Here is a 57,671-nt window from a genome sequence, read left to right as displayed (position 1 = left end):
TCGACACCAGCGAAAACCTCCCCTAGGCAGACGGCTTCCCGGCTCCGGTCGACGCGGCGGGCCCGGGCTGCCCACCCTAGTCCGCCGCGGTCCGAGCGTTCCGTCTGGATCCTCTCTCTTCCGTAGGCCGAGCGCGGCTGCGACGCGCCGGGCGCGTTCGGCGTGGTGATCGCCGGTGCGCCCCTCAGTACCCGGACACGGTCGCACCCGGCACCGACAAAACCGGGGCCTCGGACAGCCGGACCGTCCAGAGTCACCCGGGAGCGTGAACCAGCCCACAACCGCCGAGCAAGGGACCATGGCTCCGCTTGACAGCGGCCGGGCCGGAACCGACGATCCGTCGCGTGAACCTGTCTGACAGCCGGGCAGCCGGACCGCTCCCCCGGCGCGTCAGCGCGATGGAAGCCGTCCTCGGCCATCTGCGGCAGGCGATCGAGCACGGCGAGTACGCCGTCGGCGACCAGCTGCCGTCGGAGGCGGCGCTGAGCAGGGAGTTCGAGGTCAGCCGATCGGTCGTGCGCGAGGCGTTGCGCGGGCTGCAGGCGCTCGGGCTGACCGTTTCGCGCACCGGCCGCGGCACGTTCGTCACCGCGAGCGGCCCGCCGGAGAACCCTACGTTCGGCGACTACTCGGCCCGCGACCTGGTCGAGGTGCGCAGGCACGTCGAGGTTCCGGTGGCCGCCTACGCCGCCCGCCGCCGCGACGCCGACCAGCTCGCCCGGCTCGCCGATCTCGTCGACCGGATGGACGCCGAGACCGCGGACGCCGCTTGGGTGGCGCTCGACTCACAGTTTCACGTCACGATCGCACGGGCATCAGGCAATCCGGTGTTCGCGAAGGTGATCGAGGAGATCCGCGACGCGCTGGCCCGCCAGTCCGCGTTCCTGAACCACCTCGGCGGACGGCGCACCCAGTCGAACGTCGAGCACCGGCGCATCGTCACGGCGATCGCCGAAGGCGAAGAAGACGCGGCGGCGGCCGCGATGACCGAACATCTCGATCACGTCGAGAAGACCCTGACCACGATCGTACGACCGGCGCGCGCCGGCGAAGCAGAAACAGGTACCACCGCGTGACTGAAGAAACCCTGCCCGCGGCTGCCGAGGCGGACACCGCCGACGCGGGCGACGCCGGATACCGCAAGGCGCTGAAATCCCGGCACATCACCATGATCGCCATCGGCGGCGCGATCGGCACCGGCCTGTTCCTCGGCGCGGGCGGACGGCTCGCGCAGGCCGGTCCGGCGCTCGCGATCGTGTATGCGGTGTGCGGGCTCTTCGCGTTCTTCGTGGTGCGCTCGCTCGGCGAACTGATCCTGCACCGGCCGTCGTCCGGCGCGTTCGTGTCCTACGCGCGCGAGTTCATGGGCGAGAAGGGCGCGTACGTCGCGGGCTGGATGCACTTCCTCAACTGGTCGACCACCGGCATCGCGGACATCACCGCCATCGCGCTCTACGCGCACTTCTGGTCGTTCTTCACGCCGATCCCGCAGTGGGTGCTCGCGCTGATCGCACTGGCGGTCGTGCTGTCGCTGAACCTCGTGTCGGTGAGGCTGTTCGGCGAGATGGAATTCTGGTTCTCGATCGTCAAGGTCGCCGCGCTGGTGCTGTTCCTGATCGTCGGCATCGTCCTGCTGGTGACGCAACATCCGATCGACGGCCACGTGCCCGGCCCGCAGCTGATCTCCGACCACGGCGGCGTGTTCCCGGCGGGCATCCTGCCGATGATCCTGATCGTGCAGGGCGTGGTGTTCGCCTACGCCTCGTGCGAACTGGTCGGCGTCGCGGCGGGCGAAACCGAGAACCCGAAGAAGATCGTGCCCAAGGCGATCAACTCGATCATGTGGCGGATCGCGGTGTTCTACGTCGGCTCGGTCGTGCTGCTGGCGATGCTGCTGCCGTGGGACGCCTACTCGGCCGACCAGAGCCCGTTCGTCACCGTGCTGGCGAAACTGGGCGTGCCCGGCGCGGACAGCATCATGAACCTGGTCGTGCTGACCGCCGCGCTGTCGAGCCTCAACTCCGGCCTGTACTCGACCGGGCGGATCCTGCGCTCGATGTCGCTGGCCGGGTCCGCGCCGAAGTTCACCGGCGTGATGAACCGCAACCAGGTGCCCTACGGCGGGATCCTGCTGACCTCGTCGGTGTGCGTGGTCGGCGTCGGGCTGAACTACGTGGTGCCGAAGGACGCGTTCGAGATCGTGCTGAACTTCGCCGCCGTCGGCATCCTCGGCACCTGGGCGATCATCGTGCTCAGCCACCTGCTGTTCGTGCGGAAGGCCCAACGCGGCGAGGCGACCCGGCCGCGCTTCCGGCTCCCGTTCTCGCCCTATACCGAAATCGCGACGCTCGCGTTCCTCGCCGCGGTCGTCGTGCTGATGGGCTTCGACAAGACCGGCCGGATCACCCTGATGGCGCTGCCGGTGATCGTCGTCGCGCTGGTGGCCGGCTGGTTCGTCGTGCGCAAGCGGATCGACATGAGCGCGTTCGACAAGGCGGAAGCGTCGTGATCCCGCAGGAACGCGAACCGCGGCACGTCCCGCTGGTCCATCTTCTGCGCGAGGGCATGGTCGAAGGCGTGCACCACGGTTCGGTCGTCGTGCTCTCTCCCGATGGTTCGACGCTGTTCGAGGCAGGCGACCCCGACGTCGCGATGTACCCGCGCTCGACGGCGAAACCATTGCAGGCCGCCGCGATGGCCCGGCTCGGACTGCGCCTCGGCCCGTCCGGTTTCGCGATCGCCGCGGCCAGCCACTCCGGCGAACCGCGGCATCTCGAAGCGGCGGCCGCTGTGCTGGCAAGCCGGGGCTTCGCCGAAACCGACCTGGGCAACCCCGCCGACCTGCCGTACGACCCGATCGAACGGGACGCCTGGATCGCCGGCGGACGGCAGGCGGCGCGGCTCGCGCACAACTGCTCCGGCAAGCACGCCGCGATGCTGGCCGTCTGCCAAGAGCAGCGATGGGACATCGACAGCTACCTCGATCCGGCACACCCGTTGCAGCGCGCGATCCGGGAAACCGTCGAAGAGCTGACCGGGCAAACCGTGCCGCGCGTGGCCACGGACGGCTGCGGCGCGCCCCTGTTCGCCCTCTCCCTGCGGGGCCTGGCGAGGGCTGCTTCGCAGATCGCGACCGCGCCCGAGGGTTCGCCGGAATCGTTGGTGGCCACCGGAATCCGGCGGCATCCGGACCTGGTGGCAGGAAGCAGGCGCGACGTCACCCGGCTGATGCGGGCCGTGCCGGGGCTGATCGCGAAGGACGGTTTCGAGGCCGTGCAGCTCGCCGCGTTGCCGAACGGAACCGCAGTGGCCTTGAAGATCGCCGACGGCGGCGACCGAGCCCGCCCAGCGGTACTCGCAGCGGCACTGGCGCGAGCAGGCGTCGGCCCGGAACTGCTGGCCCCGTTCAGCAACCCCGCACTCCGGGTGACGGACGCACTCGCCGCCTAGGTCCGTGCGGGGAACCCTCACAGACGCTGATTCCCTCAGGGTTCCCCTCACGACCAGCGACGATGCCTCCCCCGCGCCCCGATACGAAGCCGGGGCGCCACCGCTTCCCAGCAGGAGCGGAACGGTAGCGACTCGCGTAGGTTCGATGACGTGCTGAACCGAATCGTCGACCGGGTGCTCGGTCTCCCCGCGGCCGAAGGCCCGGCCCCCGCCGCCGCCGAGGGCCTCCGCGTCCCGATGCAGGACGGCGCACACCTCCTAGCCGATCGCTACACCCCGGCGGGCTTGACGACCGGCCCAGTAGTCCTGATCCGCACCCCTTACGGCCGCACCGGCCCCCTCGCCAAACTCTTCGGCGAAACCTTCGCGCGCCACGGCCTGCAGACAGTCCTCCAAAGCACCCGCGGCACCTTCGGCTCCGAAGGCGAATTCCGCCCGTTCCACACCGAACGCGAGGACGGGATCGCCACCGCGGAATGGCTGCGCGCGCAACCCTGGTGCGACGGGCGGATCGCCATGGCGGGCGCGAGCTACCTCGGCCACACCCAATGGGCGGTCGGCCCGTATCTCGACCCGCCGCTGGAGGCCATGTGCCTCGGGATCACCGCGTCGGAATTCGTCAGCACGTTCTATCCGGGAGGGGTGCTCGCGGCGGACAACATGGTGTCCTGGTCGAGCCTGATCGGGAAGCAGGAGGAGCGGTTCGCCGCGCTGCCGAACCCGCTGCAGACCCGGCGCACGCGCAACGCGATGGCGTACCTGCCGATCGCGGGCGCGGACGTGGCGGCGATCGGCAAGCCGGTGCGGTTCCTCCAGGACGTCACCGAGCACGCGGACCCGGACGACGATTTCTGGCGGATGTCGGACCACAGCGCCGAAGTCGCGAAACTCGACGTGCCGGTCAGCATGGTCACCGGCTGGTACGACCTGTTCATCCGCGCGCAGCTGCGGGACTTCCGCACGCTGCAGGACGCCGGACGGTCGCCGCGGATCACCGTCGGCCCGTGGTCGCACGGCGAACCGGCCAGCTTCCGCACACTGATCCAAGACCAGCTCGGCTTCCTGCGCGCGCACCTCGCCGGCGACCGTACCCAGTTGCAGCGCTCCCCCGTGCGGATCTTCCTTCAGCGGGCGTCGACCTGGCTCGATTTCGACCAGTGGCCGCCCGCTTCCGAGCCCACGCACGCACACCTGCGCCCGGTCGGCGGCCTCGGCGAAACAGTGCCCGGCGAGGCACTGCCCACGCCCTTCACCTACGACCCGGCGGATCCGACCCCGGCCGTCGGCGGGCCGTTGCTGACGGGAAAGTCCAAGCAGCGCGACAATTCCGAGATCGAGGCGCGCGACGACGTGCTGGTGTTCACCGGCGAACCGCTGGCGCACGACGTCGACGTGATCGGCGACGTGTCCGCCACGGTGTTCGTACGGACCGAATTGCCCGACGCTGACGTGTACGTGCGGCTGTGCGACGTCGACCCCGGCGGCATCTCGCGCAACGTCACCGACGGAATCCTGCGGTTGCGTCCCGGCGTGCCGGAAGCCGGTGCCGACGCAGTGGTGCGGGCCGAGGTGGAACTCGACCCGACCGCGTACCGCTTCCGCCGCGGGCACCGGTTGCGCGTTCAGGTCGCGGGCGGCGCGTTCCCCCGGTTCGCGCGCAATCACGGTACGGGAGAACGGGTTTCGTCCGCGGTGCGCGGCGCGCCGAACCGGTTCGAGGTGTTCCACGACGAGACCCGGCCGTCGCGGGTCACGCTGCCGGTCTTTACTCGGTGACCGCGCGCTGATGCGTCGTCAGCCTGCCGTCGTCGTACAGCACGTGCAGCAGGAGCGACGGCGGGCTGTCGAAGTCCAATGGCCCGCCCTCGTCCCAGCCGCGTTCCGCGCCGGGTTCCACCGGCAGCAGTGAGCCGGACACCACGCCCGGCGCGATCCGCACCGGCACGCCCGCGAACTCGGTCGCCGCGCCGGTGTGCACGTGTCCGCACAACAGCGCCGTTATGCCGGGATGCCGCTTCAGCACGGCGGCGAGGCGGTCTTCGCCGGTCTGGCGGATCGCGTCCACCAAGGGCACTCCGACGTCGAGCGGCGGATGGTGGAACGCGACGAACGACGGACCGTCATGGCTGGCGAGCGTGTCGTCCAGCCAGGCGAGCGTCTCGTCGGCGAGGTAGCCGGCGCCTTTGCCCGGAATCGTCGAATCGCATGACACGAGCAGCAGATCGGCCACCTTGGTCGCGGAGTTCACCGGTGCGTCGCTGGCCGGTTGTCCCAGCATCGCCTCGCGAAACCGCGCGCGGACGTCGTGGTTGCCAGGGCAGACCACCACCGGCATCGGGAGGTCCAGCAGTTCGGCCGCGCGACGGTACTCCTCGGGCAGTCCGTGATCGGCGATGTCGCCGGTGGCGAACACGGCGTCGACCGGGTTTTCGAGGTTTCGCAGGTACCGCGTCACCGCGGCGGCCCGTGCGTCGGCGCGCTCGCTGCCGTCGAGGTGGATGTCGGACAGATGCGCGAAAACCCGCACCGGATCAGCTCCCCTGCAAATACGTCAACGCTTTCACCCAGTTCCGGACGAGCAGCGCGGATGCGCCGGGCAGGTCGCCGGCCCGCAAGGCCGCCGCGATCTCGCGGTGTTCGGCCACGCTCTCCGCCACTCGGTCCCGCCCGCCGAAGTATGCCGTCTCGTAGCGTTTGAGCAACGGTTTTGTCTGCTCGATCAAGCGCAGCAGATGCGGGTTGCCGCAGCGGGACGTGAGCAGCGCGTGCCAGCGGTCGTCCGCCGCGGGGAGATCGCGGGAATCGGCTGTCTCGTCGGAGATCCGGTCGAGCGCGTCCGGCAGCGAGGCGAGCTCCAGCGGCGACGTCCAGCGCAGCGCGAGCGCTTCCAGCTCGGCGACCAGCGGGTACAGCCGGCGCGCCTCCTGCGGGTCGAGCGGCGCGACCAGGAAGCCGCGGCCGGGCGCGGCGACGAGCAGCCCGCGGTCGGCCAGTCCGATGAGCGCCTCGCGCAACGGCGTCCGGGAGACGCCCAGCTCGTTCGCCAGGCGGACCTCGTTGATCCGGGTGTCGGCGGGAAACCGTCCGTCGAGGACGCGCGCGGTGATCTCCTCGACAAGTTCACCGCGCAGGAGTCTTCTGACCATGCGAGGAGTATTGCACACAGTTCGCCCGTACTGTATTCAGTTCATATGGCCAGCTCTTTCGATGTCGACCGCGCACGATACGAAACACCAGGGTGCGTCGGAGTCACGCACTTCAACAACGCAGGCTCCGCCCTCCCGCCCGCGCGCGTCACCGACACGGTGATCGACTACCTGCGCACCGAATCCCTGCTCGGCGGCTACGAAGCGGCCGAACAGGCCAAGGACCGCATCAACGGCGTGTACACCTCGGTCGCGCGGCTGCTCAACGCCGCTCCGGACGACATCGCGCTCAGCGACAACGCGACCCGCTCGTGGCAGGCGATCTTCTACGCGCTGCCGTTCGGACCGGGCGACCGGATTCTCACCGCGAGCGCCGAATACGCCAGCAACGCCATCGCCTACCTCCAGATCGCGCGCCGCACCGGAGCGACCGTCGAGGTCGTGGACAGCGACGAAACCGGCCAGCTCGACGTCGACGACCTGCGCCGCCGCATCGACTCCGACGTCAAGCTCATCGCGGTGACCCACGTCCCCACGCAGGGCGGCCTGGTGAACCCCGCCGAGGAAATCGGCGCCGTCGCCCGCGAGGCAGGCATCCCGTTCCTGCTCGACGCGTGCCAGTCGGCCGGCCAGCTGGACCTCGACGTCGAACGCATCGGCTGCGACGCCCTGACCTCCACCGGCCGGAAATACCTGCGCGGCCCGCGCGGCACCGGCTTCCTGTACGTGCATCCGCGACTGCGCGACCGTCTCGAACCGGCGATGCTCGACCTGCACTCGGCCAAGTGGACCTCCCCTGCCGAGTACGTCGTCGACCCGACCGCCAAGCGATTCGAGGTGTGGGAACGCGACTACGCCGCCATACTCGGCCTCGGCGCGGCCGTGGACTACGCGATCGAGTGGGGCCTGCCCGCGATCGAAGACCGCGTCACCGCCCTGGCCGCGACCCTGCGCTCCCGCCTGGCCGACCTGGACCAAGTCACCGTGCACGACGCCGGCGCGCGCAAATGCGGCCTCGTGACCTTCAGCGTCGACGGACTGCCCGCGGACGAGATCAAGGACCGCCTCAACGCGGCGAAGATCAACACGAGCGTCACGCACGCGTCGTCGGCGCAGTACGACTTCACCGCCCGCCGCTTGCCGGACCTGGTGCGCGCCTCGGTGCACTACTACAACACCGAGGAGGAAATCGACCGGTTGACCGGCGAGGTCGCCGTCCTCTCGCGGTGACCTCGCGGCGCGGAAGATCACCCGTTTGACGCAGTATCCAGCACCGCCGACACCGCCTCTTGTCTCGCGTACACCCGCGGAGTGCGCTGCGGCCGGGCCTGTCGAGGGGGCAGGCCCGACGGGGCAAGGGGAGGGACGAGAAGGCCTCTTGGGCCGGGAACGATGGGGGATCCCGGCCCAGGAGGCCTTCTCTTGTTCCTAGACCAGCGCCGCCGACGGGTCGGAGTCGCGCAGCGCTTCGACCACCGCCCGGGCGTTCTTGACGCTCGCCGCCTTCGAGTAGGTGTTCTTCGTGCCGCCCATCGCCCGGCTGAAGCCCGAGTGGTACACGGCGTGCACTTCCACCAAGCGGCTGTCGTCCTCGTCGTAGACGTAGATCTGCACCGCCCAGCTGCCGATGTTCTTGTCGTGCGAGGCGACCGCGCTGAAGACCGGCTGGCGCAGCACGTCGGCGAACGGATCGTCGTCCTGGTCGATCTTGCCGAAGACGACGCGCCTGCCGCCCAAAGCGTTCTGGAACACCCGCGCGATATCTCCCGCAGACAAAGACGATCTCGCCTGAATGACGTCACTTGGCATTTCCGCACCCGTTCTGGTCAACAATTTCCGGTTGAATTGCGGCACCCCCGACGCACAAGTCGGCATGAACCGAACAGCTGGTACACGAATTCGCCGACAGAGACCGAACCGTGACTCGCCCGGCTCAGCGCCCCTGCCGCGTCTGCCCCGCCCGGCGGCGCATCTCGGCGGCCTGTTCCTCCTGGCGGCGGCGCTTCCGCTCCGCCTCTTCGCGCTTCTGCTGGTCCGCCAGCTCCTTCTGCTGCTTCTGGACCCGTTTCGCCGCTTCGGCATCGGCCTGCCGGTGGTGGCCGTAGTCCGGCGGCGGGGTGTAGGGCATGAGAACCTCCAGCATCGCGTGACGGTTTCGCTGACGCGCGAATCGACATCAGCACGTGCGGAGTCGGCCGGGCAGAACGGCTTGTTACAACTGCCCTATCCCGGCTCGTCGGATATCGGCAGCAATTCTTGGGCTTCCTCGCCAGATTGTTTAAAACACTCAGGCCGGGCTAGCCGACGAATGCGAGAACGACCAAACCCCATCCGGCGAAGCTTTCACCGGATGGGGTCAGATCAACCACGGTGGGCGCAGCAGGGATCGAACCTGCGACCGCTCGGGTGTAAACCGAGTGCTCTCCCGCTGAGCTATGCGCCCGCACGCCGGAGCGGGGAAACCCCGCCCCGGCGGACGAAAACAATCAGGCAGTCAGTTCCTCGACCGCCTTCTTCCACCCCGCCTGGTCGCGCGCCTCGCCCGGCGCGTTGACCTCGGCGAAGCGGACCACGCCTTCGGCGTCGATCAGGAAGGTGCCGCGGACGGCGAGCCCTGCCTGGTCGTTGAACACGCCGTATTTCCGCGCCACCTCGCCGTGCGGCCAGAAGTCCGACAGCAGCGGGAACTGGTAGCCCTCGACCTCGGCCCACGCCTTGAGCGAGAACGGCGTGTCGACCGAGACGCCCAGCACCTGGACGCCCTTGCCGTCGTAGTCGCCGAACTCGTCGCGCAGCTGGCACAGCTCGCCGGTGCAGATCCCGCTGAAGGCGAACGGGTAGAACACCAGCAGGACCGGCTTGTCGCCCTTGAACTGCGACAGCGTGACCGGCTGCTTGTTGTAGTCGTTGAGCGTGAAGTCAGGGGCCTGCGAACCGACCTCGACGGCCATACCGGCGATTCCTCTCCAGAGCGAACACGAGCGTGCCGCCCACCCTATCGCGGCCTCAGCGCTGCTTGGCCTTCGAGGACTTCGGCGACACCAGCCGGGTGCCCAGCCAGCCAGGGCCCACGCTGATGTTCGCCGTCTGGGCGAGCCCGACCTGGGGCACCGCCTCGGCGATGTCGCTGGGCTCGACGTGCCCGGGCTGCCCGGTCTTCGGGGTCAGCACCCAGATCACGCCGTCCTCCTCCAGCGGACCGCGGGCGTCTACCAGCGCGTCCCCGAGGTCTCCGTCGTTGTCGCGCCACCACAGCAGCACGACGTCGATGACCTCCTGGGCGTCCTCGTCGAGGAGCTCACCGCCGATCGTTTCCTCGATCGCCGCGCGAACGTCGTCGTCGACGTCCTCGTCCCAGCCGATCTCCTGGACCACCATGTCCGGCTTGATGCCAAGGCTTTCGGCGACGCCGGCACTGCCTGCGTCTCCCGCGGCGACCACTGCTTTCACTCCTCCAACTACGACGGAGCGCGGCAGTAGGTCCGCCGCACTCGGATACACGGATGTCGAACAGCGAACACTGACGCGGCGCTGCGCGCAACCGTCCACACCGGATCTTTGGCAAGTCGTGTCTGCAGCGTAGGGGCCCGCCGCCGCCTCGCCCGACTCCGGGTGGCACTCAGTACCCCACCACTGCGAAGCTCTCCCGGGGAGCCTCCTTTAGGGTGGAGAAGAGAAAACGCGCGCGCGATACACCGTGCGCGGGGAGTGGCGACACTCGGGCGGCCGATGTTACCGGGCAGTACAGGTGACGGGAACCCCAACCGGGACGACCATGGACGTCGGCGAGCACTCCCGCCCACCAGCTACAACGGCTACAACCAGCTACAAGGAGACCCCTTGGCCCCGCAGAACGACGGCGCCTCCGGCAAGGAGACCCCGGCTCGCGTACGCGTCATCCGTGACGGACTCGCGGCGCACCTTCCCGACATCGACCCGGAAGAGACCAGCGAATGGCTGGACTCCTTCGACGAGGCGCTGGCCCGAGGGGGCCAGCAGCGGGCCAGGTACCTGATGCTGCGCATCCTCGAGCGCGCCCGGGAGCGCAATGTCGGCGTCCCGGCGCTCACGTCGACCGACTACGTGAACACGATCCCCACCGAGAACGAGCCGTGGTTCCCGGGCGACGAGGAGATCGAGCGCCGCTACCGCCGCTACATCCGCTGGAACGCGGCGATCATGGTGCACCGCGCGCAGCGGCCGGGCGTCGGCGTCGGCGGCCACATCTCCACCTACGCCTCGTCGGCGGCGCTGTACGAGGTCGGCTTCAACCACTTCTTCCGCGGCAAGGACCACTCCGGCGGCGGCGACCAGGTCTTCTTCCAGGGCCACGCCTCCCCCGGCATGTACGCCCGCGCGTTCCTCGAGGGCCGCCTCACCGAGCAGCAGCTCGACGGGTTCCGCCAGGAGTTCAGCCACGCGGGCGAGGGCGGCGGCCTTCCGTCGTACCCGCACCCGCGGCTGATGCCGGAGTTCTGGGAGAACCCGACGGTGTCGATGGGCCTCGGCCCGATGAACGCGATCTACCAGGCGCGGTTCAACCGCTACCTGCGCGACCGCGGCATCAAGGACACCTCCGACCAGCACGTCTGGGCGTTCCTCGGCGACGGCGAGATGGACGAGGCCGAATCGCGCGGCCTGATCCACGTGGCCGCGGGCGAGGGCCTGGACAACCTGACCTTCGTGATCAACTGCAACCTGCAGCGGCTCGACGGCCCGGTGCGCGGCAACGGCAAGATCATCCAGGAACTGGAGTCCTACTTCCGCGGCGCGGGCTGGAACGTGATCAAGGTCATCTGGGGCCGCGAATGGGACTCGCTGCTCTCGGCCGACCGCGACGGCGCGCTGGTCAACCTGATGAACGTCACGCCGGACGGCGACTACCAGACCTACAAGGCCAACGACGGCGCCTTCGTCCGCGAGCACTTCTTCGGCCGCGACCCGCGGACGAAGGAACTGGTCAAGGACCTGTCCGACGCCGACGTCTGGAACCTCAAGCGCGGCGGCCACGACTACCGCAAGGTGTACGCGGCGTACAAGGCGGCCATGGAGCACCACGGCCAGCCGACGGTGATCCTGGCCCACACCATCAAGGGCTACGGCCTCGGCCCGTCGTTCGAGGGCCGCAACGCCACGCACCAGATGAAGAAGCTCACCCTCGACGACCTGAAGCTGTTCCGGGACGCGCAGCGGATCCCGATCAGCGACGAGGAACTTGAGAAGAACCCGAAGCTGCCGCCGTACTTCCACCCGGGCCCGGATTCGCCGGAGATCGAGTACATGCGCGGCCGCCGCAAGGCGCTGGGCGGGTACCTGCCGGAGCGCCGCCCGAAGACCGCCAAGGCGCTCGTGCTGCCCGGCGACAAGGTCTACGAGGGCGTCCGCAAGGGCTCGGGCAAGCAGGAGGTCGCCACCACGATGGCGATCGTCCGGCTCATCCGCGAGCTGGCGAAGGACTCGGAGATCGGCAAGCGGATCGTCCCGATCATCCCGGACGAGGCGCGCACCTTCGGCCTCGACTCGATGTTCCCGACCGCCAAGATCTACAACCCGCACGGCCAGACCTACACCTCGGTCGACGCGAGCCTGATGCTGGCGTACAAGGAGTCCGAGAAGGGCCAGCTGCTGCACGAGGGCATCAACGAGGCGGGATCCACCGCGTCGTTCACCGCCGTCGGCACGTCGTACGCGACGCACGGCGAGCCGATGATCCCGATCTACATCTTCTACTCGATGTTCGGGTTCCAGCGCACCGGCGACGGCCTGTACGCGGCGGCGGACCAGATGGCCCGCGGTTTCGTGCTCGGCGCCACCGCCGGCCGCACCACGCTGACCGGCGAGGGCCTGCAGCACGCGGACGGGCACTCGCTGCTGCTGGCGGCGACGAACCCGGCCGTCGTGGCGTACGACCCGGCTTACTCCTTCGAGATCGCCCACATCGTCAAGGACGGCCTGCGCCGGATGTACGGCGAGACCGGCCCGGACGGCAACGGCGAGAACATCTTCTACTACATCACCATCTACAACGAGCCCTACCAGCAGCCGGCCGAGCCGGAGAACCTGGACGTCGACGGCGTCCTGAAGGGCCTCTACCGGTACTCCGACGCCCCGGCGGGCGACGGCCCGGAGGTGCAGGTGCTGGTCTCCGGCGTCACGATGCCGGACGCGCTGAAGGCGCAGAAGAGACTGGCCGAGGAGTGGGGCGTGCGGGCCGCGGTGTGGTCGGCCACGTCGTGGGGCGAGCTGCGCCGCGAAGCGGTCGAGATCGACCACGAGAACCTGCTGCACCCGGACCAGACGCCGCGGGTTCCGTACGTCACGCGGAAGCTGTCGGAGGTTTCCGGCCCGGTCGTGGCGGTGTCGGACTGGATGCGCGCGGTGCCGGACATGATCCGCCCGTGGGTGCCCACCGACATGCTCACGCTCGGCACCGACGGGTTCGGCTTCTCCGACACCCGCCCGGCCGCGCGGCGCAAGTTCCTGGTGGACGCCGAGTCGATCACCGTCGGCGCGCTGTCCGCGCTCGCCAAGCGCGGCGAGTTCGACCAGGCGAAGGTCGCCGAGGCGGCGCGCCGCTACCGGCTCGACGACGTGGCGGCCGCCGGGCCGCAGACGTCCGACTCCGGCAACGCGTGACCGTCGCTTGATTTCAGGGGCCCCTCCGGGACAGTGTCCGGGAGGGGCCCCTGCTGTGCTGATCGGCCACAAGCAGGCCGGCCCCGCAGCGGCACGCGACCGTGGCTGTGGTCGGATCGGCAACGATCGACACAGTACGGTAGACATCGGATGTATCCGGATGCCTGACGAAAGGTGGTCGAGCGTGACCCAGCGTCGCCTGCCCCGGCCCAGCGAGCTCAAAGAGATCCTGCGGCCGAAGCCGATCGTGCTCAACCCGACCGACCGGCGCCTGGCCGCCGCGCACACGATCGCCGACCTGCGGACGATCGCGCGCAAGCGGACCCCGCGCGCGGCGTTCGACTACACCGACGGCGCGGCCGAGCTCGAGGACAGCCTGCGCCGCGCCCGGCAGGCCTACCGCCGGGTGGAATTCCAGCCCAACGTGCTGCGTGGAGTGTCCGATGTGGACACCAGCAGGGAGATCCTCGGCACGCGCTCGGCGCTGCCGTTCGCGTTCGCGCCCACCGGGTTCACGCGGATGATGCAGACCGAGGGCGAGCGCGCGGTGGCCAGGGTGGCGCAGCGCAACACCATGCCGATGGCGCTCTCGACAATGGGCACCACGTCGATCGAGGACCTCGCGGCGGCCGCGCCGGACGCGCGCAAATGGTTCCAGCTGTACGTGTGGCGCGACCACGGCGCGGGCGAAGATCTGATGAATCGCGCGTGGGAGAGCGGATATGACACGCTCCTGCTGACGGTCGACACCCCGGTCGCTGGCCAGCGGCTGCGCGACGTCCGCAACGGCCTCACCATCCCGCCCGCGCTGACCCTGAAAACGTTCGCGGACGGCGCGATGCACCCGGCGTGGTGGTTCAACCTGCTGACCACCGAGCCGCTGAACTTCGCGTCGCTCAACCACTTCGGCGGCACCGTCGCGGACCTGCTGGACAAGCTCTTCGACCCGACGCTGAACTTCGACGACCTCGACTGGGTGCGCCAGACCTGGCCGGGCAAGCTCGTGATCAAGGGCGTGCAGAACGTCGACGACGCCCGCGACGTGGTGAAACACGGCGCGGACGCGGTCCTGCTGTCCAACCACGGCGGCCGTCAGCTCGACCGCGCCCCGACGCCGATCGAGCTGCTGCCCGCGACGCTGGACGAGATCCAGGACAGCGCCGAGGTCTGGGTCGACACCGGCATCCTGTCCGGCGGCGACATCGTGGCCGCGCTCGCCCGCGGCGCGAACGCGGTGCTGATCGGCCGCGCGTTCCTGTACGGCCTGATGGCGGGCGGCGAACGCGGCGTGCAGCGCTGCGTGGACATCCTGCGCACCGAGATGATTCGCACGATGCAGCTGCTCGGGGTCCGGCGGGTGGACGACCTGCGCCCCACCCACGCCACGCTCCGCTGAGCCCCCGACGTCCTTCCCCGGCCGGCGCGATCGGCGTAATCCGGTATCCAGTGACGGACATCACGTCTCCTGCCTTCGGAACATCCGAGGGGGAAGACCATGTCCGTCACGCCGAACCGCCGCGCACTGGCGATGCTGCGCGCGATCGCCGCCGGCCGAGCCGAACTCACCCGCAGCTGCGAACCGGACCTGAGGGTCGACGGCCTGCCCTGCTGCGACCAGACGACCGCGCACGATCTCGTCCGGGAAGGCCTGGTCCGCCCGGTGTCCGCGCCGGGCGGCGCGGTCGGGCAGTGGACGCGGGCCGAGTTGACCCCGGACGGGCAGCTCGCGCTCGGGGCCTGACCTCAGCGCGCCGCGGCGACGGCCTTCCCGCCGGCCACCGCGGTGCGCGCCGAGCGATTCCAGGTGACCCAGCCGTGGACGACCAGCGCGGCGAAGACGAGGTAGATCGCGGCCGAGAAGTACAGGCCGGAACTGATCTGCAGCGGCACGCCGATCGCGTCGACCACCAGCCACACGCCCCAGAACTCCACGAGCCCGACGCCTTGCGCGGCGAACGCGACGAGCGTCCCGACGAAAATCGCGGCGTCCGGCCAGGGCGCCCACGAGGCATCGAGTGCCTGGAGCGTCAGCGCCATCGCGACCGTGCCCAGCCCGAACGCACCGAGCATCACGGCCCGCTCGGTCCAGCGGCCCTTGCGCACGACGACGCCGTACACCGGGTCGGTCCGGCGGTTCCAGGCCCACCAGCCGTAGAGCGAGATGAGCAGGATCGCGACCTGCCGCCCGGCGAGCCCGCCGAGATGCGCGGACGCGTAAACGGAGAAGAGCAGGACGGTCGCGCCGACCTGCACCGGCCAGGTCCACAGCGTCCGCCGCTGCGCGAGGAACACGACCGCGAGCGCGAACACCTGCCCGGCCAGCTCGGCGATCGAGATCCACTGGCCGAACACGGTCACGCCGTGCTGCAACAGGAAGTCCACGTCGGCACCCCTTCCGATCTACGCTTCCCAACATGCAGCACGGAGCCTCCATTCCCGTGCCGATGTGAGACTGAAGACAGTCCCGCTGAGTGGACGCCGGGCAGAGGGAAGGGGCCGCGCTGCTGGAAGCAGCGCGGCCCCTTGCTCGCCCCGGTCAGCGGACCGGGAAGGCCGTCAGCGAAGCCGTCAGCCGGACTCGACTCCGGGCGACGGCACGGCCTCACCCTCCTTGCCGGTGCCGGCTCAGCGGTCCACGCGCCCGAACCCGGCGGGCGGGGTCGGCGGCTCCGGCGGCCGGCCGCCGTCCGCGGGCATCTGGCGCGTCTGCTCGCCCGGCTGCGGCAGGCTGCCCGACTGCGACTGCGGGTAGCTCTGCGTCCGGGCCTGCCCGGCCTGCGCGTGCTGCCCGCTCACCTGGCCCGGCTCGCGCGCACCGTTGCCGGAGCCGATCTGGCCCTGCAGATTGGCCAGCCAGCCGCCCCACCGTTCCTGGGCCGGTTTGATCAGGCCGCCGCCGAAGCCGACCACGATCACGCCGCCGACGGTCGCCAGCACCGCGATCAGGATCGGGCCGGTCACCGCCGTCGCGATGTTCACCTGGCCCAGCGCCGCGATGATGCCGAACGCCATCACCAGCCAGTACGCGATCGTGCTGAGCAGCCGTCCGGCCGGGCGGCCCGACAGCGCGCCCGCGACGAGGTCCCGCACGACCTTCGCGATCGCCGCCGCCACGATGATCAGCACCACCGCGACCAGGATCCTCGGCAGGAACGCGATGATGTCGTTCAGCAGCTGGCTCACCGGGTTCGACTGCCCGAACACCCCGAACGCCAGCTGCAGCGCGATCAGCAGAATGAAGTAGTAGACGAGTTTCACGAGCACCGCGGTGGCGTCGAGATTCGCGCCCTTCACCATTCCGGTCAGCCCGGTCTTCTCCACCATCCGCGTGAAACCGAGTTTTCCGAGAACGAGCCCGACGGCTTTGGACACGGCTTTCGCGATCAGCCAGCCGATCAGGAGGATGATCAGAAAGCCCACGAGTTTCGGGACGAACGTGGCCACCAGATTCCAGGCCTGTCCGAGTCCGTCCTTGAGTTGTTCACCCACGCTGGCTCCCTTCGCCGCGGTTCGACGTGGATTCCGGCACCGTCCTGTCGCACCGGGTCGCAGGACAGGTACCCACTGCACCCGAGTGCTGTGCACCACGATCGAGTGAGACGACTGGCGCGGGAAGATCAATCGCGGCCATACTTGTCCTACCGGTGGGGACCGGGGAGACGAGGCCGCTCGGCGCAGCGAAAACCGCAAGCGCCGGGCGGCCTCGAACATTTCCCGCTCTTTATTGCCGCGCGACGGCGCTTCCGAGACGAATGCGGTTCGGGTTTTCTCCGCCGTTCATCTGGTCTTCATGGTCGGGCCATCGGCGGGCCGCCGACGGATTTGCGCGCCGGCCAGCGGACGGCGGCGGAGATGTCCGGACGGAATCCCGTGCAGGCCCGGTCTGTGCGGTGCGCATTCGCGTTGCGCGGCAGCCCGCGGCGGCGAATTGCGGGCCTTCCGCTCGCGTGCCGGATAACCGCGCAGCGGCAATAGCGCGCGGGCGAGATGCCGTACGAAGGTCGATAACCGGTGTTCGGCCGACGACCGGAACGGCGCGCCCTCGCGAGGGCGGCGTTCACGCAACTCACCCGATACCGCTAACCCACATGGGTGAGGGCTCCCGCCGCCCGGGTCCCGCACCGGACCGACAGGTCCACCGAGAGTAGCGGCTTTCGGAGAAGAACCAGCGGGCCGCGGCATTCCGCCGCGGCCCGCTGTCCGGAACTCCGCGGTCAGGCAGCGCGCAGCGCGTCCCGCAGCTTCACCTTCGCGCCGGTGCGCATCACCGCGTTGCGGTAGATCCGCGCGGCCAGCCAGATCAGCGCCGGGATGAGCGCGATGACCAGGCCGACCGACAGCACCGCCTCCCACACCGGCACGCCGCCCATCGCCAGCCGCATCGGCATCAGCGTCGGCGCGAACACCGGGATCACCGACAGCACCTCGGCCAGCGGGCTCCCCGGATTCGACGGCAGGATCGAAATCCCCACCACGTACCCGGCGATCACGAACATCAGCGCGGGCATGGTCGCGCCGCCCACGTCCTCCTGCCGCGACACCAGCGCGCCGAGCGCGGCGAACACGATCGAATACATGAAGAACCCGAGCAGATACCAGACGATCAGCCAGATCACGGTGCCGATCGCCGCGTTCGCCGAGATCGTGAGCACGCCGAACCCGAGCCCGGCCGCGACACCGGCCACGCCGATCGCCAGCATCTGGATCAGCCCGACGACGCCGATGCCGAGCACCTTCCCGGCCATCAGCTGCCACGGTTTGATCGTCGAGAGCAGCAGTTCGACCACCCGCGAGGTTTTCTCCTCGACGACGCCCTGGGCCACGCTCTGCCCGTTGAGCATCAGCGAGAGGTAGATCAGGATGCCCGCGATGATGCCGAGCACCAGCTGCTGCCCGTTGTAGTCGTACGGTTTCTCGAGCGGCGGCAGTTCGTCGATCGTCGCCTCGGCGGTCGCCTGGCGCACCTTCGCCGGGTCGCCGCCGAGAGACTCGATCTGCTGGTTGAGCGCCAGCTGCCCCTCAAGCACGGTGAACGTGTTCTTCAGTTTCGCGTCCAGGTCCTTTTTCACCTGGACGTGCAAGCGCTTCGCGTCCTGCACCAGCAGCGCGTCGATCGAACCGTCCCGCAGCTTGTCCTGGCCCGCCTTCTCGTCGGGCACCTGCTGCGTCGCGACGGTCTGGCCGATCGACTTCGCCGTCGCGCTCAGCGGCTGTGCCAGCTGCGCGGCGGCCGGCACGTAGCCGACCGTCGCGTCGGCGCTCCCGCTGCCGTTGAAGAGCTTGAAGACGAGCGCCAGCCCGACGACGATGACCACCATCACCAGCGTGGTGATGCGGTAGGCCTTGGAATTGACCCGCGTGCTGATTTCCCGCCCGGCCACGAGGCCGACCGCGGACATCGGGCTCATCTGGACTCCTGCCCCGGTCATGCCGCGGCCTCCTGCTGCTGCTCGGACACGACAGAACGGAACAACTCGGTCAGGGACGGCAGTTTCCGGGCGAATTCCCGCACCGGGCCGGTCGCCAGCGCGGCGCGCAGCACCGCCTGGTCGTCCGCGCCGTCGGCCAGTTCCAGTTCGGTCACCGCTGCCCTGCGCCCGACCACGGTCACCCCGGACAGCCCGGCCGCCCAGTTTTCGGGAGCCTCGGGAGCGTCGACGAGCAGCCGGACGGTCCCGCCGGCGCGCAGTTCCGCCACCGTGCCGGACGCTTCCATCCGTCCACTCCGGACAATCCCGATCCGGTCGCACAGCCGTTCCACCAAATCCAGCTGATGGCTGGAAAACACGACCGGAACGCCCTCGGCCGCCTTCTCCTTCAGCACGTCGCTCATCACGTCGACGGCCACCGGGTCCAGCCCGGAAAACGGTTCGTCCAGCACCAGAATCCGCGGTTCGTGCACCAGCGCGGCGGCCAGCTGCACGCGCTGCTGGTTGCCGAGGCTGAGCTTCTGCACCTCGTCCTCGCGGCGCGCGGCCACGCCGAGGCGTTCGGTCCACCGCTCGCTCGACGCCTTCGCCGCGGCGGCGGGCATTCCGTGCAGCCGGGCCAGATACGTGAGCTGGTCGCCGACCTTCATTTTCGGGTAAAGCCCGCGTTCCTCGGGCATGTAACCGATCTGCCGGCGGGTCTCGTGCGTGATCGGCTCGCCCGCGTAGCGCACCTGGCCCGCGTCGGCGCTCAGCACGCCGAGCGCGATCCGCATCGTGGTCGTTTTGCCCGCCCCGTTGCTGCCGACGAATCCGAAAAGCTCGCCCGGCCGCACCTCGAACGTCATTTTCTCGAGCGCCACCACGGCGCCGTACCGCTTCGAGATCCCGTCGATCTCCAGTCCGGGCTCTGGCATGGCCCGTCCCCCTGTTCTCTTTTCGCCCGGGGCGATCCCCTGCCACCCCACCCGGGATCCTAGGCACTTCGGCCGAACTCCGCCCACCGCCTGAGGTCGCCGCCGCGTCCGCCTAAAGTTGCGGGTCGCGGGCGGCACGTAGGATCGGATCCGACATGGCCGACACCACGGGACGTCCCGCGCGCAAGCACCACGGGCTGTCCGCGAAAACCCTGCGCAGCCTGGAGCACGCCTCCGGGCGGCTGGCGAGCGCGAGCGTCGCGGAAATGGAACGCCGCCTGGTGTGGTTCGCGCGGCTGCCCGCCGACCAGCGCGCCAGCGTCCTGCTCATCACGCAGACCGGGGCCAGCGGATTCGTCGCGTGGCTGCGGGATTCGAAAGAAGCGCTGCAGCTCACCACCGAGGCCTTCCGCGACGCGCCGACCGAAGTGTCGCGCTGGATCAGCCTGCGCCAGGCCGTCGCGATGGTGCGGCTCGCGATCGAGGTATTCGAGGAGCAGCTCCCCGAATTCGCCGCGTCGGAGGCCGAACGTGCCGCGTTGATCGAAGGAATTCTGCGCTACGGCAGGGAAATCGCTTTCGCCGCGGCCAACTCCTACGCCGCGGCGGCGGAAGCGCGCGGCGCGTGGGACGCCCGGCTCGAAGCGCTCGTGGTCGACGGAATCGTCCGCGGGGACGCCGAAGAATCCGTCCTTTCGCGGGCCGCGGCGCTGGGCTGGGATCCGGCGGCGGCAGCGACCGTGTTGGTGGGGAATCCGCCCTCCGACGACCCGCCGACGGTGGTTTTCGACGTCCGCGCCCGCGCCGCGCGCGTCGGCCGCGCGGTACTGCTGTCGGTGCAGGGCTCGCGGCTGGTGATCGTGATCGGCGGCCCCACCGAGGGCGGGCCGAAGGAACGCGAAATCCTCGCCCGGATGTCAACGGTGTTCGCCGACGGCCCGGTCGTGGCCGGTCCGACAGTGCCGACGCTGGCCGAGGCGCACCACAGCGCGGCCGAAGCCCTGTCCGGGCTGCGGGCGGTGGTCGGCTGGCCCGCCGCGCCGCGCCCAGTGCGCTCCGACGATCTCCTCCCCGAACGCGCACTCTCCGGCGACCCCGGCGCGGAACGGCTGCTGGTCGACCTGGTGGCCCGGCCGCTGGAAGAAGCCGGAGCGGCCTTGCAGCGGACGGTCGAGACCTATCTGGACACTGGCGGAGTGCTGGAACGGTGCGCGCAAACGCTGTTCGTGCACCCGAACACGGTCCGGTACCGGCTGCGCAAAGCCGCCGAACTCACCGGCCGCAACCCGACCGACGCCCGCGACGCGCTGGTGCTGCGGGTCGCGCTGACGGTGGGCAGGCTCGCCCGCGCCCGCGGGCTTTGGTGACCGCCTGAGCCGGGCGCCGCTGCCGCACCCGATGCGGGCGTTCGGTGCGTTGTGCCGCTTCGCGGCCGTTGGGCGCAGCCCGCTACGGAGATGCGGAGCACCCGGCCGGGCCGCTTGGCTTCCTGCTCCGGCGACCGGCAGCCGAGGACAACTGGTGGCGTCGGACGCCACATGGGGGACATCCCGTACCCGAGCCCGCGTCCGGTGGAAGCGCCGCTGATCTCCGGCCCGCCGCTCCGAGGCGCGAGCAAGCCGTGACAGGGGCGTGGCGAGCGCGTGGCGGGTGACGGACTTCACGGCAAGCGCTGGTTGAATCCCACAAGGCGGATGGGTTAAGGACCGGGTTCTCCGGCGGGTCTTTGGAGGTTTCCTCCAATTACGCCGCACGGACTTGGTGACCGCCCGCATCTGAAGCACTGACCGGTCCCGTGGTCTCATAGACACCGTGACAGTTGCAGTCCTCTCCCCCGGCCAGGGTTCCCAAGCCCCCGGCATGCTCGCTCCGTGGCTCGAGCTCGACGGTGCCCGCGCGCGCGTCGAAGAGTGGTCCGCCCGCTGCGGGCTCGACCTGATCCGGCTCGGCACGGAGGCCGGAGCCGAGGAGATCCAGGACACCGCTGTCGCGCAGCCGCTGATCGTCGCGCTGTCCCTGCTGTCCTTCGAGCACCTGCCGGTCCCCGCGGACGCCCCGGTCGCCGGCCACTCCGTCGGCGAACTGGCCGCGGCCGCGATCGCCGGCGTGCTCAGCCCCTCCGACGCCGTCGCGCTCGCCGCGGTCCGCGGCGCGGAGATGGCCAAGGCGTGCGCGCTCGAACCGACGTCGATGGCCGCGGTGATGCTCGGCGACCCCGAGGAAGTCGCCGCGTGGCTGGAAAGCCAGGGCCTCGCCGCCGCGAACCGCAACGGGGCCGGGCAGATCGTCGCCTCCGGGTCCGCCGCCGCGATCGAGCGCATCGTCGCCGAGCCGATGGAGGGCACGAAGATCCGTGCGCTCAAGGTCGCCGGCGCCTTCCACACGCCCTACATGGCGCCCGCGGAAGACGCCCTGCGCGAGCACGCCGCCGGCCTCTCCCCGGCCGACCCGGCGCGCCCGCTGCTGTCCAATGCCGACGGTCAGGTCGTCCCGAGCGGCGCGGAGTACCTGCGCAGGCTCGTCGCCCAGGTGACCCGCCCGGTCCGCTGGGACCTCACCATGGACGGGCTCGTCTCGCTCGGCGTGGACCGCACCGTCGAACTGGCGCCCGCGGGCACCCTGACCGGACTGGTCAAGCGGCAGCTCAAGGGCGTCGTCACCACTACCACCGCGCTGAAGTCGCCCGCCGAGCTGGCGGCGCTGCGCGAGGAGGANGGCTTCGGCAGCTACCAGCCGGACCGGATCGTCACGAACGACGACCTGTCGCAGGTCATGGACACCAGCGACCAGTGGATCCGCGACCGCGTCGGCATCGTCGAGCGGCGGTTCGGCGAGAAGGACGACGTGCTGGTCGACTACGCCGTCGCCGCCGGGTCCGAAGCGCTCGCCGACGCGGGCGTCGACGCGTCCGAAGTGGACACCGTCATCGTGCCCAACTGCACCATGCCCTCGCAGATCCCGAACGCGGCCGGGCAGATCGCCGCGCGGATCGGCGTCCCGAGCCCCGGCGCGTTCGACCTCAACGCCGCGTGCGCCGGATTCTGCTACGGCCTCGGCGTCGCCTCCGACCTCGTGCGCGCGGGCTCGGCGAAGAAGGTCCTCGTGATCGGCGCGGAGAAACTCACCGACGTGGTGGACCCGGCCGACCGCGCGAACGCGATCATCTTCGCCGACGGCGCGGGAGCCGCGGTGGTCGGCGGGTCCGACGAACCGGGCATCGGCCCGGTCGCGTGGGGCAGCGCGGGCGACCTCGTCGACCTCATCTACATGCGCGATCACCAGTGGATCTACCAGGAGGGCCAGTCGGTCTTCCGCTGGGCGACCACGCAGATCGCGCCGATCGCGCTGCGCGCGCTCGAAGCCGCCGGGCTGCAACCGTCCGATGTGGACGTGCTGGCGCCGCACCAGGCGAACCTCCGGATCGTCGAGTCGATCGCCAAGAAGCTGCGCGCCAAGGGGGCGCGCGAGGACATGGTGGTGGCCGACGACATCAAGTACTCGGGCAACACCTCGTCCGCTTCGATCCCGATGGCGCTGGACCACATGCGCAAGGCGGGAACGGCGAAAAGCGGCGACGTGGTGCTGGCGGTCGGCTTCGGAGCCGGGCTTTCCTATGCCGCGCAGGCGTTCGTCCTGCCCTGAGCGATACTTCCCCCGCGGGCGCCGTGCCCGCGAGCGGACCTCCAGAAGAACCGAGAAGGGAACAACACCGATGGCTGACAACACTGAGATTCTCGCCGGCCTCGCCGAGATCGTCGAAGAGGTCGCCGGCGTGGCTCAGGACGACGTCACCGCCGAGAAGTCGTTCGTGGACGACCTGGACATCGACTCGCTGTCGATGGTCGAGATCGCCGTGCAGGCCGAGGACAAGTTCGGCGTCAAGATCCCGGACGACGAGCTGGCCAACCTGAAGACCGTCGGCGACGCGGTGAACTACGTCTCCGCCAACTCGAAGTAAGTCCTCTTCGTACCCGGGCCCCGGTCCGGAGCCGACCTTGGGGAGACACCCATGAGCAACATCGACGTCGTGATCACCGGTATGGGCGCGACCACGCCGCTGGGCGGGGACGTCGCGTCCACCTGGGACGGTCTGCTGGCCGGCCGCAGCGGGATCCGCACGATCGAGGCGGACTGGGCGGCGGAGCTGGACCTGCCGGTGCGGATCGCGGCGCAGCTCGCCGTCGAGCCGACCGACATCCTGCCCCGCGTGCAGGCCCGCCGGCTCGACCGGTGCGAGCAGGTGGCGATCATCGCCGCCCGCCAGGCCTGGGCCGACGCCGGGTTCGCCGAGCAGACCGACGAGCACGCCGACGTCGAACCGGAACGCCTCGGCGTCTCGATCGGCACCGGGGTCGGCGGGCCGGTGACCCTGCTGACCCAGAACGATCTGTTGCACCAGCAGGGTCTTCGCAAGGTCTCGCCGCTGACCGTGCCGATGCTGATGCCGAACGGTCCCGCCGCGCACGTGGGCATCGACCTGAAGGCGCGGGCCGGGGTGCACTCGCCCGCGTCGGCGTGCGCGTCCGGAGCCGAGGGCATCGCGAACGGCTTCGAGATGATCCGGTCCGGCCGGGCCGACGTGGTGGTCGCGGGCGGTTCCGAGGCGTGCATCCACCCGATCACCGTCGCCGGGTTCGCCCAGGCGCGCACGGTGTCGACGCGCAACGACGACCCGGCCGCGGCGTCGCGTCCGTTCGACGTGAGCCGCGACGGCTTCGTGCTCGGCGAGGGCTCCGGCGTCGTCGTGCTCGAACGTGCCGACCGCGCGAAGGCCCGCGGCGCGCGGATCTACGCGAAGCTGGCCGGCTACGGCCTGACCTCCGACGCCTACCACATCACGGGCAACCACCCGGAGGGCATCGGGCAGATCGCGGCGATGCGCGCGGCGATGACGATGGCCGGACTGTCCCCTTCGGACATCGGCCACGTGAACGCGCACGCGACGTCCACTGTGGTCGGCGACATCGGCGAGGCGGCCGCGATCCGGTCGGCGATCGGCGAGCACCCGGTGGTCACCGCGCCGAAGGGCGCGCTCGGCCACCTCGTCGGCGGGGCGGGCGCGGTCGAGGGCATCGCGACGATTCTCGCGCTGTACGAGGGAGTCGTGCCCGCGACGCTGAACCTCACCGAACTGGACCCGAAGGTGCAGCTCGACGTCGTGGCCGGGGAGAACCGCAAGGTCGAACTCGCCGCGGCGCTGTCCAACTCGTTCGGTTTCGGCGGGCACAACACCGCGCTGCTGTTCACGCCGGCGAGCTGAGTCCCCTTTTCACGCTGAAGGGCCCCTGCGGGAATTTCTCCCGCAGGGGCCCTTCAGCGTTTCACCGGGTTTTCAGCACTTGTCGTGTTCGGTGGCCGTGCCGTCGACGGTGTCGATCCGGTACGAGCCGTGCTCGAATTTCATCGGCAGCACCAGCCGCCAGTGGATGCACTTCTCCGGGAAGTCGACCGGGGCCTCGTCGAGCGACTGGGTGCTGGTGAACCCGACCAGGGCCCGCAGCGTTCCCTGCGCGCCCGGTTCGATGCGGTACAGCATGACGTCGACGTCCTTCGTGGACCGGAAGTTGCGGTGCCAGTCCGCTTCCGGCGTCTTGCTGNGTCTTGCTGCGGCGCGCGTCGCTGACCGTCTCGGTCCAGGCTTCGTAGTTCTTCTGGTTCAGCGCGGTGAAATAGGCCTTCAGCACGGTGCGGACGGCGGCGTCCTGCGGGTGGTTCTGGGCGTCCGGGGTGACCCCGACCTCGACCGCGCCGGACTTGTCGGCCGAACCGCCGCTGGTCGTGGCGGACGGCGCCATGGCCTCGCTGTCGGTCGCACGCGGGGAATCGGGGCGGCGGTACAGCTCGCGGGCGAGCAGACCTCCGGCGACGGTGATGGACAGCACCACCACGAGCACGGGGATCAACCACCGCTGACGGGACGGCGGGGCCGGGTGAACGCTCACCCGGGTGAGGGTACCGTCCTCGCTCACCCGACCTGGTGCAGCCAGGTGACCGGGGCGCCGTCGCCCGCGTGCCGGTACGGCTCAAGCGCCTCGTCCCAGGCCGCGGCGAGGAGTTCGTCGAGTTTGTGCGCGAGGGTTTCGCCGCCGCGGGTCATGCTGACGAGCGCGCGCAGCTGGTCCTCGCCTACGACGATGTCGCCGTTGGCGCTGGTGCGGCCGTGCCAGAGGCCGAGTCCGGGCGCGAAGCAGAACCGCTCGCCGTCGACGCCCGCGCTGGGTTCCTCGGTGATTTCGAAGCGCACCATCGGCCACGCCTTGAGCGCGCCGGCGAGTTTGCCCGCGGTTCCTGCGGGCGCGCTCCAGCTGCATTCGGCCCGGAGCTGTCCCGGACTGGCCGGCTGGGCCGTCCACTTCAGCTCGACGCGGGCGCCAAGGGTGCCCGAAATAGCCCACTCGACGTGCGGACATACCGCAGACGGCGACGAGTGGACGTACACCACGCCTCGGGTGCTGCCACGGGTGCTCACTGCTGACCTCCGCTTGTTCGACGAGGGACGTCTTCCCCTACGACCTCTCGAACCTTGCGCAGGTTGCGTAGCCTCCACGGCAGTTCCCGACCTGTGTAGCACATTCTGCACCCCAACCGTGCCGTTTGGCCACATGAACACCACAAGTCGCAGCGGACGACCCATTGTGGTGAGGCACGCCGACGCGAGGGCGCGGAGCATGGTTCCGGCGGCCCGGCACGCTAGCGTGGTGCACCGGAAACGCTGCGGATTCGACAGGAGATTTCGGTGCGACTGGTCCGTCTCGGGCAGCAGCCCTCGCGCGTCGCGGAAGACGTGCGGGCCGCACTGGCCTCCCTCGGCCGGGGGAGCACGGTGATCGGCGGCGTCGCGCTCGTCGGCGCCCGCCCGGCCGGAGACCGTCCGGTCGAGGCGGTCGTCGTGCTGCCCGCGGGCGTGCTGGTCGTGATCGGCGTGGACCTGCCCGACCCGGCCCTGCGCCTCGAAGCGCCGCTGGGCGGCCCGTGGAAAGCGGACGGCTGGCCCCTGGTCCACGGCGACGACGTCAACCCCGCCACCGAAGCGCTCGACCTGTCCCAGGAATGCGAACGCCGCATCGCGGAGCTCGGCGGAGGCCCGGTCGGCACGATCGTGGCGGTCGGCCCGTACGTGGAAACGGTCGACCAGCCGCCGGGCGACCTCGCGGGCCCGGTCCGGGTCCTGCACCCGACGCCGACGACCATGCTGGCGGCGACGGTCTCCCTGGCCACGGCGCGGCATCCGCGGTCGGTGGACCAGGCGCGGGCGTTGATCGCGGCGCTGGCGCCGGATGCGCCGGAGCTTTCGGACGAGGTTTTGCGCGGAGAAGGGTTCGTCCGGTTCGCGGACGACGTTCCGGTTCCTCCTGGGCCCCGGTCTCCCGGTGGGTCCGCTGGCGCTGCTTCGGCTGGTTCGGCCGGTGCTGCTGGCGTTGCCAGCGCTGGCCCGGCGAGCAATCGCACTGCCGCCGCGAACTCCGGTTCCTCGACGGGCCCCGCTCTGGCAGCTCCTGGAAGCGACGCCGGGCCGAGCACAGCCGCCGCTGCCAGCCCAGGAACGGCCGCGGTCTCCGCAGGCGCCGCTGCCGGCCCAACGGCCGGGGTCTCCGCAGGCACCGTCGGCGCTGCTGCGTCGACGGCGGCGACGTCCGGCCCTGCCGGAGCCGCCGCCGAGCCCGGTGCGGCTGGGTCCGGTTCCGGCTCGCCAGGTCCGGGAAACTCCGCTCCAGACTCGGCCCGGGTCGATGCTGCCGGGTCAGGCGCCACCGGGTCGAACACTTTCGCTTCCGGCGCCGCTCCGTCCGGCGCCGTCGGATCGGGGGCAGCCGCATCCGGTGCCGCCGGTTCCGGCTCGGCCAAGCCCGACGCTGCCGGTTCGGGTCCGGCTGGTTCCGCCAGCGCTGGCACCGATGCCGCGATCGCGGCTGGACGATCCACCGCGGATGCCGTCACCGGCGACACCGCGGGGCCGCAAAACCCAGCCGGTGCCGAAGATGCCCGGGGCCTTCCCGTCTTCCCTGGCAACGGCACTACCGCTTCGGGCGCTATGGAGCCGAAGGCTGCTGCTTCCCCCAGCAACCCTTCCGCCGCTCCCCCGGTGCCGCGGCCGAAGATCATCGCGGTGCGGCCGCCTCGGCCGGAGATTCCGCCGATCGAACTGGGGTCGCTTTCGGAAGCGCCTGCCGAGTCCGCTGCCCCGCCCGAGGCTCCGACCGAGAAGATGCCGTCACCGGCGAAACCGCGGGACGCCGGACGTCCACGCGGAGCCGTTCCGCCGGTCGTGCCCGGGAACGGGCCCTGGCCGAGCAGTCCGCCGCAACCGGCTCCGGCCGCGGGCGAGGGAGCGATGCCGGCCGCCGACCCCGGTACCAGTGCGGGGGCAGGAACCGGATCGGGACCAGCCAGTCCCGGAACCGGAGCACCAGCCACCGGAGCGGGAGCGGAGACAACCGCCGCCGCAGGACCCGGCACCGGGGCAGGGGCGACCGCCGCGGCGGGAACCGGCGCCGGGGCAGCCGGAGCCGGGCCGGACGCCCCGGCCGGGCCCGGAAAACCGGCCTCCCGGACGGTCAAGTGGGTGCCGATCGCGGCGATCGTCTTGCTGGTCGCCCTGGTGGTGTCGGCGATCGTCGTGGCGACAAACGGCGGAGACGACACCGCCGCGGCACCGCCCGCCGGCAGTGCGCCGCCGAGCAGCGTGCCGAGTCCGGCACCGAGCAGCGCGAAGCCGAGCGTCCCCCCGGCCCCGGCCCTCGCCTTCGAACCCCGGGCGAGCAGCGCCGACCAGAAGTGCGCCTCGCACGCTTTCGGGGACGTCCAGGCGAGTCTCCAGCAAACCAGCTGCTCCGCGGTCCGCCGCGCGAGCTACACGGCGCTCGTGGACGGACGGACGGCCGCGGTCACCGTCGCGGTGGTCGAGTTTTCCGATGCCGGGCAGGCCAATCACCTCAAGCAGGTCGCCGACAATCCGGGCGGCGGCGGAATCCTGGACGTCGCCACGGAAACCGGCAAGTGGCCCTCGGGCCCGCCGCAGTTCGACGGCGCCGCCTACGCCAGCAAGATCGACGGGAACGGCGTCCGGATCGTGCAGGCGGTCTGGCAACCCGGACCGTCCACTGCGGACGATCCCGGCCTCGCCCGCGCGGCGAAAGGCGCGCTCGACTTGCAGCTGCCGTCCTGAGGGAACAGCTCAGCGGCCGATCGCGTCGAGTTCGCCACTGCCCTGCCGAGCGAACGGCTAGGCCACCAACCACACCCAACCCGCCACCGCCACACCGAGCGAACAGCTCAGCCACCAACCACGCTCAACTCACCGCCGCCACACCGAGCGAACAGCTCAGCCACCAACCACACCCAACCCGCCACCGCCACACCGAGCGAACAGCTCACTGCCACCCGTTCTCCAGCAGGTCGAACGCCACGTCGACAACCCGCGGCGGATCGTCCGAACGATCGGCCAGCGCAGCCGTCTCCAACGCGAAATGGGCGAGCACCGCGCACCGCGGATCGTCCTCGGGCGCACCGGTTTCCTCCGTGATCACGCGGCTCAGCGTGTGCTCGTGCCCCATCCACATCTTGTGCCAGTACTCGGCGAGCGCGGGCGTCTCCCGCACCAGCCGCAGCAGCGGTTCGGCCTCGGCGCGGATGCCGGAGGTCGCCCGCACGTGGATGTGCGCGCGCAGCGCCTCCAGCACCGACGTGCCTTCCGGGCGGTCGCGGACGGCCGAGACCAGCGCCTCGTCCACCTCGGGCTCCCGGTCGAAAACGAGAGCTTCCTTCGTCGGGAAGTGCTTCATCAGCGTGGTGGTGGACACGTCGGCGGCGTCGGCGATCTCGCGCACGGTCACCTGGTCGTAGCCCCGCTCCAGGAACATCCGCAGGGCGGCGTCGGCCAGCGCCTGACGGGTCGCCGCCTTTTTGCGTTCACGCCGGCCGGGAACGGGGGCACTGGTCATGCCCCCGACGCTACCGGACCGCACCGTCGTTCAGAGCCCGTAAGCCTCCAGCAGCCGCAGCCACACCTCGCTGATCGTCGGGAAGGCGGGGACCGCGTGCCACAACCGGTCCAGCGGCACTTCGCCGACGACCGCGATCGTCGCCGAGTGCAGCAGTTCCGCCACGTCCTGGCCGACGAACGTGACACCCAGCACGACGCCGCGTTCGGTGTCGACGACCATGCGCGCTTTGCCCTGGTACCCATCGGCGTGCAGCGAGGAACCGGCGACCGCGATGTCGATGTCCACCACCCGGTCCGCGGACCCGTCGCGCGCCTCGGTCAGGCCGACCGACGTCACCTCCGGATCGGTGAACACCACTTGCGGCACCGCGTGATGGTCGGCGGTCGCGCTGTATCGGCTCCAGGGTTCGGTCGAGATCTCCTCGCCGCGGGCGCGGGCGGCGACCGAGTCCCCGACGACGCGAGCGGCGTATTTTCCCTGGTGGGTCAGCAAAGCACGGCCCGTGACGTCGCCCGCGGCGTACAGCCAGCCACCCTCCACAGCGGACACTCGGCCGCTTTCGCCGACCTGGAGCGGGCCGTCGGTGGGCAGGCCGAGGACGTCCAGCCCGATTGTGCTGGTCGCGGGCGCGCGGCCGGTGGCGACCAGGAGCTCGTCGACGACGATCTCGCCGCCGCCGGACAGTTTCAGCCGCGCACCACCGTCCACACTGGACACTTCGGTCAAGCCCGAGTTCGTGTGCGCGCGGACGCCCGCCTCGCGCAATCCGTCCAGGACCAGGTCTCCGGCGAACCCGGGCAGCCGGGGCAGCGGGCGTTCGCCGGTGATCACGAGGTCGACCCGCGCGCCGAGCCGGGCCCACGCCTGCGCCATCTCGACGCCGACCACACCGCCGCCGAGCACGCCGAGCCGTCCGGGCACCTCGGTCGCCGACGTCGCTTCCCGCGAACCCCACGGCTTGATGGTGTCCAGCCCCGGAATCCGCGGCGTGCGCGGAACGCTGCCGGTGCACACGATCACCGCGTGCCGGGCGGTGAAAACGCGGCCGTCGTCGAGGGTGACCTCGCGCTCGCCGGTGATCCGGCCGTAGCCGCGCACGGGTTCGATGCCCGCGCCGCGCGCCCATTCGACCTGGCCGGAGTCGTCGCCCTTGCCGGTGAACCAGTCGCGGCGGGCGAGCACCTTTTCCGCGTCGAGCGCGTCGCCGATCGGCACGCCGGGCATCCGCTTGGCCGCGGCGAGCAGGTTTCCCGGGCGCAGCAACGCCTTGCTCGGGATGCAGGCCCAGTACGAACACTCCCCGCCGAACCGTTCGTGTTCGAGGAGCGCCACCTTGAGCCCGCCCTTGGCGGCCCGTTCGGCGGCCACTTCCCCGACCGGACCCGCCCCGATGACCACGACGTCGAAAGTCTCAGCTGCCATGAGCACAGCGCACACCACCGCGCAGGTTCGCGCAAGCCTGCCGGTATTCTCGTCCGAGAGCTGCAAGAAACCGGCGGCACCGCGGAATCCGGGTCGTCGCCGTGCCGGTTGCACGCACGACCACGATCGAGCACGGGAGGCTCCCTTGGCGAGGAACACTGCTGTCCGCATTCAGGACGACCTGACCGGAGGACGCGCGGCCGAGACCGTCGCCTTCGCGCTGGACGGCGTCGAGTACGACATCGACCTCGGCGCCCGCAACGCGACCGCGCTTCGGCGGCTGCTGGAGCGGTACGCCAAGGCAGGCCGCCGGACGGGCGGACGGAAACTGCGGCCGCGGCTCGTTGCCGGGGCGAAGAAGACCGAGCCGAAGCCGGCGGCGGAGAAAGCGGCCGCGGCGGGCAAGGCCGGGAAAGCCGTTGCTGGCAAGAGGACTGCTGCCGCCGGTACCGCGAAGACCGCCCGAACGGGTGGCGCGACCGGGGCTGCCGGCCGGACCGCGCGCAAGTCCGCCGCCGCCAAGCGGGCGAAGGCCGCGACCAAGACCACCGCGAAGACGACCAGCGCCGCGACAGCCAAGCCCGCGCCCAAGCCGACGAAGGCCGCCGCGATCAAGACCCCCGCAGCGACCGCCAAGACACCCACACCCGCAAAGACCGCCCCGGCCAAGACCCCCGCAGCGACCGCCAAGACACCCACACCCCCGAAGACCGCCCCGGCCAAGACCGCCGCAGCGACCGCCAAGACACCCGCACCCGCGAAGGCCGCCCCGGCAGCGACCAAGTCCGCCGCCAAGCCGCGCCGCCGCGCCGCCAGCGCAGTGCCGCAGGTGCTGTTCTCCTCCTCCAGCAACTGATCCGTCCGTGCGGAGGCCCCTGAGGGAATCTGACTCCCTCAGGGTTGCCCGCACGGACTTCCGTTACGAACGCTGGCGTCCCTCGGCATGCCAGTCCGGGTATTCGTAGCGGCTCCACAGCAATGCCCGCTGCCGCTCCAGCTCCCCCGGCGCCGGTTCGCGCGGCGGGAGCGGACCGAGCAGTCCCGCCGCGGCCGCGCGGACGGTGTCTTCCACTTCCGCCAGCGGCAACCGCACCCCGTGGTCAAGCAGGGACGCGACCTTGCTCCGGTGCGAATCCAGCGGCTTCGGGTCCGGCGGCGGACCGGTGAGATACGCGCCGACGCGAGCGGCATCGGTGTCGACCAGCAGCGTCGAATGCGCCAGCAGCACGTCTTTGGTCCGGAATACCGCGAACCCGCACAGTTTCGCGTCGCCGACGAAGATCCCGCGGTCGCCGATCTTGGCCGGAAGGCCGAGTTTCTCCACCGCGGCGGCCATCACGAGACCAAGCATTTCCAACGGACGCGGCGCGGGGCCGGGCACCACGAGCGTCACGTTGAGATTGCCCGGGTCGTGGAACACCGTGCCGCCGCCGCTGGCTCGCCGCAGCACCGGAACGCCGTCACGAGCGCATTCGTCCACGCGGACCTCGCGGGCGATTCGCTGACCGCGGCCGACAACCACGCACACCGGGTTCCGCCACAGCCACACCACCGGCGCTGTCGGCCCCTCGCGCAGCAGCGCCTCGTCGAACGCCAGGTTGAGCACTGGGTCGGTGAACTCGGCTCGGACTTCCGACCCGCTCGGCATAGCGTTCCTCCACGATCTGCTGGACCCCGGGATCGTAGAACAGGCTCAGGAGGCGGCCGGTCCGAGCAGGTCCCAGCGGTTGCCCGCGAGGTCGCGGAACACGGCGACCCGGCCGTAGGGCTCGGTCCGCGGTTCGCCGAGGAACTCCACCCCGGCGTCCCGCATCCGCTCGTAGCTGGCCGCGAAGTCGTCCACCCGCAGGAAAAACCCGACCCGGCCGGCGTGCTGGTCGCCGACCGCACGGGACTGCCGTTCGCCGTCGGCCTGCGCCAGCAGGATGCCGGTTTCGCCGCCGGGCGGGCGGACGACCACCCATCGTTTGGGGCGGCCGTCGTTGGTGAGCGACGGCGAGTCCTCGGCCAGGTCGAAGCCGAGCGCGCGGGTGAAGAAGGCGATCGCCTCGTCGTAGTCGTCGACGATGATCGCGGTCAGCTGCAGGAAGGCCACGGGCGCTAAGACTGCCAGTGCGCCGCGCCGAGCAGAATCATCCGGAGCCGTTTTTCCGCCGCGACCAACGTGCGCTCGTCGGCGGCGGTGTCGCCGGGACGGATGTCCAGCAGTTCGGCGACCGTGCCGAGCATCGCGGTGACGATGAGGTCGGCCAGCAGGTGCAGGTCCTCGGTGGGCCAGGTGCGCAGCGGATCGAAGCGCGCCAGGTCCAGCGCCAGATCGCTGGAGAACATCCGCATCTCGACCGCGATCGCCCGGGACACCGCGCCCGGCCCGGCGTAGCGCTCGCGCGTGACGAACCGGAAGTGGTCCTCGTGCTCGCGGACGTGCCGGTGCAGCGTGTGCACCGAAGCCCGGATCATGCCGCCGTAGCCGCTCTGCTCGGTGCGNCGGTGCGCGCGCCGCGAAGCAGCCCGCGCAGCGTGCGCGTGGTCTCCTCGACCAGCGCGACGCCCAGCTCCTCCATCGACGAGAAGTGCCGGTAGAACGCCGTCGGCACGATGCCCGCGCCCTTCGCGACCTCGCGCAGCGAAAGGCTGGCGAAACTCCGGTCGGCGAGCAGGTCGAGCGCCGCGTCGAGCAGCGCCTGACGGGTGCGCTGTTTGCGCTCCTGCCGGCTCACCGGGCCGGCCGGCTCCTCGGCTGCGGACACGTCGAGCAGCGTACTGGCGATCGCCGCATGGCCCACGTCACATCACCTCGCTTCCGCGTTGACAGGCCCCGGGGCCGTGCCCCCACACTAGTCAGTGTACGACTGTGCACTCAACCTTCTGGAGGGGTGATGACCGCACTGCTCCCGCGCCGCGTGCGCGGGCTCGTCTCGCTCGCCGAGGCGCTGCTCACCCCGCACGGCGCGGACCGGTACCTCGAACTGGTCGACCCGATGCTGGTGCGGCGCGAGATCCGCGGCCGCGTCACCGCCGTGCGGCATCAGACGCCGGACACCGTCACCTTCACGGTGCGGCCGAGCCGGGCATGGCAGGGCTTCCGCGCGGGCCAGTACGTGCGGATGCAGGTGGAGATCGACGGCGTGCGCCGCACTCGCTGCTACTCGCCGTGCGGCGCGCAGGGCAGCGGCGACCTGGAGTTCACCGTGAAAGCCGACCCGAAGGGCCTGGTGTCGCGGCATCTGCAGGACACCGCCGCCGGCGCGGTGGTCGGACTTTCGCCGGCGGACGGCGAATTCACCCTGCCCTCGCCGCGCCCGGACCGGATCGTGCTGATGAGCGGCGGCAGCGGGATCACGCCGGTGCTCGCGATGGCCCGGACGCTCGTCGCCGAGGGACACCCCGGCGAGATCGTGTTCCTGCACTACTCGAACACCGCCGAGGACGCGCTCTACCGCGCCGAACTGGCGGAACTCGCCACCCGGCACCCGGCGTTCCGCGTGGTCCACGCCCACACCCACGCCCGCCGCGGCGGCGACCTGCACGGCCTGTTCTCCGTCGCGCACCTGGAGAAGGCCGCGCCGTGGTTCCGCGAGGCCGAGACTTTCCTCTGCGGCCCTGCTCCACTGATGACCGCCGCCCGCGAACTCTTCGAAAGCGAGGGTTTGAGTGCACAACTGCACACCGAAGAGTTCACGGCAGCGCCGTTGACCTTCGCCGCCGAGGCAGCCGAAGGCCGAGTGCGCTTCGCCCGCAGCGGCCGGGAGTGCGACAACTCCGGCAAGCCGCTGCTCGAACAGGCCGAGGACGCGGGCCTGACGCCGGAACACGGGTGCCGGATGGGCATCTGCTTCTCCTGCACGCAGCTCAAAACCGCCGGACGCGTCCGCAACGCCCGCACCGGCGAGGTCTCCGGCGAGGAGAACGAAGAGATCCAGCTCTGCATCAGCGTCCCCGTCGGGGACGTCGAAATCGACGCCTGACCACCGGAGGTAGCAGCATGACCGGCTTGCAGGACCGCTTGACCCCCGCACAGGTCGAGGAATTCGGCCGGGAACTCGACGCACTGCGCCAGCGGATCGTCGACGACCTCGGCGAGGAAGACCTCGACTACATCCGCAAGATCATCAAGACCCAGCGCGCGCTGGAGGTGACCGGCCGCGGCCTGCTGTTCGCCGGCTTCCTGCCGCCCGCGTGGCTGGCCGGCGTCGCCGCGCTGGCGGGCGCGAAAATCCTGGACAACATGGAGATCGGCCACAACGTGATGCACGGCCAGTACGACTGGACGCGCATCCCGGAGCTGAGCTCGCAACGCTTCGAATGGGACACCGTCGCGCCGGCGGAGAACTGGCGGCACTCGCACAACTACATCCACCACACCTACACCAACATCGTCGACAAGGACCGCGACGTCGGCTACGGAATCCTCCGGATGGACCCAGCGCAGAAGTGGCATCCGTACTACCTGGGCAACCCGGTGTACGCGACGCTGCTCGCATTGCTGTTCCAGTGGGGTGTGATGCTGCACGACCTGGAGGTCGACCGGGTCGTGAAGGGCGAGCGGACGTGGGCGGAGAACGTGCCGGTGCTGCGCCGGATCGTCCGCAAGGCCTCCCGCCAGATCGGCAAGGACTACGTCCTGTTCCCGCTGCTCACCGGCCCGCTGGCGCCGCTGACGCTGCTGGGCAACGCGAGCGCCAACCTGGTCCGCAACCTGTGGGCGTTCTCGATCATCTTCTGCGGCCACTTCCCGGCGGACGTCGAAAGCTTCACCGAGGAGGAGACCGAGAACGAAACGCGCGGCCAGTGGTACCTGCGCCAGATCCTGGGCTCCGCGAACATCACCGGCAGCCCGCTGTTCCACATTTTGTCCGGGAACCTGTCGCACCAGATCGAGCACCACCTGTTCCCGGACCTGCCCGCACGCCGCTACCCGCAGATCGCGGGCGAGGTGCGGGAAATCTGCGAACGCTACGGCCTGCCCTACCACACCGGCCCCCTGCACAAGCAACTGTGGTCGGTAGCGAAGAAGATCGCGCGGCTGGCCCTCCCCGGAAAACCGGCCGCGCCCGCTACCGTGGACCCGGAACGGCAACTCCGAGCAGCCTGAGGAAGCCCATGGTCGGCCCATTCGAAAGTGGCAAGGACACCGTGCAGGAGCTGACGGAGTCCGCGGCCACCCACATCGGCAACATCGCCACGATAATTACTGGCGCAGTCCGCGACATAGCGCGCGAAACGGGCGACTGGTTCACGGACATGATCGAAATGCGCGAAGCAGCACAACGCGCCAAAGAAGACGACGTCCGCCTGGACCAACCTCCCACAACAGACTGACGCGTACGTGAGGGGAACCCTGATTCCCTCAGGGTTCCCCTCACGTACAGCCGCAGGCCGCTGCACCGCCCGCGCAGCCCTCCCGCACAATCAAGCTTCGGGGCGCCCACGCCAAGACCACGGCAATGTCCGCCCCAGGCGACGAGGTAGGGCTACCCCCCGCCCAACCACACGGGCCACCCCGCTACCCCCCCGCCCCCACAACCCGGCAAACTCAACCAGGTGACCGCCACCCCGCCCCGCGCCCCGCGGAACCGCACCGGTCACCCCATGAACCCCACCCTCCGCCGCCTCTGGCCCGCCACTCCCCGCCAGGCCCTGGCCGAAGCAACCTGGATCGCCACAACCGGCCTGCTCCCGTTGCTCTCCGTACTACTTCTCCTGGCGGGGACAACCCTCGGCCTGGCCCTGACCCCCGTCCTCGCAGGCCTCCTGATCCTCACCGGAGTCCTCAAGACCGCCAGGCTCTTCGGCGGCCTCCACCGCCGCCTGGCCGCCCGGCTCCTGAACCTCCCCCTCCCGGCCCCGCCGAGAACCGACCTCAAACCCGGCCTGTGGAACTGGCTGACCGCCCGCCTGTCCGACCGGACAGCCTGGCGATCCGTCGCCTACCTCCTGGTCCGCCTGCCCACCGCCCTCCTGGCCCTGCTGGGCACCGGCGCCCTCGGCTTGTACGGCCTGGCCTCCTTCACCTACCCCTTCACCTGGCTGCTCGAGACCAGACCCGGCCACGGCCTCCCGGTCTTCAACATCCAGAGCGACACCTGGACAGGCTCCCTGGTCTGGTGCGTCTCCGGCATCCTGGTCCTGGCGGTCTGGCCCGCCTTCGTGCACCTGATCACCGGAGTGGACCGCCTCCTCCTCCGCACCCTCGTGGCCGACCCAGACCTGCGCGAACGAGTCCGCTTCCTCGAAGAAACCCGCGCCACCGCCCTCGACGACGCGGCGGAACAACTCCGCCGCATCGAACGCGACCTCCACGACGGCGCCCAAGCCCAACTGGTCGCCATGGCCATGAAACTGGGGCTGGCAAAGGAAGAACTGGCCGCCGGCCCCGTCGACCTCGACCAGATCCGCACCCTGGTCGAGGCCGCCCACGGCAACGCCAAACAAGCCCTCACCGAACTGCGCGACCTGGCCCGCGGCATCCATCCCGCCGCACTGGACAAAGGCCTGAATCTCGCACTGTCCACATTGGCCAGCTCCGCCGATTTCTCCGCGGCAGTCACCGTGGAACTGAGCCGCCGCCCGCCACCGTCGCTGGAAACGATCGTCTACTTCGCCGCCGCCGAACTCATGACCAACGCGTCCAAACACGGCGCCGGACGCTGCACAGTCCTGGTCGAAGACCGCGAAGACGTCCTGCGCCTGACCGTAATCGACCATGGCCCAGGCGGTGCCGCGATCATCCCCGGCGGGGGACTGTCGGGCATCGCCGAACGCCTCCGCCCCGCCGACGGGGACCTGACCGTGTCGAGCCCGGACGGCGGCCCGACCGTCGTCACCGCCACGCTCCCGCTGCCCCGCTAAACTCGGTGAAATGAGGGGGAAACCGTGCGGATCGTGATCGCGGAAGACTCGGCCATTCTGCGCCAGGGCCTAGTCGAACTGCTGGGCCTGCGCGGCCACGAGGTAGCAGCGGCGGTGAAGAACGCCGACGACCTCCGGACCGCCGTCCGCGAGCACCGGCCCGATGTGTCTATTGTGGACATCAGGATGCCGCCGACCCACACCGACGAAGGCCTGCGCGCGGCGATTGACCTGCGCGCCGAACGGCCCGGCTGCGCGATTCTGGTCTTCTCGCAGTACGTCGAGACCAACTACGCCAAGCAACTGCTCGCCGGGGAAGCAGGCGCGGTCGGCTACCTGCTGAAGGACCGCGTCGCGGAGGTGTCGGACTTCCTCACCGCGCTGGAACGCGTCGCCGCCGGAGAGACGGTGCTCGATCCGGAAGTCGTCCGCCAGCTGTTCGCGACCACCGGCCAGGCCGGCCCGCTCGCCGAGCTGACACCGCGCGAACGCGAGATCCTCGGCTTGATGGCGCAGGGCCGGTCGAACTCGGCGATCGCGGCGGAGGCGTTCCTGTCCGCGGGCTCGGTCGAGAAGTACGTGACGAGCATCTTCGGCAAACTGGGCCTGCCGCCGTCGGACGGGCACAACCGGCGCGTCCTCGCCGTGCTCCGCTATCTCGATTCCTGACGCCTACCCTGACGGTATGTACTCCACCGAGATCGAGGTGCACACCGGCAACACCGCGGTCGTGCACAACCTGACCCGGGAGGCCGAAAGGTTCCTGCGCGACGCCGACGCCACCGACGGCCTGCTGCACGTGTGGGTGCCGCACGCGACGGCCGGGCTCGCCGTGCTGGAAACCGGCGCGGGCAGCGACGACGACCTCCTCGCCGCGCTCGACGATTTGCTCCCCCGCGACAACCGCTGGCGCCACCAGCACGGCACCGGCGGACACGGCCGCGACCACGTGCTCCCGGCGTTCCTCCCGCCGTACGCGACCGTGCCGGTGCTCGGCGGCGTGCTGCTGCTCGGCACCTGGCAGTCGGTGTGCCTGGTGGACACGAACGTCGACAACCCCGTCCGCCGCGTCCGCTTCAGCTACCTCACCGGCTGAACCCGCCGTAGCATCGCTGCCGTGACGGCCATTCGCGCGCACCGGCTGGTGCTCTGGGACATCGACCACACGCTCGTCGACTACACCGGGCTGGGGATCGGCTGGTACGGCTCCGCGCTCGCCGCCGCGACCGGCGCGGAGTTCCGCACGCCCCCCGACTTCGGCGGCCGGACCGAACGCGCGATCACCGCCGACGTGCTGAAGACGCACGGGATCGAACCGGACGAGGACACCATCCAGCGGATGTGGCGGGAGCTGATCGCGGCCGTCGAACGCGCCAGGGAAACGCTGCCCGAGGAAGGCCGGGCGCTCGACGGCGCGGCGGCCGTACTCGCCGACTTCGCCGGCCGTGAGGGCGTCGTGCAGAGCCTCATCACCGGAAACCTGCCGGAGATCTCGCTGCACAAGCTCGCCGCGCTCGGTCTCGACGAACATCTCGACCTGGAGATCGGCGGCTACGGCTCGCTTTCGGCCCGCCGCGCGGATCTGGTCCCGCACGCCGTAAAAGCAGCGGAAACGAAGCATGGCACGGAATTCCCTGCTGAATCCGTAGTAATCCTCGGGGACACTCCCCACGATATCGAGGCCGCTCTCGATTACGGCGCGGTGGCGATCGGTGTCGCTACTGGCCGGTTTTCCGCCGAACAACTGACTGCCGCCGGCGCGCACCTGGTTTTGCCGGACCTCGCCGACCTTTCCGCCGTCCGCGCGGCAGTGCTCGGGACGCCGTGAGGCAGGCGACCGGAATCACTCGTTCGGGCGGCATTCGGTGTCAACCCCTGTTCCGGGTCGGATACGCCGCTCATTAGCCGAATGCCAGCTTCTTTGCGCTGGTGAGAGTGTTGCCGTACGCCGAGCGTCAGTCTTGGGACCAGGGTCGGGTCCCCCTGGGGTAGCAGTCCCTTAGGGGGAGAAGTAGGTCCGACGGCCGATGACCGCTTAAGATCGCCGCGCCAAACTTTCCCCATGACGATCGCACAGGGGGGAACCGGCCTCACGGCCGGAGAGGCACGCGGACGGCTAGCAGTGCTGTGGCACCGGATTCCGTTCACGACGACTGTCGTGCTCGCCATCTTGATCACCGGCGTCGCGACCGGTTCGCTCTGGCATGCCGCCGAGCACCAGCACGCTTTCCACTATTACGCCTACGGCCTTCCCTCGCTCGAACACGGCCGCTGGTGGACGCTGTTCACCGGGCCGTTCTACGCCCTGCGCCCGTGGTTCTACCTGCCGATGGCGGGCAGTTTCGCGTTGATGGCCGGATTCGCCGAATGGCACCTCGGCACCCGGCGTGCGATGGCGGTGACCATCGGCGGGCAAGTGGTGTCCACGGTCGTGGCGGTGCAGTTCCTTGAACTTTCCCGCAATTCCGGCTGGGCGTGGGCCGACCGGATCTCCGGCACGCTCGACGTCGGTTTCTCCGGCGGTGCGCTCGCCGCGATCGCCATCACCAGCGCGACCCTGCGCACGCCGTGGCGACTGCGCCTGCGAGCCGGGCTTTGCGTGTACGCCGGGGTAGCGATCGTCTATGTCGGCACGCTCGCCGACCTCGTGCATTTCTTCGCACTCGTTCTCGCACTGCCGCTGGGCCGCCGGCTCGCCGGGCCCGCCGCACGCAACGCGAACAAGCCGTCGCTGCGCGAATGGCGGCTGCTCGCGTCCGCCGGACTGGTGCTGCTGGTCGTCGCCGAAGTGGTGATGTGGCTGGTCCCCGGCGACGGCCCGTTCGGTTCGTCCGACTCGATCTCGTTGTCCGGCAACGAACTTCTCCCGCTGTGCGTTGTCGCGGTGCCGATCCTCAACGGGCTGCGCCGCGGTTCGCGGTTCGCCTGGCGGTGCGCGATCGCGCTGTGCGTGCTCGCCGCCTCGCAGATGGCGGTCCTGGCCGGGCTCGTCGCGATCACCCAGCTCATCCGCGAGGACTACAACCTCAGCAGCCCGCCGCTGTTCATTGTGGACAATCTCTTGTGGACGGTCGAACTGGTGCTGCTGATCTCCGCGCGGCGCGCGTTCCGGGTGCCTTCGCGACGCAGGCGGCGCAAGCTGTTCCGCGGCGGGCCGGACCCGGCCTTCGCCCGGCTTCTGCTGGGCCGCAACGGCGGCAGCACCATCTCGTGGATGACGACCTGGCCGCAGAACACCTACTTCGTCGCCTCCGACGGTGCGTCGTACCTGGCCTACCAGCGGCACGCGGGCGTCGCGGTCGCGCTCGGCGACCCGGTCGCGCCGGACGGGACGAGCGACCGCACGCTGCGGGAATTCTCCGCGATGTGCGAGAACACCGGGCTCGTGCCGTGCGTGTTCTCCGCGACCGCGGCAACCGTCGCGCAGACCGCGAAACTGGGCTGGCAGCACGTCCAGGTCGCCGAGGACACGTTGGTGGACTTGGAAAACCTCGAATTCCGCGGCAAGGCCTGGCAGGACGTGCGGACCGCGCTGAACCGCGCGAAGAAGGACGGGATCGAGTTCCGGCTGGTGCGGCTGGCCGAACAGCCGTGGTCGATCCGCGAACAGGTGCGAACGCTGTCCGAGGAATGGATCTGCGACAAGGGCCTGCCGGAAATGGGCTTCACGCTCGGCGGCGTGGACCAGGCGATGGACCCGGCGACCCGGGTCGGTCTCGCGGTCGACTCCGGCGGCACGGTGCACGGCGTGACGTCGTGGCTGCCGGTGCACACCGGCGACGGCGAGGTCGGCGGCTGGACGCTCGACGTGATGCGCCGCCGCGCGGGCGGATTCCGGCCGGTGATGGAGTTCCTGATCGCCTCGACCTGCCTGGCGTTCCGCGAGGAGGGCGCGAAGTTCGTGTCGCTCTCGGGCGCGCCGCTGGTCCGCAGCAACGACAGCACGCCGCGGCAGATGGTCGACCGGATGCTCGACGCGCTCGGCTCGATGATGGAGCCGTACTACGGATTCCGTTCCCTGCACGCGTTCAAGGCGAAGTTCCAGCCGCGGCACGAGCCGCTGTACCTCGCTTACCGCGACGAGGCCGATCTGCCGCGGATCGGGATCGCGCTCGGTCGCGCGTACCTGCCCAACGCCGGGCTGATGGACTTCGCGAAACTGGCGCTGCGGCGTCAGCGCGTGGTCGGCGGCGGCGTGGTCGTGGACCGCTCCGCCGCCGGGACGCCGCGGTAACTGTGCAGAATCCGGACGAGGTCGTCCCGGGACGCGGAGCCCGGGCGGCCCTGTTCGGAATACGCGACCAGCACGGCCGACTTTTCGCCGGCGTCGAGCGCGAGCGCCCCGACCAGCACGCTCCGCGGCTGGCACGGCGCGTTGCTCGGGGCCACCTCGGCGACCACGAGCGTGCCCTCGCGGCTTTTGTTCTCGATCTTGACCTCGGTCTTCTCCGGCGCGCCGGGCGTCACCTTCGCCGCCGGTGCGCCCTGACCGGTGTATGCGCTGACGCCCAGGTCAGTGACGGCCTTGCGAGCGGCTTCAGCGGCGTCGCCGGTCTTCTCGGCGGTGAAACCCGAGCCGCCGATCTGGCCGACCGGATCCTCCTTGCAGCTTCCCTTGCCGAGGAACGCGCTGGTGGACAGGTTGATCCCGGGCGATCCGGCGGCCGGGTCCCAGCCGTGCAGCGTGGTCGGAGCCGGCTCCCAGGACGGCGGCACGTCGTAGGCGTAGCTGCCGTCTTTGCCTGCCACTGACTGCCATCCCGCGACCACCGGCGGCACGACGACGCGGGGATCCGGCTGATAGGTGTACGGGGCGCGCGGAGTGTCGTCCGTGCGGGCGGAACGGTGGCTCTTGGCGGAGAAGGCGGTGTAGCCGAACACCCCGATCAGGATGACGATCGGGACCGCCTTGACCAGGCGGAGGTTGGCCTTGCGGGGCGTCCCTCGCCGGAGCTGTGCCGGAGTGAGGGTCTGCCGCAGGGGATCCGGAGTGTCCTGCGGCTGCGGGGCTGGTTCGGACGGCGCCGGGCCGGTTCTCCCGTACCCGGCGCTCGGGAACTTCGGCGCGTCGGACGGCTCGTACCCGCCGAAACCGCCCAGCGCGGCGTTGTCCCGGTATCCGCCGTCATCGCGGCGTTTGCGTCCGAACCAGCCCACGGCTTCAGCCGCGGACGAGCTTCGCGAGGTGGTCGACGACCGAGTCGACGGCGATTTCCTCGCGTTCGCCGGTGCGCCGGTCCTTGACCTCGACCAGCCCGTTCGCGAGGCCGCGGCCGACGACGAGGATCGTCGGGACGCCGACCAGCTCCGCGTCGGCGAACTTCACGCCAGGGGTGGCCTTGCGGTCGTCGAGGATGATTTCGAGACCGGCGGCGTCGAGTTCGGCGGCGATCTTCTCCGCGCCCTCGCGCACCGTCTCGTCCTTGCCCGCGATGACCACGTGCACGTCGAACGGCGACACCTCGCGCGGCCACACGAGGCCCTGCTCGTCGTGGTTCTGCTCGGCGAGCACGGCGACCAGGCGGGAGACGCCGACGCCGTAGGAGCCCATGGTGATCCGGACCGGCTTGGAGTCCGGGCCGAGCGCGTCCACCTCGAAAGCTTCGGTGTACTTGCGGCCGAGCTGGAAGATGTGCCCGATCTCGATGCCGCGCGCGGCGACGAGCGTGCCGTTCCCGTCCGGCGACGCGTCGCCCTCGCGGACCTCGGCGGCCTCGATGGTGCCGTCCGGGGTGAAGTCGCGGCCGACGACCAGGTCGAGCACGTGGTGGTCGCGCTGGTCGGCGCCGGTCACCCAGGCGCTGCCCTCGACCACGCGCGGGTCGACGAGGTAGCGGACCCCGTTCTCCTGCAACGCCTTCGGGCCGATGTACCCCTTGACGAGGAACGGGTTCTTCGCGAAGTCGGCTTCTTCGAGCAGTTCCACTTCGGCGGGTTCGAGCGCCGCTTCGAGGCGCTTGAAGTCCACCTCGCGGTCGCCCGGGACGCCGATGCCGAGCAGCTCCCACTCCTTCGCACCCGGCCGGCGCGTCTTGACCAGGACGTTCTTCAGCGTGTCCGCCGCGGTGAACTCGCGGCCGAGCCCGGCGGCGTTGAAGAACGCGACGAGGGTCTCGATGGTCGGCGTGTCCGGGGTGTGGTGGACCTGCGCCTCGGGCAGGCCGTCGAGCGGCCGGGCGGCGGGCACGGGCGTGACGACGGCTTCGACGTTCGCCGCGTAGCCCGATTCGGTGCTGCGGACGAAGGTGTCCTCGCCGTTCTCCGCGACCGCGAGGAACTCTTCGGACGCCGAACCGCCCATGGCGCCGGACGTGGCGGCCACGATGACGTACTCGAGGCCGAGGCGGTCGAACAGCTTGATGTAGGCGTCGCGGTGGGCCTGGTAGGAGCACTCAAGACCCTCGTCGTCGAGGTCGAAGGAGTAGGAGTCCTTCATGACGAACTCGCGGCCGCGCAGGATCCCCGCCCGGGGACGCGCCTCGTCGCGGTACTTGGTCTGGATTTGGTAGAGCGTGACCGGGAAGTCCTTGTAGGAGCTGTACTCCCCCTTCACGGTGAGCGCGAACAGCTCCTCGTGGGTCGGGCCGAGGAGGTAGTCGGCCCCCTTGCGGTCCTTGAGGCGGAAGAGGTTGTCGCCGTACTCGGTCCAGCGGTTGGTGGCCTCGTAGGGTTCGCGGGGCAGCAGCGCGGGGAACTGGATCTCCTGCGCGCCGATCGCGTTCATCTCCTGGCGCACGGTCTCCTCGACGCGGCGCAGCACGCGCAGCCCGAGCGGCAGCCACGAGTAACCACCCGGGGCGACCCGGCGGACGTAGCCGGCGCGCACCAGCAGCCGGTGGCTGGGTACCTCGGCGTCCGCCGGATCCTCGCGCAGCGTGCGGAGGAACAACGACGACATCCTGGTGATCACTGGGAACTCCCTGCGCTGAGCGGGCCTTAGATGTTTCGCACAGAGTAGTCAACCCCCTGGCCGCGACGCATGCGGGTTATCGGCGGGCGCGGTTTTTGTCGGTGGTCGCGGTTAGCGTGCGGGCATGGGTTTGGAAATGGGCATGATCACCGTCGACTGCGCCGAGCCGCAGCGCCTGGCGGAGTTCTGGACGGCGGCGCTGGGCGTTCCGGTGGCCGCGGACTACGGCGAGTTCGTGATGCTGGAGGGCCCCGCGTCGGGCGGGCCCCGGCTGGGGTTGCAGCGGGTGCCGGAGCCCCGGACCGGGAAGAACCGCGTCCACGTGGACTTCGGAGCCGACGACCGGGAGGCGGAGGTCCGGCGGTTGGTCGGGTTGGGCGCGGCGGAGCTGGGGAGGCATTCGGCGCCGGGCCTGGAGTGGACGGTGCTGGAGGATCCGGAGGGGAACGTGTTTTGCGTGTCCGCGAAGGGGGCGCATTGAGGATGCGGTGAGACGCGCCCGGGCTGGGTGACCGCGGCCGGCCCTGGCCGAGGGCGAGCGTGGGCGCGCGGCCGGTTCGGGCGGTGGCGGGCCCGGCAGAACCGGACGCGGGCGGGCGGACGGTTCGGGCGGTAGCGGACCCGGCAGAACCAGACGCAGGCGCGCGGACGGTTCGGGCGGTAGCGGACCCGGCAGAACCAGACGCAGGCGCGCGGCCGGACCAGGCGCGGGCGGCGGCGATCGCGGTCGTGCGCGGCGGTGCGTAGCAAAGGCAACCCCCGCACTGGCCCGCGGTCACCGGCGACCGCGGCCCACAGGCCAAGCGAGCCCGCACAGCAGCGGTCCCCGGCCGAGCGGGGTCAGTTGAGCGGCAAAACGTACCCGTAATTCCGCTCGGCCGTGCGATACCCGCACCGCTCGTACACCGCGAGCGCACGATGGGTGTTGTCCACGTCCACCGACAGCGACGACCTCTCGAAGCCAGCCGCACGCCCGGCTTCGAGGGTGTGGGCCAGCAGGGCCGACGCCAGTCCTCGCCCGCGCGCCTCCGCCAGGGTCCCGACGTAGTTGACGTGCAGTTCTCGCACCCCCGTCGCCAGTGCGTCCGCCTCGTAGAACGACGACATCACGAACGCCACCACCCGGTCGCGCTCCGGAGAAAGGAGGAGGAGGAACGACAAGTCCGGCTGGAAGTCCTTGTTGCCGCGGAACCGGTGCTTCCACTCGTCGGCCGAGAGCCACGTGCTGCCCCAGTGACCGGCGAACGCGGCGTTGCGTGCGTCGAGAACCAAGGCGTCGTAGCGTTCTTCGCAGGCGGCCAGCGGAAGGTCGTCCGGGAGCGGCGGGGCGGGAGGCAGCGAAGTCAGGTCCGCGCGCATCTCCACGAAGATGCGCTCCTGCTTGAACCCGCCGCGTTCGAGGAGCGAGATGTACCAACGCTCGTTCTCGTGCGCACCGGCGTGGAGTTCGAGCTTCGCGTCCGGGAAGTGCTGGGCGTGGACATTCCGGGCCGTGCGCACGAGCCACTCGGTCAGCACCGAAGCGACCTCGTCCGTCCGGTGTTCCGGGTCGGTCAGCGACGCCACGTGCGGCTGGTGCACCGGCTCGGCGGCGGCGCGCGGGACGACCAGGGCGTAGCTCACCAGGCGCGGACCATCCCACGCTCCGATGCTCGCGCCGGGCAGATCGACCGAGGGGCCCGACATTTCCTGGCGCACGTCGCCCTCGTCCCAGTGCTCACCGGTCCGGTCGGTTTCCTCCGCGACCGCGCAGAGCCGGGTGACGGCCTCGACGTCGGCGAGCGTGAGCGGGCGCCAGGTGAGTTCCATGCGAGCCAGAGTAAGGAGCGGCACACGGCCGCCGCAGCTGGATTACCGGGCGGTTACGCTCCGGGGGTGCTGGTGCTCCTCCCCCCTTCAGAAACCAAGGCCGGCGGCGGCAAAGGCGCGCCGCTGGACCTGGACGCCCTGTCGTTCCCAGAGTTGAACCCCGTGCGCGCCAAACTGGCCGACGCCCTCGTGGAGCTTGCGGCGGACGTCCCCGCGAGCCTCGCCGCGCTGGGCATCTCCGCGCGCCAAGCGGACGAGGTCACCCGCAACGCCCACCTCTGGACTTCCCCGACGATGCCCGCGCTGCGCCGCTACACCGGCGTTCTCTACGACGCGCTCGACATCAAGAGCTTCACCCGCGCCGGACTAGCCAAAGCACACCAGCGGCTGGCCGTCACGTCTTCTCTGTTCGGCGTCGTAGCAGCAACAGACCCCATCCCGGCCTACCGCCTCTCCGGGGGCAACACGGTTCCCGCGCTAGGCACCGTGCGAGGACTGTGGAAGCCGGTCCTGGAACCAGTGCTGCACGACGTCGAAGGCCTGTTAGTAGACCTCCGCTCGGGCACGTACGCCGCCTTCGCAAAGCTGCGCTCGGACGCAGTGACCGTCCGCGTAGTAACCGAAGACGCCAACGGCAACCGCACCACAGTGAGCCACTTCAACAAGGCCTACAAAGGCAAACTGGCCGCAGTACTGGCCACCTCGCGAAGCGAACCGTCCACTGTGGACCAACTAGTGCGCGTAATCGCCAAAGCAGGCCTGACCGTAGAACGCACCGGCGACCACGCCCTGGAATTGCTCACCGACTGACCATCCGCCACCAGCGCACCCCACCAGCGAGGCGCCCAGCCCCTCCCCCGCACCTCGATACGAAGCCCCCTGCACACTCAACCTTCGGGGTGCCCCACGCGACCAAGGCGGGCGCGTCGCCCCCAGGCGACGAGCCGTCCCCTCAAGAAAACCTCCCCGCCCCCAACCCGGCCAGCAACTCCCCGGGAACGTCCGCCCCCAGCACCAACTCCGCCACCAACTTCCCGGCGAACGGCCCCAAGGTAAGCCCAGCCGGCCCGAACCCGGTCGCCAGATACAACCCCGGCGCCACCTGCCCCAGCAACGGCAGNAACGGCAGCCCATCCGGCGACACCGGCCGAAACCCGACCCGCGTCTCCACCAGCCCCGCATCCCCCAGCCCAGGCGCAACAGCCAACGCCTGCTCCAGCACTTCCCGCTGCCCAGCCGCGGTCACCCGATGGTCGAACCCGGCCTCGCTCTCCCGAGTAGCTCCCGCCACCACCCGGCCGCCGGGGAACGCCAGCAGATAATGGCTGCTCCGAGGCAACACCACCGGCCAGCCGGCGGTCTCCACCCCAGGCAGGTCGAAATGACTGATCTGCCCCCGCTGCGGCACAACCGGCACCGGCACCCCCAACGCCTCAGCCACCTGCCCCGACCAGGCCCCGGCAGCGAGCACCACCGCATCCCCGGCCACTTCCTCCGCCCGGCCCGCACCCGCAACCCAGGCTCCAACGAAGCCTCAGCGGTCACGAACTCAACGCCCCGGTCAATCGCCGCGGAGATCAGCGCACGACGCAGCACCTGCCCGTCCACCCGCCCGGCCCCCGACAGACGCACTGCGGCCAGCCCCGGAGCCAACGGCGGAAAAAGCTCCCGCGCCTGCCCCTCGTCAAGCCGCTCAAGGACCCCGGCCTCCGGCGCGTCCGCCACCCGCCCGGCAAGCCGGTCATAAGCCGCGGTCAGCTCGTCCTCAAGAGCCGACACCACCATCCCGCCGACCACCTCGTACGACGATTCATGCCCAGCCTCGCTCAATTCCGCCGCCAACGCCGGGTAGTACCGCCCAGCAGCGGCCGCGAGCGGATAAACCGCTTCGTCCCAGGCGGAGGTCCAAGGGCTGACAATCCCGGCGCCCGCGTCGGTCGCCACCCCGGCCCGATCCGCGTCCACCACGACGACGTCCGCTCCAAGCAGCGCCAGATGGTAAGCCGTCGAAGCCCCGCCGATTCCGCTGCCGATCACGATCACGCGCATGTCTTCACCCTGCCTGTCCGCCGCCGAAACGTCGACCGAGCACCGCCATCGCCGCGTTGTGCCCGGGAATCCCGCTGACCCCGCCACCACGGACCGCGCCGGCCCCGCACAGCAACACCCGCTCGTGCGCGGTCTCGACGCCCCAGGTCCCCGCCGTCTCGTCCTCGCCGTAGGGCCACGACAGGTCGCGGTGGAAGATGTGCCCGCGTGGCAATCCCAGCTCCGCCTCCAAATCCAGCGGCGTTTTGGCTTCGATGCACGGTTTCCCGTCGTCGTCCAGCAGCAGACAGTCCTCGATCGGCTCCGCGAGCACGCTGTCCAGCGACGCCACCGTGGCCCGCAGCGCCTGCGCGCGCGCCCCGTCGTTGTCCGCCTCGAACAGCCGAGCCGGCATGTGCAGGCCGAACAATGTCAGCGTCTGCACGCCCGCCGACCGCTCAGCCGGGCCGAGAATCGAGGGATCAGTCAGCGAATGACAGTAGATCTCGCACGGCGGCACGGTCGGAATCCGGCCCTCCGCGGCCTCCTGGTAAGCAGTTTCGAGCTGGGCAAACGATTCGTTGACGTGGAATGTCCCGCCGAACGCGTCGCGCGGATCAACCGCCGCCTCACGCAGCCGAGGGAGCCGGCGCAGCACCATGTTCACCTTCAGTTGCGCACCCTCCGGCGACGCCGCGGACTCCTCGCCGAGCAACCGGGCGAGCGTGCGCGGCGCGACATTCGCCAGCACATGCCCGCCGACCACGACGCGGTCGGCATCGCCTGCGCGGTAACGAACTTCTCCGTCCGGCGTCACAGACAGCACCTCCGCGCCGGTGACCAGCGTCGCCCCAGCGCGACGAGCGGCGTCGGCGAGAGCATCGGTGACCGCGCCCATCCCGCCGACCGGGACGTCCCAGTCACCAGTCCCGTTGCCGATGAGGTGATAGAGCAGGCAACGGTTCTGCCGAAGCCGCTCGTCGTCCGCGGAGGCGAAAGTGCCGATCAACGCGTCAGTGAGCACGACCCCGCGCACGACGTCGTCGTCGAACAACTCGCGCAGCGTTTCCCCTGCCGGACGCTCGAAAAACGTCGTCCACACCTCGTCGTCGCCGATCCGGCGCCGCAACTCGGCACGCGTCGGCAACGGCTCGGTCAGCGAAGCGAAAGTCGCTTCCGCCACCCGTGCCGCCGAGGCGTAAAACCGTTGCCAGGCCGCATAGTCCTTAGTGGACCCAGTGACCGCGCGGAACGACGCGCCGGTCCGCTCGCCGTCGCCCGTGTCGACAAGGAGACCCGTTCCGCCGGCCGGGGTATAGGACGACATCCGCCGCCTCCGCAGCTGGACGCCCAAGCCCAGCTCGGCCGCGATCCGCTGGGGCAACAGGCTGACCAGGTACGAATAGCGCGAGAGCCGGACGTCCACGCCGGGGAAAGCGCGGAACGACACTGCCGCGCCACCGATCTCCGCACGCCGTTCCAGCACCAGCACCGACCGGCCGGCCCGGGCCAGATAGGCAGCGGCGACGAGCCCGTTGTGCCCGCCGCCCACGATCACCGCGTCGTAGTCCACCGCCGCGAGCCTAATGCTTGACCAGGAGCGCGCTCCAGGCTTTAGCGTCGCCGGAGACAGGATCCAGCGCAGAAGGAGCGACCATGACCGACGTCCCGACCCGGAACCTCGGCGGACTGACGGTTTCCGCACAGGGCCTGGGCTGCATGGGAATGAGCCACGGCTACGGCGCGACCGACGACGCGCAGTCGATCGAGACGCTGCGCCACGCCGTCGACCTCGGGGTGAATTTCCTCGACACCTCTGACTTCTACGGCTCCGGCCACAACGAGCAACTGATCGGCCGCGCGATCGCCGACCGCCGCGACGAGGTCGTGCTCGCCACGAAATTCGGCATCGCGAACCGCCTCGGCGAACCGACCCAAGTCCGCGGCGACGCCGCCTACGTGCACCAAGCCTGCGACGCCTCGCTGCGACGGCTCGGCATCGACCACATCGACCTGTACTACCTGCACCGAGTCGATCCGGATGCGCCGATCGAGGAAACCGTCGGCGCGATGGCCGAACTGGTTCAAGCCGGGAAAGTCCGCCACCTCGGGCTTTCCGAGGCGAGCGCGCGGACCGTCCGGCGCGCACACGCGGTGCACCCGATCGCGGCGCTGGAGAGCGAATGGTCCCTGTGGACCCGCGACCTGGAAGCCGAAATCGCGCCGACCTGCCGGGAACTGGGCATCGGCATCGTCCCGTTCTCCCCGCTCGGCCGCGGCTTCCTGACCGGCCGCTACCGCTCGACCGCGACGATGGCGGACAACGACGTGCGGCGCTACCAGCCCCGTTTCGCCGACGGCAATCTCGACCGGAATCTCGCGATCGTGGCGAAACTGGAGGAGCTGGCCACCGCGAAGGAGGTCACGACCGGACAGCTGGCGCTGGCGTGGGTGCAGGCGCGCGGCGAGGACGTGGTGCCGATCCCGGGCACGCGGCGGAAGCAGTACCTGGAGGAAAACCTCGCGGCCCTGACCGTAGACCTCACCACCGACGATCTCTCCGCGATCGACGCCGTCGCCGCACCGGAGAACTTCGCGGGCGAGCGCTACGACGCGGCGCATCTCGCATTCGTCAACCGCTGACCCGCCTGAGGCGACGCTGGATCTCCAGCGTCGCCTCAGCCGCCGACCAAACGGTCCAGCGCATCGAACGCCCGCGCGCGACGAACTTTCCTCGTGCCTCCGAGCCAGTCCGGCCGAGACTGGCTCCCGCTCGAACCCGGCCCCTGGCGGTTCCCTTACCGACGCGAGCCATGGACGCAGCAGCCTGCCTCAGCCGCCGACCAGGCGATCGACCGCATCGAACGCCCGGGTCAACCGCTCCCGGTGCGACACCCTCAGCTCAGCCAGGTCCTGCCCCTCCAGCCGCCGCCGGATCGTCTCCACTGTCACAGTCCGGTAAGCCGCCACCACCAACGCCGCGACCAGCGCCGCGTCCCCGGAGAACCGCGCGTCCGCGGCGAGTTCCGCGGCCAGCTCGGCTTCCATCTCGTACCCGAACGCGCGCAGCCGCGCGATCAGTGCGGGCGACTCCCCGACCGTCCTCATCAGCGGCTCGATGTCGCCGCCCACGCCGGACAGCACGTGCCCGTCTTCCTGCAGCGTCAGCGCGAGCTGCCGGAGCGCGTCCACCACGCCGCCAGTCCGTTCGCGGACCGCCGACCGCACCAGTTCGATCGCCTCCGGCAGGCGGTCCAGCAGCAGGTCCTCCTTGCGCTCGAAGTGCGAAAACACCGTCACCTTGGACACCCCGGCCGCGGCGGCGACCTCGGCGATCGTGACCGCGTCGAACCCGCGTTCCAGGAACAGCCCGGTCGCGACCTCGGCGATCCGCGCCCGCGTCTTGGCTCCGCCTCGATCGCCGCGATTGGGCATGAGTCCACCCTTCCGTGTTATATTTACCTGGTAAGCTTACTCAGTAAGCGCACTTGGTTAAGCCGTCGGACAAGGGTAGAGGGGAGAACGACATGGAGCGCACCGAGGTGATCGTCGCGGGGGCCGGGCCCACCGGGCTGTTCCTCGCCGGGGAACTGGCGCTGCGCGGGGTGGCGGTGACGGTGCTGGACCGGTTGCCGGAGCCGGATCCGAACATCAAGGCCGGATCGGTCAACGTCGCCAGCGCCGAACTCCTCGACCGGCGCGGCCTGCTGCCCGCGGCGGAGGCGGCGCAGCGGCGGTTCCTCGCGTCGGCCGGCAAATTCGGCCCGACCGTCGAGGCGGCCAAACGGGGCGGCCGCCGGTTCCTGGCCGCCGGGCACTTCGCCGGCTTCCTGTTCGACAACGACCTGATCGACCAGAGCGATCCCGTGCTCGCCGCGCACCGGGCGGTGTCGAACGGGCTCGGCGTGCCGCAGCAGGAAGTCGAGCTGATGCTCGGCGAACACTGCGCCACGCTTGGCGTCGACCTCCGGCGCGGCGTCGAAGTGCACGGCGTGCGGGCCGCCGACGAGTCCGTGACAGTCCGCACGAGCGCGGGTGAGTTCACCGCGGGCTGGCTCGTCGCGGCCGACGGCGGGCGGAGTGTCATCCGGAAGCAGCTCGGCATCGAGTTCGACGGCACAGATCCGGAGATGACCGGCTACCAGGCCATCGCCGACTTCGCAGACGCGAGCGGCCTGCGCCCGGGCTGGACCTGGACGCCGCGCGGCGTCTACGCGTACGGCCCAGTCCCCGGCCGCATCTTCCTCAGCCGATTCCGGCAGCCGCCGGAGGACCGCGACGCCCCGGTGCCGGTCGAAGAGCTGCAGGAAGCCGTCCGCGAGGTCACCGGCGTCCCGGTCATCATCACCGGAATCCAGGGCCGGGCAACGCGCTTCACCGACAACGCGCGTCAGGCTCGGCACTACCGGCACGGCCGCGTATTCCTGGCCGGCGACGCGGCACACGTCCACTCCCCGCTCGGCGGACAGGGCCTGAACCTCGGTCTCGGCGACGCGGCGAACCTCGGCTGGAAGCTCGCCGCGACCGTCCAAGGCTGGGCGCCTGCGGGACTGCTCGACACCTACGAAACCGAACGCCACCCGGTCGGTGCAGCAGTGCTCGACTGGACCCGTGCCCAGATCGCTCTCCTGCGCGGCGACGAACGCACCGAACAACTGCGCGAAATCGTCGGCGGCGAACTGCTCCGAGTGCCCGCCGCGATGAACCGCATCGTCGCGCTGTCGTCCGGAATCCTGCAGCACTACGACGTCGCCGACGACGCCCCCGCCCCGGTCGGATCGATCGCCGGAGACGTCGAACTGACGTCCGGAACCCGCCTCGCCGACCACGCACACGACGGCCGCTTCGTCCTCGTCGACCACTCCCCCGACGGCCGGTTCGCAGTATCCGGCTTGGACGACCGGCTCGCGTACGTGGCCGATCCAGCGGACGAGCCGAGCCTGCTCGTCCGCCCGGACGGAGTGATCGTCTGGGCCAGTTCCGGAAGCGACGACCAGAAGCTCCTCGACACCGCACTCGCGCGATGGGCAGCCGCGAAATAACCAGTCACGCGACCCAACCGGCAAACCCAGCCCCTCGTCCACCCAGACGGAGCCATCACGCGAGCCAGTCCCGGAAGCGACAACCAGAAGCCCCCCGACACCACACTCACACGACGAGCAGCCGCGAAATAACCAGTCACGCGACCCAACCGACGAGCTAGGCCTCCTCGTCCACCCAGACAGAGCGATCACGTCGGCAAGCTCGGAAGCGACGACCAGAAGCCCCGCGACACCACACCCGCACGCCGGGCAGGCGCGGAAATGATCAGTCACCAGGCCCAGCCGACAAACCAAGTCCCCTCGCCCGCCCGGATCGCGTGACCGCGCAGACGAGTCCCGGGACCGGCCAACCAGAAGCTCCCCGACGCCACACTCACACGATGGGCAGGTACGAAATAGATCAGTCACGCGTTCCGGCCGACCGGCCGGAGCGATCACAGAGGCGAGTTCCGGAAGCTCCGCGTCACCGCACGCGCGTGCCGGGCGGGCGCGAAATAAATCAGTTGCGCGGGTTCGAGACGGGCGGCAAAGTGGTCGGCGTCCGGCGGGTTGCCGCCGGCTGCCGGAAGCAAGGGAGGTGCGTCGTGGAGTTTGTCCGGGCGCTGTCCTGCCCTCTTCCGCCCGCCCGCCTCGGCTAGAGCACGCGCTCGCCCGGTGGGCACCCTGATCTAGGAGAACCCACCAGTGCGCGAGCACGATTTCGACGAATTTTCCGAAGCCTCCGACTACACCGACCGCCGGATGCGCCGTCGCCCCCGCTACGACGACGGGCCCGCCCCCGCTCGCCGGGGACGGCTCACCGAAGCCGAGCGAGTCCGCCTCGCCCAGCTTCGCGAAGACGCCTACACCGAAACCGCATTGCCCGACGGCGCCGACCGATGGACCAACTGGGACGACGCCGACCAAGGCCCGCATCCGCGGCCCGATTGGGTGGTCACCGAACTCGCCGCGGTCGACACCGATCTCGGCGTGCTCAAGACCGGCAAGGAAGCGGACGTGCATCTGCTGCGCCGCAACCTTCCCGGAGAAGACGGAGTTCTGCTGGCAGCCAAGCGATACCGCTCAGACGAGCACAAGCTGTTCCACCGCGACGCGGGCTATCTCGAGGGCAGGCGGATGCGCCGGTCCCGCGAGATGCGGGCGATGGCGGGGCGCACCTCGTTCGGCCGCAACCTGATCGCCGAACAGTGGGCGGTGGCGGAGTTCGCCGTCCTCAGTCGCTTGTGGACGATCGGCGCGCCGGTGCCGTATCCGGTGCAGCGGCACGGCGCCGAGATCCTGCTGGAATTCCTCGGCGAATCCGACGGCACCGCCGCGCCGCGGCTGGCGCAGCTGCGGCCCGGACCGGACGAGCTGGCCGATCTGTGGGAGCAGGCCGTGTCGGCGCTGGAACTCCTGGCGGGGCAAGGTCTCGCGCACGGCGACCTGTCCGCGTACAACCTCCTGGTGCACGAAGGCCACCTGATGGTGATCGACCTGCCCCAGGCGGTCGACGTAATCGCGAACCCGCGCGGCCGGGAATTCCTCGCCCGCGACGTCGCGAACCTCGCCGGCTGGTTCCGCGGCCGCGGACTGTCCGAACAGGTCGCCGGCACCGATGACCTGGTGCGGGAACTGGAAAACGCGGCCGGTCTCGGCTGAAGCTCCGGGCGGGGCCGCGGGTGTGCGACAGGCCACACCTGCGACCCCGCCCACAACCGCGCACCTGGGTGCGGGGCAACCGCGATCTCTCAGGTAGAGTGTGTCAAGACCGCAACGGCGGCGTGGATGAGTTGGTGTCCGTCGCCTCCACAGTCCGCAGAAGGACTCGCGGCCATCCGAAGCAATTTCCGTCGGTGTGCCACGCCATGGCTCGGCGCACCGGGTCCGTCCCTGTGAACGCCCATCGCCACACCATCTTGCCCTGCCTGCGCGCGGGCAGCCCGGGCCTCCCTTGCGACGTGCCACGTCCGAGAGGCATTTGTGACAGTCACGTACGAACCCGGCCAGTCCTCCCGCTCCCGCGGGGACCGCCCCGAGCGCAAGCCTCGGCACCGGCCGGCCGGTGGAGACGTTCTCCACAACGACACGGTGGAAACCCCTGCTGTGAAGACCTTCGCCCAGCTGGGCCTGCCCGAGCCGCTGCTGCGGGCGCTCGCCGAGGCGGGCATCGACGCTCCGTTCCCCATCCAGTCCGCGACCATCCCGGACGCGCTGGCCGGCCGCGACGTGCTGGGCCGCGCCCAGACCGGTTCCGGCAAGACGCTGGCCTTCGGCCTGGCCATCCTGGCCCGGCTCGACGGCGGCAAGGCCCGCCCGAAGCGCCCCCGCGCGCTCGTGCTGGTGCCGACCCGCGAGCTGGCCATGCAGGTCGCCGACTCGCTGACCCCGCTCGCCAAGTCCCTCGGCCTGTGGTGCCGCACCGCGGTCGGCGGCATGTCCTTCGGCCGCCAGGCGGAATCGCTCGCCCGCGGCGTCGACCTGCTGATCGCCACCCCGGGACGGCTGTCGGACCACGTCCGCCAGGGCACCGCCTCGCTCGGCGACTGCAACTTCATCGCGCTCGACGAGGCCGACCAGATGGCCGACATGGGCTTCATGCCGCAGGTCCGCGAGATCATGGACCTCACCCCTCCCGGCGGGCAGCGGCTGCTGTTCTCCGCGACGCTCGACGGCGACGTCGACAAGCTGGTCCGGCAGTACCTGGCCGACCCGGTCACGCACTCGGTCGCGCCGTCGACCGCGAGCGTCACCACCATGGACCACCACCTGTTCCAGGTTTCGCACTCCGACAAGCAGGACATCATCACCCGGATCGGCGCCCGCGAGGGCCGCACGATCATGTTCGTGCGCACCAAGCACCACGTGGACCGGCTCACCGAGCGGCTGCGCGAGAGCGGCGTGCACGCGGTCGCCCTGCACGGCGGCAAGACCCAGGGCCAGCGCAACCGCGTCCTCGCCGACTTCAAGGAAGGCCACGCGGCGGTCCTGGTGGCCACCGACGTCGCCGCGCGCGGCATCCACGTCGACGACATCTCGCTGGTGCTGCACGTGGACCCGGCCGCGGACCACAAGGACTACCTGCACCGCGCCGGCCGCACCGCCCGGGCGGGCGCGTCCGGCATCGTCGTCACCCTCGTGACGCACGACCAGCGGCGCACCGTCCGCCGGATGACCGATCGGGCCGGCGTGCGCGCCGAGACCACGATGATCCGCACTCACGACGAGGACCTGTCCCGCATCACCGGTGCCCGCGAGCCGAGCGGCGAGCCGGTCGTGGAGCGTCGCCGGGAGTCCCCGCGCCGTTCCGGAGGCCGCGGCTTCGGCGGCGACCGCGGCGGCTTCCGCGGCCCGCGCGAGGGCGGCGGCTACCGCGGCGGACGCGAAGGCGGCCGCGGCGGCTACGGCGGTTCTCGCGAAGACCGTGGCGGTTACGGATCCCGTGAGGACCGCGGTCCCCGCGAAGGCGGCTACAACCGCGGCTCGTACGAGGGCCGAGGCTCCCGCGACGGCGGTTACGCCCGCGAGGGCGGCTACTCGCGCGAGGGCGNGAGGGTGGCCGCGAAGGCGGTTACGCACGCGAAGGTGGCTACGGCTCCCGCGAGAACCGCGGCGGCGGCGGTTACAGCCGCAGCCGTCAGCAGTCACGCTTCGGCGGTGGCGGCTCCGGCCGCCCGCAGCGCCCGAGCCGTGGCCCGCGCCGCGGTCACGACGCCTGATTGATTCCTGGAGAACGGCCCCGCTTCGGCGGGGCCGTTCTTCGTTTCCGGGCAGGTTTCGCCTGCTGAACCGGATCGCACACCGCAGCGGCCGGACCTGGGCTCACCGTCAGGCCGCAGCAGTCACCGCACCCCAGCAGCCGCGACCCGACGCAGCGATCGCCGCCGAGCACGGGTCTCACGCGCCAGCCAGCCCGCACCCCGCCACAGCGGCCGCCGCCAAGGAGGGACCGTGCCCGCCGACTCTCACACGTCGGACATGCCACGCTCCGCCACCCCGCACCCCGCCACAGCGGCCGTCACCAAGGAGGGACCGCGTCCGCCGACTCTCACACGTTAGACGTGCCACGCTCCGCCACCCCGCACCCCGCCACAGCGGCCGCCGCCA

Annotated in this window: 50 protein-coding genes, 1 tRNA gene and 4 pseudogenes; 30 read left to right on the top strand and 25 right to left on the bottom strand. The window is 70.4% G+C overall.

Annotated features, from left to right (window positions below; translation table 11 throughout):
- The first annotated feature begins 398 nt into the window (after positions 1-398).
- The 4 genes from A4R44_RS36435 (at position 399) to A4R44_RS36420 (ending at position 5,226) form a co-directional block, all read left to right on the top strand.
- A complete protein-coding gene (locus tag A4R44_RS36435) occupies positions 399-1,076 on the top strand; it encodes a FadR/GntR family transcriptional regulator (RefSeq protein ID WP_067591226.1) in 678 nt (225 codons plus the stop codon).
- Positions 1,073-2,509: an amino acid permease gene (locus tag A4R44_RS36430; protein WP_067591185.1), complete on the top strand. Its 1,437-nt coding sequence runs from the start codon at positions 1,073-1,075 to the stop codon at positions 2,507-2,509. Before A4R44_RS36435 ends, A4R44_RS36430 begins: the two co-directional genes overlap by 4 nt.
- Positions 2,506-3,450 (top strand): asparaginase, encoded by a 945-nt coding sequence (locus A4R44_RS36425; RefSeq protein WP_067591182.1) that lies wholly within the window; start codon positions 2,506-2,508, stop codon positions 3,448-3,450. Before A4R44_RS36430 ends, A4R44_RS36425 begins: the two co-directional genes overlap by 4 nt.
- 150 nt (positions 3,451-3,600) lie before the next feature.
- A complete protein-coding gene (locus A4R44_RS36420) occupies positions 3,601-5,226 on the top strand; it encodes a CocE/NonD family hydrolase (protein WP_067591179.1) in 1,626 nt (541 codons plus the stop codon).
- Here A4R44_RS36420 and A4R44_RS36415 read toward each other — a convergent pair.
- Positions 5,216-5,977, bottom strand: a complete 762-nt coding sequence (locus A4R44_RS36415) for a metallophosphoesterase (protein ID WP_067591176.1) — start codon at positions 5,975-5,977, stop codon at positions 5,216-5,218. The genes A4R44_RS36420 and A4R44_RS36415 overlap by 11 nt on opposite strands.
- A gap of 4 nt (positions 5,978-5,981) precedes the next feature.
- The gene (locus A4R44_RS36410) at positions 5,982-6,596 is read right to left on the bottom strand and encodes a GntR family transcriptional regulator (RefSeq protein ID WP_067591173.1); all 615 of its coding nucleotides are present in this window, start codon (positions 6,594-6,596) and stop codon (positions 5,982-5,984) included.
- A 45-nt stretch (positions 6,597-6,641) separates the two neighbouring features.
- Between A4R44_RS36410 and A4R44_RS36405 the strand changes: the two genes are divergently transcribed.
- On the top strand, positions 6,642-7,826 hold the full coding sequence (locus A4R44_RS36405; RefSeq protein WP_067591170.1) for an aminotransferase class V-fold PLP-dependent enzyme: 1,185 nt from the start codon (positions 6,642-6,644) through the stop codon (positions 7,824-7,826).
- Between the two features lie 198 nt (positions 7,827-8,024).
- Here the strand turns inward: A4R44_RS36405 and A4R44_RS36400 are convergent, their stop codons facing one another.
- From A4R44_RS36400 to A4R44_RS36380, 5 genes are all read right to left on the bottom strand, one after another.
- The gene (locus tag A4R44_RS36400; RefSeq protein ID WP_157905081.1) at positions 8,025-8,372 is read right to left on the bottom strand and encodes a hypothetical protein; all 348 of its coding nucleotides are present in this window, start codon (positions 8,370-8,372) and stop codon (positions 8,025-8,027) included.
- Between the two features lie 157 nt (positions 8,373-8,529).
- Positions 8,530-8,739, bottom strand: a complete 210-nt coding sequence (locus A4R44_RS52100) for a hypothetical protein (protein WP_067591164.1) — start codon at positions 8,737-8,739, stop codon at positions 8,530-8,532.
- 228 nt (positions 8,740-8,967) lie between these two features.
- Positions 8,968-9,039, bottom strand: a tRNA-Val gene (locus A4R44_RS36390).
- Positions 9,040-9,082: 43 nt separating this feature from the next.
- Complete coding sequence (locus A4R44_RS36385) at positions 9,083-9,547, bottom strand: peroxiredoxin (protein WP_067591161.1); 465 nt, start codon at positions 9,545-9,547, stop codon at positions 9,083-9,085.
- A gap of 55 nt (positions 9,548-9,602) precedes the next feature.
- Complete coding sequence (locus A4R44_RS36380; protein WP_067591158.1) at positions 9,603-10,037, bottom strand: DUF3052 domain-containing protein; 435 nt, start codon at positions 10,035-10,037, stop codon at positions 9,603-9,605.
- A gap of 399 nt (positions 10,038-10,436) precedes the next feature.
- Here A4R44_RS36380 and aceE point away from each other — a divergent pair, with 399 nt between their 5' ends.
- From aceE to A4R44_RS36365, 3 genes are all read left to right on the top strand, one after another.
- On the top strand, positions 10,437-13,232 hold the full coding sequence (gene aceE / locus A4R44_RS36375) for a pyruvate dehydrogenase (acetyl-transferring), homodimeric type (RefSeq protein WP_067591155.1): 2,796 nt from the start codon (positions 10,437-10,439) through the stop codon (positions 13,230-13,232).
- Between the two features lie 184 nt (positions 13,233-13,416).
- Positions 13,417-14,628 (top strand): alpha-hydroxy acid oxidase, encoded by a 1,212-nt coding sequence (locus A4R44_RS36370; RefSeq protein ID WP_067591152.1) that lies wholly within the window; start codon positions 13,417-13,419, stop codon positions 14,626-14,628.
- A gap of 99 nt (positions 14,629-14,727) precedes the next feature.
- On the top strand, positions 14,728-14,973 hold the full coding sequence (locus A4R44_RS36365; RefSeq protein WP_067591149.1) for a hypothetical protein: 246 nt from the start codon (positions 14,728-14,730) through the stop codon (positions 14,971-14,973).
- A gap of 2 nt (positions 14,974-14,975) precedes the next feature.
- Here the strand turns inward: A4R44_RS36365 and A4R44_RS36360 are convergent, their stop codons facing one another.
- The 4 genes from A4R44_RS36360 to A4R44_RS36345 form a co-directional block, all read right to left on the bottom strand.
- A complete protein-coding gene (locus tag A4R44_RS36360; RefSeq protein ID WP_067591146.1) occupies positions 14,976-15,614 on the bottom strand; it encodes a nicotinamide mononucleotide transporter family protein in 639 nt (212 codons plus the stop codon).
- Between the two features lie 243 nt (positions 15,615-15,857).
- The gene (locus A4R44_RS36355; protein WP_095213836.1) at positions 15,858-16,721 is read right to left on the bottom strand and encodes a hypothetical protein; all 864 of its coding nucleotides are present in this window, start codon (positions 16,719-16,721) and stop codon (positions 15,858-15,860) included.
- 725 nt (positions 16,722-17,446) lie between these two features.
- Complete coding sequence (locus A4R44_RS36350; protein WP_093576924.1) at positions 17,447-18,661, bottom strand: ABC transporter permease; 1,215 nt, start codon at positions 18,659-18,661, stop codon at positions 17,447-17,449.
- On the bottom strand, positions 18,658-19,578 hold the full coding sequence (locus tag A4R44_RS36345; RefSeq protein ID WP_067591141.1) for an ABC transporter ATP-binding protein: 921 nt from the start codon (positions 19,576-19,578) through the stop codon (positions 18,658-18,660). The genes A4R44_RS36350 and A4R44_RS36345 overlap by 4 nt, the downstream gene beginning before the upstream one ends.
- 155 nt (positions 19,579-19,733) lie before the next feature.
- On the opposite strand from A4R44_RS36345, the gene A4R44_RS36340 reads away from it, so the two are divergent.
- The 5 genes and pseudogenes from A4R44_RS36340 to A4R44_RS36320 all read left to right on the top strand — a co-directional run bounded on the left by A4R44_RS36340 (position 19,734) and on the right by A4R44_RS36320 (position 24,838).
- Positions 19,734-20,945: a CdaR family transcriptional regulator gene (locus A4R44_RS36340; protein ID WP_067591139.1), complete on the top strand. Its 1,212-nt coding sequence runs from the start codon at positions 19,734-19,736 to the stop codon at positions 20,943-20,945.
- A gap of 445 nt (positions 20,946-21,390) precedes the next feature.
- Positions 21,391-22,284: pseudogene (locus A4R44_RS49530) on the top strand (ACP S-malonyltransferase); the annotation flags it as partial.
- Positions 22,270-23,220, top strand: coding sequence for a beta-ketoacyl-ACP synthase III (locus tag A4R44_RS36330; protein ID WP_304456053.1), 951 nt, complete (start codon positions 22,270-22,272; stop codon positions 23,218-23,220). The pseudogene A4R44_RS49530 and the gene A4R44_RS36330, both read left to right, overlap by 15 nt.
- A 70-nt stretch (positions 23,221-23,290) precedes the next feature.
- Positions 23,291-23,536 (top strand): acyl carrier protein, encoded by a 246-nt coding sequence (locus A4R44_RS36325; protein ID WP_037820481.1) that lies wholly within the window; start codon positions 23,291-23,293, stop codon positions 23,534-23,536.
- Between the two features lie 51 nt (positions 23,537-23,587).
- Entirely contained in the window at positions 23,588-24,838 is a 1,251-nt protein-coding gene (locus A4R44_RS36320) for a beta-ketoacyl synthase (RefSeq protein ID WP_067591136.1), read from the top strand.
- 72 nt (positions 24,839-24,910) lie between these two features.
- Here A4R44_RS36320 and A4R44_RS51185 read toward each other — a convergent pair whose 3' ends face one another.
- Positions 24,911-25,114, bottom strand: a complete 204-nt coding sequence (locus tag A4R44_RS51185) for a hypothetical protein (protein ID WP_232791935.1) — start codon at positions 25,112-25,114, stop codon at positions 24,911-24,913.
- A 191-nt stretch (positions 25,115-25,305) separates the two neighbouring features.
- Between A4R44_RS51185 and A4R44_RS51180 the strand changes: the two genes are divergently transcribed.
- Positions 25,306-25,491: a hypothetical protein gene (locus A4R44_RS51180; RefSeq protein ID WP_232791934.1), complete on the top strand. Its 186-nt coding sequence runs from the start codon at positions 25,306-25,308 to the stop codon at positions 25,489-25,491.
- A gap of 52 nt (positions 25,492-25,543) precedes the next feature.
- Here A4R44_RS51180 and A4R44_RS36310 read toward each other — a convergent pair whose 3' ends face one another.
- A complete protein-coding gene (locus A4R44_RS36310; protein ID WP_093576929.1) occupies positions 25,544-26,047 on the bottom strand; it encodes a DUF3145 domain-containing protein in 504 nt (167 codons plus the stop codon).
- A 267-nt stretch (positions 26,048-26,314) separates the two neighbouring features.
- On the opposite strand from A4R44_RS36310, the gene A4R44_RS36305 reads away from it, so the two are divergent.
- Positions 26,315-28,744, top strand: a complete 2,430-nt coding sequence (locus A4R44_RS36305) for a hypothetical protein (protein ID WP_067591133.1) — start codon at positions 26,315-26,317, stop codon at positions 28,742-28,744.
- A 205-nt stretch (positions 28,745-28,949) separates the two neighbouring features.
- Here the strand turns inward: A4R44_RS36305 and A4R44_RS36300 are convergent, their stop codons facing one another.
- Complete coding sequence (locus tag A4R44_RS36300) at positions 28,950-29,519, bottom strand: TetR/AcrR family transcriptional regulator (RefSeq protein WP_067591130.1); 570 nt, start codon at positions 29,517-29,519, stop codon at positions 28,950-28,952.
- Between the two features lie 30 nt (positions 29,520-29,549).
- Positions 29,550-30,944 (bottom strand): NAD(P)/FAD-dependent oxidoreductase, encoded by a 1,395-nt coding sequence (locus tag A4R44_RS36295; protein WP_067591217.1) that lies wholly within the window; start codon positions 30,942-30,944, stop codon positions 29,550-29,552.
- Between the two features lie 145 nt (positions 30,945-31,089).
- On the opposite strand from A4R44_RS36295, the gene A4R44_RS36290 reads away from it, so the two are divergent.
- Positions 31,090-31,800, top strand: a complete 711-nt coding sequence (locus A4R44_RS36290; RefSeq protein WP_067591127.1) for a histone-like nucleoid-structuring protein Lsr2 — start codon at positions 31,090-31,092, stop codon at positions 31,798-31,800.
- Positions 31,801-31,863: 63 nt separating this feature from the next.
- On the opposite strand, the gene A4R44_RS36285 is transcribed toward A4R44_RS36290, so the two are convergent.
- The 3 genes and pseudogenes from A4R44_RS36285 to A4R44_RS36275 all read right to left on the bottom strand — a co-directional run bounded on the left by A4R44_RS36285 (position 31,864) and on the right by A4R44_RS36275 (position 33,730).
- On the bottom strand, positions 31,864-32,592 hold the full coding sequence (locus A4R44_RS36285) for a lipoate--protein ligase family protein (RefSeq protein WP_067591125.1): 729 nt from the start codon (positions 32,590-32,592) through the stop codon (positions 31,864-31,866).
- 45 nt (positions 32,593-32,637) lie between these two features.
- Positions 32,638-33,039, bottom strand: coding sequence for a VOC family protein (locus A4R44_RS36280; RefSeq protein ID WP_198545568.1), 402 nt, complete (start codon positions 33,037-33,039; stop codon positions 32,638-32,640).
- Positions 33,040-33,044: 5 nt separating this feature from the next.
- Positions 33,045-33,730 (bottom strand): annotated as a pseudogene (locus A4R44_RS36275) (TetR family transcriptional regulator).
- A 93-nt stretch (positions 33,731-33,823) separates the two neighbouring features.
- Between A4R44_RS36275 and A4R44_RS36270 the strand changes: the two are divergent.
- The 8 genes from A4R44_RS36270 to A4R44_RS36235 all read left to right on the top strand — a co-directional run bounded on the left by A4R44_RS36270 (position 33,824) and on the right by A4R44_RS36235 (position 42,030).
- The gene (locus A4R44_RS36270) at positions 33,824-34,912 is read left to right on the top strand and encodes a ferredoxin reductase (RefSeq protein WP_067591123.1); all 1,089 of its coding nucleotides are present in this window, start codon (positions 33,824-33,826) and stop codon (positions 34,910-34,912) included.
- A gap of 17 nt (positions 34,913-34,929) precedes the next feature.
- Positions 34,930-36,039: an acyl-CoA desaturase gene (locus A4R44_RS36265; RefSeq protein ID WP_067591120.1), complete on the top strand. Its 1,110-nt coding sequence runs from the start codon at positions 34,930-34,932 to the stop codon at positions 36,037-36,039.
- 8 nt (positions 36,040-36,047) lie between these two features.
- Positions 36,048-36,266 carry a hypothetical protein gene (locus A4R44_RS36260; protein ID WP_067591117.1) on the top strand — a complete coding sequence of 73 codons (219 nt, stop codon included), beginning with the start codon at positions 36,048-36,050 and terminating at the stop codon, positions 36,264-36,266.
- 270 nt (positions 36,267-36,536) lie between these two features.
- Positions 36,537-37,796 (top strand): sensor histidine kinase, encoded by a 1,260-nt coding sequence (locus tag A4R44_RS36255; protein ID WP_067591114.1) that lies wholly within the window; start codon positions 36,537-36,539, stop codon positions 37,794-37,796.
- 24 nt (positions 37,797-37,820) lie between these two features.
- Positions 37,821-38,465 carry a response regulator transcription factor gene (locus A4R44_RS36250; protein ID WP_043834330.1) on the top strand — a complete coding sequence of 215 codons (645 nt, stop codon included), beginning with the start codon at positions 37,821-37,823 and terminating at the stop codon, positions 38,463-38,465.
- 16 nt (positions 38,466-38,481) lie between these two features.
- Positions 38,482-38,892, top strand: coding sequence for a YjbQ family protein (locus tag A4R44_RS36245; protein ID WP_037820381.1), 411 nt, complete (start codon positions 38,482-38,484; stop codon positions 38,890-38,892).
- 30 nt (positions 38,893-38,922) lie between these two features.
- Positions 38,923-39,624, top strand: a complete 702-nt coding sequence (locus tag A4R44_RS36240) for a haloacid dehalogenase-like hydrolase (RefSeq protein ID WP_067591211.1) — start codon at positions 38,923-38,925, stop codon at positions 39,622-39,624.
- A gap of 234 nt (positions 39,625-39,858) precedes the next feature.
- Complete coding sequence (locus tag A4R44_RS36235; protein ID WP_093576937.1) at positions 39,859-42,030, top strand: bifunctional lysylphosphatidylglycerol flippase/synthetase MprF; 2,172 nt, start codon at positions 39,859-39,861, stop codon at positions 42,028-42,030.
- Here A4R44_RS36235 and A4R44_RS36230 read toward each other — a convergent pair.
- A complete protein-coding gene (locus A4R44_RS36230) occupies positions 41,970-42,953 on the bottom strand; it encodes a hypothetical protein (protein ID WP_067591108.1) in 984 nt (327 codons plus the stop codon). The two genes, A4R44_RS36235 and A4R44_RS36230, sit on opposite strands and share 61 nt — an antisense overlap.
- Positions 42,954-42,957: 4 nt before the next feature.
- Positions 42,958-44,706 (bottom strand): proline--tRNA ligase, encoded by a 1,749-nt coding sequence (locus tag A4R44_RS36225; RefSeq protein WP_067591105.1) that lies wholly within the window; start codon positions 44,704-44,706, stop codon positions 42,958-42,960.
- A 124-nt stretch (positions 44,707-44,830) separates the two neighbouring features.
- Here A4R44_RS36225 and A4R44_RS36220 point away from each other — a divergent pair, with 124 nt between their 5' ends.
- Entirely contained in the window at positions 44,831-45,187 is a 357-nt protein-coding gene (locus A4R44_RS36220) for a VOC family protein (RefSeq protein ID WP_067591102.1), read from the top strand.
- Positions 45,188-45,546: 359 nt separating this feature from the next.
- On the opposite strand, the gene A4R44_RS36215 is transcribed toward A4R44_RS36220, so the two are convergent.
- Positions 45,547-46,515 carry a GNAT family N-acetyltransferase gene (locus A4R44_RS36215; RefSeq protein WP_067591098.1) on the bottom strand — a complete coding sequence of 323 codons (969 nt, stop codon included), beginning with the start codon at positions 46,513-46,515 and terminating at the stop codon, positions 45,547-45,549.
- Positions 46,516-46,581: 66 nt separating this feature from the next.
- Between A4R44_RS36215 and yaaA the strand changes: the two genes are divergently transcribed.
- Positions 46,582-47,325, top strand: coding sequence for a peroxide stress protein YaaA (yaaA, locus tag A4R44_RS36210; RefSeq protein WP_067591095.1), 744 nt, complete (start codon positions 46,582-46,584; stop codon positions 47,323-47,325).
- Positions 47,326-47,467: 142 nt separating this feature from the next.
- On the opposite strand, the gene A4R44_RS52780 is transcribed toward yaaA, so the two are convergent.
- From A4R44_RS52780 to A4R44_RS36200, 3 genes and pseudogenes are all read right to left on the bottom strand, one after another.
- Positions 47,468-47,956: an NAD(P)/FAD-dependent oxidoreductase gene (locus tag A4R44_RS52780; protein WP_369806012.1), complete on the bottom strand. Its 489-nt coding sequence runs from the start codon at positions 47,954-47,956 to the stop codon at positions 47,468-47,470.
- Positions 47,957-48,108: 152 nt separating this feature from the next.
- Positions 48,109-48,564 (bottom strand): annotated as a pseudogene (locus tag A4R44_RS52775) (NAD(P)/FAD-dependent oxidoreductase); the annotation flags it as partial.
- 4 nt (positions 48,565-48,568) lie between these two features.
- The gene (locus A4R44_RS36200; protein WP_067591092.1) at positions 48,569-50,116 is read right to left on the bottom strand and encodes an NAD(P)/FAD-dependent oxidoreductase; all 1,548 of its coding nucleotides are present in this window, start codon (positions 50,114-50,116) and stop codon (positions 48,569-48,571) included.
- Between the two features lie 83 nt (positions 50,117-50,199).
- On the opposite strand from A4R44_RS36200, the gene A4R44_RS36195 reads away from it, so the two are divergent.
- Positions 50,200-51,186 carry an aldo/keto reductase gene (locus A4R44_RS36195; protein WP_067591089.1) on the top strand — a complete coding sequence of 329 codons (987 nt, stop codon included), beginning with the start codon at positions 50,200-50,202 and terminating at the stop codon, positions 51,184-51,186.
- Positions 51,187-51,375: 189 nt separating this feature from the next.
- On the opposite strand, the gene A4R44_RS36190 is transcribed toward A4R44_RS36195, so the two are convergent.
- Positions 51,376-51,978 carry a TetR/AcrR family transcriptional regulator gene (locus A4R44_RS36190; protein ID WP_067591087.1) on the bottom strand — a complete coding sequence of 201 codons (603 nt, stop codon included), beginning with the start codon at positions 51,976-51,978 and terminating at the stop codon, positions 51,376-51,378.
- Between the two features lie 92 nt (positions 51,979-52,070).
- On the opposite strand from A4R44_RS36190, the gene A4R44_RS36185 reads away from it, so the two are divergent.
- The 3 genes and pseudogenes from A4R44_RS36185 to A4R44_RS36175 form a co-directional block, all read left to right on the top strand.
- Positions 52,071-53,585 carry an FAD-dependent monooxygenase gene (locus tag A4R44_RS36185; RefSeq protein ID WP_067591085.1) on the top strand — a complete coding sequence of 505 codons (1,515 nt, stop codon included), beginning with the start codon at positions 52,071-52,073 and terminating at the stop codon, positions 53,583-53,585.
- Positions 53,586-54,269: 684 nt separating this feature from the next.
- On the top strand, positions 54,270-55,226 hold the full coding sequence (locus A4R44_RS36180) for a serine protein kinase RIO (protein ID WP_067591082.1): 957 nt from the start codon (positions 54,270-54,272) through the stop codon (positions 55,224-55,226).
- A 321-nt stretch (positions 55,227-55,547) separates the two neighbouring features.
- A pseudogene (locus A4R44_RS36175) lies at positions 55,548-57,026 on the top strand (DEAD/DEAH box helicase); the annotation flags it as partial.
- Positions 57,027-57,671: the final 645 nt, after the last annotated feature.

This window comes from Amycolatopsis sp. M39 (genome assembly GCF_001651785.1).
Taxonomy (GTDB): domain Bacteria; phylum Actinomycetota; class Actinomycetes; order Mycobacteriales; family Pseudonocardiaceae; genus Amycolatopsis; species Amycolatopsis rubida.
This window is presented reverse-complemented; position numbering and strand designations above follow the sequence as displayed.

What these genes read in the sequence shown, in the direction of transcription:
- A4R44_RS36435 (WP_067591226.1), top strand. Translation starts at nt 399, where the DNA reads ATGGAAGCCGTCCTCGGCCATCTGCGGCAGGCGATCGAGCACGGCGAG.
- A4R44_RS36410 (WP_067591173.1), bottom strand. Translation starts at nt 6,596, where the DNA reads ATGGTCAGAAGACTCCTGCGCGGTGAACTTGTCGAGGAGATCACCGCG.
- A4R44_RS36405 (WP_067591170.1), top strand. Translation starts at nt 6,642, where the DNA reads ATGGCCAGCTCTTTCGATGTCGACCGCGCACGATACGAAACACCAGGG.
- A4R44_RS52100 (WP_067591164.1), bottom strand. Translation starts at nt 8,739, where the DNA reads ATGCTGGAGGTTCTCATGCCCTACACCCCGCCGCCGGACTACGGCCAC.
- A4R44_RS36385 (WP_067591161.1), bottom strand. Translation starts at nt 9,547, where the DNA reads ATGGCCGTCGAGGTCGGTTCGCAGGCCCCTGACTTCACGCTCAACGAC.
- A4R44_RS36365 (WP_067591149.1), top strand. Translation starts at nt 14,728, where the DNA reads ATGTCCGTCACGCCGAACCGCCGCGCACTGGCGATGCTGCGCGCGATC.
- A4R44_RS36350 (WP_093576924.1), bottom strand. Translation starts at nt 18,661, where the DNA reads ATGACCGGGGCAGGAGTCCAGATGAGCCCGATGTCCGCGGTCGGCCTC.
- A4R44_RS36345 (WP_067591141.1), bottom strand. Translation starts at nt 19,578, where the DNA reads ATGCCAGAGCCCGGACTGGAGATCGACGGGATCTCGAAGCGGTACGGC.
- A4R44_RS36340 (WP_067591139.1), top strand. Translation starts at nt 19,734, where the DNA reads ATGGCCGACACCACGGGACGTCCCGCGCGCAAGCACCACGGGCTGTCC.
- A4R44_RS36325 (WP_037820481.1), top strand. Translation starts at nt 23,291, where the DNA reads ATGGCTGACAACACTGAGATTCTCGCCGGCCTCGCCGAGATCGTCGAA.
- A4R44_RS36320 (WP_067591136.1), top strand. Translation starts at nt 23,588, where the DNA reads ATGAGCAACATCGACGTCGTGATCACCGGTATGGGCGCGACCACGCCG.
- A4R44_RS51185 (WP_232791935.1), bottom strand. Translation starts at nt 25,114, where the DNA reads ATGCTGTACCGCATCGAACCGGGCGCGCAGGGAACGCTGCGGGCCCTG.
- A4R44_RS36300 (WP_067591130.1), bottom strand. Translation starts at nt 29,519, where the DNA reads ATGACCAGTGCCCCCGTTCCCGGCCGGCGTGAACGCAAAAAGGCGGCG.
- A4R44_RS36295 (WP_067591217.1), bottom strand. Translation starts at nt 30,944, where the DNA reads ATGGCAGCTGAGACTTTCGACGTCGTGGTCATCGGGGCGGGTCCGGTC.
- A4R44_RS36285 (WP_067591125.1), bottom strand. Translation starts at nt 32,592, where the DNA reads ATGCCGAGCGGGTCGGAAGTCCGAGCCGAGTTCACCGACCCAGTGCTC.
- A4R44_RS36270 (WP_067591123.1), top strand. Translation starts at nt 33,824, where the DNA reads ATGACCGCACTGCTCCCGCGCCGCGTGCGCGGGCTCGTCTCGCTCGCC.
- A4R44_RS36265 (WP_067591120.1), top strand. Translation starts at nt 34,930, where the DNA reads ATGACCGGCTTGCAGGACCGCTTGACCCCCGCACAGGTCGAGGAATTC.
- A4R44_RS36260 (WP_067591117.1), top strand. Translation starts at nt 36,048, where the DNA reads ATGGTCGGCCCATTCGAAAGTGGCAAGGACACCGTGCAGGAGCTGACG.
- A4R44_RS36255 (WP_067591114.1), top strand. Translation starts at nt 36,537, where the DNA reads ATGAACCCCACCCTCCGCCGCCTCTGGCCCGCCACTCCCCGCCAGGCC.
- A4R44_RS36245 (WP_037820381.1), top strand. Translation starts at nt 38,482, where the DNA reads ATGTACTCCACCGAGATCGAGGTGCACACCGGCAACACCGCGGTCGTG.
- A4R44_RS36235 (WP_093576937.1), top strand. Translation starts at nt 39,859, where the DNA reads ATGACGATCGCACAGGGGGGAACCGGCCTCACGGCCGGAGAGGCACGC.
- A4R44_RS36220 (WP_067591102.1), top strand. Translation starts at nt 44,831, where the DNA reads ATGGGTTTGGAAATGGGCATGATCACCGTCGACTGCGCCGAGCCGCAG.
- A4R44_RS36215 (WP_067591098.1), bottom strand. Translation starts at nt 46,515, where the DNA reads ATGGAACTCACCTGGCGCCCGCTCACGCTCGCCGACGTCGAGGCCGTC.
- A4R44_RS36195 (WP_067591089.1), top strand. Translation starts at nt 50,200, where the DNA reads ATGACCGACGTCCCGACCCGGAACCTCGGCGGACTGACGGTTTCCGCA.
- A4R44_RS36190 (WP_067591087.1), bottom strand. Translation starts at nt 51,978, where the DNA reads ATGCCCAATCGCGGCGATCGAGGCGGAGCCAAGACGCGGGCGCGGATC.
- A4R44_RS36185 (WP_067591085.1), top strand. Translation starts at nt 52,071, where the DNA reads ATGGAGCGCACCGAGGTGATCGTCGCGGGGGCCGGGCCCACCGGGCTG.